The 57,671-nt window shown below is 37.3% G+C and carries 57 protein-coding genes (1 of these 57 running past the window's edge); 44 read left to right on the top strand and 13 right to left on the bottom strand.

What is annotated here, in order from left to right:
- Nucleotides 1–183 precede the first annotated feature (183 nt).
- The 10 genes from LCY76_RS22750 (at nt 184) to LCY76_RS22800 (ending at nt 15,861) form a co-directional block, all read left to right on the top strand.
- A complete protein-coding gene (locus tag LCY76_RS22750) occupies nt 184–354 on the top strand; it encodes a hypothetical protein (RefSeq protein WP_248254779.1) in 171 nt (56 codons plus the stop codon).
- A gap of 77 nt (nt 355–431) precedes the next feature.
- Nucleotides 432–812 carry a hypothetical protein gene (locus LCY76_RS22755; RefSeq protein ID WP_248254780.1) on the top strand — a complete coding sequence of 127 codons (381 nt, stop codon included), beginning with the start codon at nt 432–434 and terminating at the stop codon, nt 810–812.
- A gap of 116 nt (nt 813–928) precedes the next feature.
- Nucleotides 929–1,327, top strand: coding sequence for a hypothetical protein (locus tag LCY76_RS22760; protein WP_248254781.1), 399 nt, complete (start codon nt 929–931; stop codon nt 1,325–1,327).
- Between the two features lie 213 nt (nt 1,328–1,540).
- Nucleotides 1,541–2,218 carry a hypothetical protein gene (locus LCY76_RS22765; RefSeq protein ID WP_248254782.1) on the top strand — a complete coding sequence of 226 codons (678 nt, stop codon included), beginning with the start codon at nt 1,541–1,543 and terminating at the stop codon, nt 2,216–2,218.
- A gap of 164 nt (nt 2,219–2,382) precedes the next feature.
- Nucleotides 2,383–8,481 (top strand): PKD domain-containing protein, encoded by a 6,099-nt coding sequence (locus LCY76_RS22770; protein ID WP_248254783.1) that lies wholly within the window; start codon nt 2,383–2,385, stop codon nt 8,479–8,481.
- A gap of 39 nt (nt 8,482–8,520) precedes the next feature.
- The gene (locus LCY76_RS22775) at nt 8,521–9,756 is read left to right on the top strand and encodes a hypothetical protein (RefSeq protein ID WP_248254784.1); all 1,236 of its coding nucleotides are present in this window, start codon (nt 8,521–8,523) and stop codon (nt 9,754–9,756) included.
- A 129-nt stretch (nt 9,757–9,885) separates the two neighbouring features.
- Nucleotides 9,886–10,812, top strand: a complete 927-nt coding sequence (locus tag LCY76_RS22780; protein WP_248254785.1) for a hypothetical protein — start codon at nt 9,886–9,888, stop codon at nt 10,810–10,812.
- 3 nt (nt 10,813–10,815) lie between these two features.
- Nucleotides 10,816–12,342, top strand: a complete 1,527-nt coding sequence (locus LCY76_RS22785; RefSeq protein WP_248254786.1) for an AAA family ATPase — start codon at nt 10,816–10,818, stop codon at nt 12,340–12,342.
- Nucleotides 12,343–12,508: 166 nt separating this feature from the next.
- Entirely contained in the window at nt 12,509–14,050 is a 1,542-nt protein-coding gene (locus tag LCY76_RS23970) for a peptidoglycan DD-metalloendopeptidase family protein (protein ID WP_272885792.1), read from the top strand.
- A gap of 89 nt (nt 14,051–14,139) precedes the next feature.
- Nucleotides 14,140–15,861, top strand: coding sequence for a hypothetical protein (locus LCY76_RS22800; RefSeq protein WP_248254787.1), 1,722 nt, complete (start codon nt 14,140–14,142; stop codon nt 15,859–15,861).
- Between the two features lie 74 nt (nt 15,862–15,935).
- Here LCY76_RS22800 and LCY76_RS22805 read toward each other — a convergent pair whose 3' ends face one another.
- The 9 genes from LCY76_RS22805 to LCY76_RS22845 form a co-directional block, all read right to left on the bottom strand.
- Nucleotides 15,936–17,195, bottom strand: coding sequence for a Y-family DNA polymerase (locus LCY76_RS22805; protein ID WP_248254960.1), 1,260 nt, complete (start codon nt 17,193–17,195; stop codon nt 15,936–15,938).
- A gap of 185 nt (nt 17,196–17,380) precedes the next feature.
- Nucleotides 17,381–18,487 (bottom strand): aminoacyl--tRNA ligase-related protein, encoded by a 1,107-nt coding sequence (locus LCY76_RS22810; protein ID WP_248254788.1) that lies wholly within the window; start codon nt 18,485–18,487, stop codon nt 17,381–17,383.
- Nucleotides 18,488–18,609: 122 nt separating this feature from the next.
- Nucleotides 18,610–19,344 carry a glycosyltransferase family 2 protein gene (locus tag LCY76_RS22815; protein WP_248254789.1) on the bottom strand — a complete coding sequence of 245 codons (735 nt, stop codon included), beginning with the start codon at nt 19,342–19,344 and terminating at the stop codon, nt 18,610–18,612.
- Nucleotides 19,341–19,694 carry a 5' nucleotidase, NT5C type gene (locus LCY76_RS22820; RefSeq protein WP_248254790.1) on the bottom strand — a complete coding sequence of 118 codons (354 nt, stop codon included), beginning with the start codon at nt 19,692–19,694 and terminating at the stop codon, nt 19,341–19,343. The genes LCY76_RS22815 and LCY76_RS22820 overlap by 4 nt, the downstream gene beginning before the upstream one ends.
- A 9-nt stretch (nt 19,695–19,703) precedes the next feature.
- Complete coding sequence (locus LCY76_RS22825) at nt 19,704–20,648, bottom strand: aminoglycoside phosphotransferase family protein (RefSeq protein WP_248254791.1); 945 nt, start codon at nt 20,646–20,648, stop codon at nt 19,704–19,706.
- Between the two features lie 2 nt (nt 20,649–20,650).
- Nucleotides 20,651–22,189, bottom strand: a complete 1,539-nt coding sequence (locus LCY76_RS22830) for a M3 family metallopeptidase (RefSeq protein WP_248254792.1) — start codon at nt 22,187–22,189, stop codon at nt 20,651–20,653.
- A 3-nt stretch (nt 22,190–22,192) separates the two neighbouring features.
- Complete coding sequence (locus LCY76_RS22835; RefSeq protein ID WP_272885794.1) at nt 22,193–22,909, bottom strand: sugar phosphate isomerase/epimerase family protein; 717 nt, start codon at nt 22,907–22,909, stop codon at nt 22,193–22,195.
- Nucleotides 22,906–23,736, bottom strand: a complete 831-nt coding sequence (locus LCY76_RS22840; protein WP_248254794.1) for a phytanoyl-CoA dioxygenase family protein — start codon at nt 23,734–23,736, stop codon at nt 22,906–22,908. The genes LCY76_RS22835 and LCY76_RS22840 overlap by 4 nt, the downstream gene beginning before the upstream one ends.
- Before the next feature lie 68 nt (nt 23,737–23,804).
- Complete coding sequence (locus LCY76_RS22845) at nt 23,805–24,515, bottom strand: phytanoyl-CoA dioxygenase family protein (RefSeq protein WP_248254795.1); 711 nt, start codon at nt 24,513–24,515, stop codon at nt 23,805–23,807.
- Nucleotides 24,516–24,716: 201 nt separating this feature from the next.
- Between LCY76_RS22845 and LCY76_RS22850 the strand changes: the two genes are divergently transcribed.
- The gene (locus tag LCY76_RS22850; RefSeq protein ID WP_248254796.1) at nt 24,717–24,890 is read left to right on the top strand and encodes a hypothetical protein; all 174 of its coding nucleotides are present in this window, start codon (nt 24,717–24,719) and stop codon (nt 24,888–24,890) included.
- Between the two features lie 65 nt (nt 24,891–24,955).
- Here LCY76_RS22850 and LCY76_RS22855 read toward each other — a convergent pair whose 3' ends face one another.
- The gene (locus tag LCY76_RS22855; RefSeq protein WP_248254797.1) at nt 24,956–26,266 is read right to left on the bottom strand and encodes a replication initiation protein; all 1,311 of its coding nucleotides are present in this window, start codon (nt 26,264–26,266) and stop codon (nt 24,956–24,958) included.
- Nucleotides 26,267–27,107: 841 nt separating this feature from the next.
- Here LCY76_RS22855 and LCY76_RS22860 point away from each other — a divergent pair.
- Nucleotides 27,108–27,473 (top strand): VOC family protein, encoded by a 366-nt coding sequence (locus LCY76_RS22860; RefSeq protein ID WP_248254798.1) that lies wholly within the window; start codon nt 27,108–27,110, stop codon nt 27,471–27,473.
- Nucleotides 27,474–27,520: 47 nt separating this feature from the next.
- Here LCY76_RS22860 and LCY76_RS22865 read toward each other — a convergent pair whose 3' ends face one another.
- Nucleotides 27,521–28,387: a PDZ domain-containing protein gene (locus LCY76_RS22865; RefSeq protein ID WP_248254799.1), complete on the bottom strand. Its 867-nt coding sequence runs from the start codon at nt 28,385–28,387 to the stop codon at nt 27,521–27,523.
- Nucleotides 28,388–28,525: 138 nt separating this feature from the next.
- On the opposite strand from LCY76_RS22865, the gene LCY76_RS22870 reads away from it, so the two are divergent.
- The 3 genes from LCY76_RS22870 to LCY76_RS22880 are packed head-to-tail and all read left to right on the top strand — an operon-like array spanning nt 28,526 to nt 31,113.
- The gene (locus LCY76_RS22870; protein ID WP_248254800.1) at nt 28,526–29,416 is read left to right on the top strand and encodes a glycosyltransferase family 2 protein; all 891 of its coding nucleotides are present in this window, start codon (nt 28,526–28,528) and stop codon (nt 29,414–29,416) included.
- Nucleotides 29,417–29,426: 10 nt separating this feature from the next.
- Entirely contained in the window at nt 29,427–30,767 is a 1,341-nt protein-coding gene (locus LCY76_RS22875; RefSeq protein ID WP_248254801.1) for an aminotransferase family protein, read from the top strand.
- Nucleotides 30,754–31,113, top strand: a complete 360-nt coding sequence (locus tag LCY76_RS22880) for a cupin domain-containing protein (RefSeq protein ID WP_248254802.1) — start codon at nt 30,754–30,756, stop codon at nt 31,111–31,113. Before LCY76_RS22875 ends, LCY76_RS22880 begins: the two co-directional genes overlap by 14 nt.
- Nucleotides 31,114–31,212: 99 nt before the next feature.
- Here the strand turns inward: LCY76_RS22880 and LCY76_RS22885 are convergent, their stop codons facing one another.
- On the bottom strand, nt 31,213–31,779 hold the full coding sequence (locus LCY76_RS22885; RefSeq protein WP_248254803.1) for a YqaJ viral recombinase family nuclease: 567 nt from the start codon (nt 31,777–31,779) through the stop codon (nt 31,213–31,215).
- Nucleotides 31,780–32,042: 263 nt separating this feature from the next.
- Between LCY76_RS22885 and LCY76_RS22890 the strand changes: the two genes are divergently transcribed.
- Genes LCY76_RS22890 through LCY76_RS22945 form a run of 12 tightly spaced genes read left to right on the top strand, consistent with a single transcriptional unit; the run spans nt 32,043 to nt 42,653 of the window.
- Nucleotides 32,043–32,699: a helix-turn-helix domain-containing protein gene (locus tag LCY76_RS22890; protein WP_248254804.1), complete on the top strand. Its 657-nt coding sequence runs from the start codon at nt 32,043–32,045 to the stop codon at nt 32,697–32,699.
- Nucleotides 32,696–33,622: a hypothetical protein gene (locus LCY76_RS22895; protein ID WP_248254805.1), complete on the top strand. Its 927-nt coding sequence runs from the start codon at nt 32,696–32,698 to the stop codon at nt 33,620–33,622. Before LCY76_RS22890 ends, LCY76_RS22895 begins: the two co-directional genes overlap by 4 nt.
- 16 nt (nt 33,623–33,638) lie before the next feature.
- Nucleotides 33,639–34,787, top strand: a complete 1,149-nt coding sequence (locus LCY76_RS22900) for a beta-ketoacyl-[acyl-carrier-protein] synthase family protein (RefSeq protein ID WP_248254806.1) — start codon at nt 33,639–33,641, stop codon at nt 34,785–34,787.
- A 16-nt stretch (nt 34,788–34,803) separates the two neighbouring features.
- On the top strand, nt 34,804–35,643 hold the full coding sequence (locus LCY76_RS22905; RefSeq protein ID WP_248254807.1) for an RnfABCDGE type electron transport complex subunit D: 840 nt from the start codon (nt 34,804–34,806) through the stop codon (nt 35,641–35,643).
- An 11-nt stretch (nt 35,644–35,654) separates the two neighbouring features.
- Nucleotides 35,655–36,467: a beta-ketoacyl synthase N-terminal-like domain-containing protein gene (locus LCY76_RS22910; RefSeq protein ID WP_248254808.1), complete on the top strand. Its 813-nt coding sequence runs from the start codon at nt 35,655–35,657 to the stop codon at nt 36,465–36,467.
- A complete protein-coding gene (locus LCY76_RS22915; RefSeq protein ID WP_248254809.1) occupies nt 36,464–37,723 on the top strand; it encodes a beta-ketoacyl synthase N-terminal-like domain-containing protein in 1,260 nt (419 codons plus the stop codon). The genes LCY76_RS22910 and LCY76_RS22915 overlap by 4 nt, the downstream gene beginning before the upstream one ends.
- On the top strand, nt 37,695–38,483 hold the full coding sequence (fabG, locus tag LCY76_RS22920) for a 3-oxoacyl-ACP reductase FabG (protein ID WP_248254810.1): 789 nt from the start codon (nt 37,695–37,697) through the stop codon (nt 38,481–38,483). The genes LCY76_RS22915 and fabG overlap by 29 nt, the downstream gene beginning before the upstream one ends.
- Nucleotides 38,484–38,496: 13 nt before the next feature.
- Nucleotides 38,497–38,730 carry an acyl carrier protein gene (locus tag LCY76_RS22925; RefSeq protein WP_248254811.1) on the top strand — a complete coding sequence of 78 codons (234 nt, stop codon included), beginning with the start codon at nt 38,497–38,499 and terminating at the stop codon, nt 38,728–38,730.
- Nucleotides 38,731–38,751: 21 nt separating this feature from the next.
- Nucleotides 38,752–39,681, top strand: coding sequence for a DUF1702 family protein (locus LCY76_RS22930; protein WP_248254812.1), 930 nt, complete (start codon nt 38,752–38,754; stop codon nt 39,679–39,681).
- Nucleotides 39,681–41,441: a CRTAC1 family protein gene (locus LCY76_RS22935; RefSeq protein ID WP_248254961.1), complete on the top strand. Its 1,761-nt coding sequence runs from the start codon at nt 39,681–39,683 to the stop codon at nt 41,439–41,441. The genes LCY76_RS22930 and LCY76_RS22935 overlap by 1 nt, the downstream gene beginning before the upstream one ends.
- Nucleotides 41,442–41,471: 30 nt before the next feature.
- A complete protein-coding gene (locus LCY76_RS22940; RefSeq protein WP_248254813.1) occupies nt 41,472–42,434 on the top strand; it encodes a Gfo/Idh/MocA family protein in 963 nt (320 codons plus the stop codon).
- Nucleotides 42,435–42,449: 15 nt separating this feature from the next.
- A complete protein-coding gene (locus LCY76_RS22945) occupies nt 42,450–42,653 on the top strand; it encodes a hypothetical protein (RefSeq protein ID WP_248254814.1) in 204 nt (67 codons plus the stop codon).
- A gap of 134 nt (nt 42,654–42,787) precedes the next feature.
- Here LCY76_RS22945 and LCY76_RS22950 read toward each other — a convergent pair whose 3' ends face one another.
- Complete coding sequence (locus LCY76_RS22950; protein ID WP_248254962.1) at nt 42,788–43,714, bottom strand: RNA polymerase sigma factor; 927 nt, start codon at nt 43,712–43,714, stop codon at nt 42,788–42,790.
- A 302-nt stretch (nt 43,715–44,016) separates the two neighbouring features.
- On the opposite strand from LCY76_RS22950, the gene LCY76_RS22955 reads away from it, so the two are divergent.
- The 17 genes from LCY76_RS22955 to LCY76_RS23035 all read left to right on the top strand — a co-directional run.
- A complete protein-coding gene (locus LCY76_RS22955; protein ID WP_248254815.1) occupies nt 44,017–45,591 on the top strand; it encodes a M2 family metallopeptidase in 1,575 nt (524 codons plus the stop codon).
- 147 nt (nt 45,592–45,738) lie between these two features.
- Entirely contained in the window at nt 45,739–46,095 is a 357-nt protein-coding gene (locus tag LCY76_RS22960; RefSeq protein WP_248254816.1) for an HAD hydrolase family protein, read from the top strand.
- The gene (locus LCY76_RS22965) at nt 46,092–46,811 is read left to right on the top strand and encodes a sugar phosphate nucleotidyltransferase (protein WP_248254817.1); all 720 of its coding nucleotides are present in this window, start codon (nt 46,092–46,094) and stop codon (nt 46,809–46,811) included. The genes LCY76_RS22960 and LCY76_RS22965 overlap by 4 nt, the downstream gene beginning before the upstream one ends.
- The gene (locus LCY76_RS24080; protein ID WP_248254818.1) at nt 46,804–48,009 is read left to right on the top strand and encodes a glycosyltransferase; all 1,206 of its coding nucleotides are present in this window, start codon (nt 46,804–46,806) and stop codon (nt 48,007–48,009) included. Before LCY76_RS22965 ends, LCY76_RS24080 begins: the two co-directional genes overlap by 8 nt.
- Nucleotides 48,006–48,404 carry a holo-ACP synthase gene (gene acpS / locus LCY76_RS22975; RefSeq protein ID WP_248254819.1) on the top strand — a complete coding sequence of 133 codons (399 nt, stop codon included), beginning with the start codon at nt 48,006–48,008 and terminating at the stop codon, nt 48,402–48,404. Before LCY76_RS24080 ends, acpS begins: the two co-directional genes overlap by 4 nt.
- A gap of 74 nt (nt 48,405–48,478) precedes the next feature.
- Nucleotides 48,479–49,126, top strand: coding sequence for a helix-turn-helix domain-containing protein (locus LCY76_RS24085; protein WP_248254820.1), 648 nt, complete (start codon nt 48,479–48,481; stop codon nt 49,124–49,126).
- Nucleotides 49,127–49,513: 387 nt separating this feature from the next.
- On the top strand, nt 49,514–50,038 hold the full coding sequence (locus LCY76_RS22985; protein WP_248254821.1) for a hypothetical protein: 525 nt from the start codon (nt 49,514–49,516) through the stop codon (nt 50,036–50,038).
- A gap of 59 nt (nt 50,039–50,097) precedes the next feature.
- Nucleotides 50,098–51,267 (top strand): NAD(P)/FAD-dependent oxidoreductase, encoded by a 1,170-nt coding sequence (locus LCY76_RS22990; RefSeq protein ID WP_248254822.1) that lies wholly within the window; start codon nt 50,098–50,100, stop codon nt 51,265–51,267.
- Nucleotides 51,260–52,162: a PDZ domain-containing protein gene (locus tag LCY76_RS22995; protein ID WP_248254823.1), complete on the top strand. Its 903-nt coding sequence runs from the start codon at nt 51,260–51,262 to the stop codon at nt 52,160–52,162. The genes LCY76_RS22990 and LCY76_RS22995 overlap by 8 nt, the downstream gene beginning before the upstream one ends.
- Nucleotides 52,149–52,388, top strand: a complete 240-nt coding sequence (locus LCY76_RS23000; protein ID WP_248254824.1) for an acyl carrier protein — start codon at nt 52,149–52,151, stop codon at nt 52,386–52,388. The genes LCY76_RS22995 and LCY76_RS23000 overlap by 14 nt, the downstream gene beginning before the upstream one ends.
- Nucleotides 52,389–52,729: 341 nt before the next feature.
- Complete coding sequence (locus LCY76_RS23005) at nt 52,730–53,797, top strand: class I adenylate-forming enzyme family protein (RefSeq protein WP_248254825.1); 1,068 nt, start codon at nt 52,730–52,732, stop codon at nt 53,795–53,797.
- A gap of 35 nt (nt 53,798–53,832) precedes the next feature.
- A complete protein-coding gene (locus tag LCY76_RS23010) occupies nt 53,833–54,576 on the top strand; it encodes a class I SAM-dependent methyltransferase (protein WP_248254826.1) in 744 nt (247 codons plus the stop codon).
- Nucleotides 54,577–54,581: 5 nt separating this feature from the next.
- Nucleotides 54,582–54,980, top strand: a complete 399-nt coding sequence (locus LCY76_RS23015; RefSeq protein WP_248254827.1) for a 3-hydroxyacyl-ACP dehydratase FabZ family protein — start codon at nt 54,582–54,584, stop codon at nt 54,978–54,980.
- 11 nt (nt 54,981–54,991) lie between these two features.
- Nucleotides 54,992–55,387 carry an ApeI family dehydratase gene (locus tag LCY76_RS23020; protein ID WP_248254828.1) on the top strand — a complete coding sequence of 132 codons (396 nt, stop codon included), beginning with the start codon at nt 54,992–54,994 and terminating at the stop codon, nt 55,385–55,387.
- 3 nt (nt 55,388–55,390) lie between these two features.
- A complete protein-coding gene (locus LCY76_RS23025) occupies nt 55,391–56,188 on the top strand; it encodes an alpha/beta hydrolase (RefSeq protein WP_248254829.1) in 798 nt (265 codons plus the stop codon).
- A 14-nt stretch (nt 56,189–56,202) separates the two neighbouring features.
- On the top strand, nt 56,203–57,084 hold the full coding sequence (locus LCY76_RS23030; protein ID WP_248254830.1) for a serine aminopeptidase domain-containing protein: 882 nt from the start codon (nt 56,203–56,205) through the stop codon (nt 57,082–57,084).
- Nucleotides 57,084–57,671, top strand: the 5' portion of a protein-coding gene (locus LCY76_RS23035; protein ID WP_248254831.1) for a hypothetical protein. The gene runs 351 nt beyond the window's last position; 588 of the gene's 939 nt are visible here — the first part of the coding sequence; its start codon is at nt 57,084–57,086; its stop codon lies beyond the right edge, outside the window. Before LCY76_RS23030 ends, LCY76_RS23035 begins: the two co-directional genes overlap by 1 nt.

Below are 57,671 nucleotides of genomic sequence, written 5' to 3' on the forward strand. Positions count from 1 at the left end.
TTGAATAAATCACTTGCTACATTTATGGGACTAGCAGCGACCGCTGTAATCATTTCAACCCTACTTTTCGGTAAATTTTTACCGCTGCTACAAGGGGTTGGAGATGTAATTGGCAATTACGTTTCTAGTTTTCAATAATTAATCAACAATTAAAAAACTAAAAAATGAGGAGTGTTCTTACACATGAACAAATCAATTTCAAACTTTATGGGAATGGCTTTAACTGCAATCGTAATCGCTTTTTGTCTATTCGGAGTAGGATACACCATGGTAAAGAACGAGACTAATGATTACAAAAGTGATGTAGAAGGTGTTACGCATCCAACAGCAACAGCTACTACTTCTAGCAATTAACGAGATACAAATAGGGATCAAGAAAGGAGTTACTTTCTTGATCTCTCACTTTTCATATGATGGAGGTTCGGTAAGTAATGAATACTACGTTAGCTAAATGGATGACAGCCATCATAGCGATCACTATTATAACTACTCCAATTTTAATGTACCTGGAAGCAATGGAAAGGGAGATTGTAGATGTTACCTTAAATGAGGCCACTAAAAAAGCCGCGATTGATGGTTACTTTACAACCGAAACCTTAGATTCCATAACAGATAATTTAGTTAAGCGTCATAAGTGGAGCCCAGATGATATTCAAATGGAAGCTACGACAGTACCGCAGCCGCGAAATGAATACATAGAAATAACACTTTCTGTACCAAGAGGACCACTGTTTTTATTTGAAGGGCTGTTTGATAATGGCCCAAAGAAAATCACTAAAAATGTTCGTGTAATGAGCGAAGCAATCAATTAGAAAGTAGGGTAAGGATCTTGTCTACTTTTTTAAAAATGGTTATGTTATGTGTGTTCTTTATAATAATCATCGCTTTACAAGTCAATTTAGAAGCTACTTCCACAGGGAGCAGGCTATTGAAGAATAATCTGGAGTTTGCTCTTCATGATTCGTCTTTAAATATTGATGTTAACAAGTTCTTAGAAACCGGAAAAGTATATTTTAATAAAACGGCTGCCGCTTCTCAATTTGACAGTAGTCTCAAATATAATTTCAAACTTAAAGACAGCAAAAAACAGGTTGACTATGATCCGCAGCAAGGAAACTTCTTTAAACACCCTATGAAGGTACTAATGATAGATTATGTGGATGATAGCGTGCCATATCCTAGAATTTATACAAACGCTATATATGGCATTAATCAAACCTTGTACGGGCCCAGTGCTTTAGCTCTGATTGAAACGAAGAGCTCCTTACCGTTTATAGGGAAGGAAAGAACGATCAGAAGGTTTGCGGTTTATGAATATAAAAAGTAATTGTAATAGTATATTTTTTATGGTAAAATTTACCTATAAGGATTTAGCTTTTATTTCTGTTTACTCTATTTTTTTAGAGTGGTCTGTCAATAAAGCTAGAGCGGTCTTTTGGACTATGGGTTAAATGACAGGACTGTTATTTAATTTTGTCTAAAGATCGCTTTTTTTATGGCGAAAATAATAATAAGAGGTAATTAAGAGGGGGATGACAAGATGAAAAAGTTATGGAGTAAATCAATTTTGTGTTCATTAGCTTTTGCGATTGGAATTAGCGGGTTTGCAGGAGTTGCGAATGCAGAAAGTAATTACAAAGAAGTAGTAAAAGGAAAATATTACTTTGATACATATTTTAAAAAGAAATATTCTTATAAACTTGGAACAAAAATCAATGCAAATATTAATAAACAAGTGATGGATGTTACCAAAACCCTTTTAAAGGATAAAAAAAGATATACAGAAACAAAGCATTTAAAAGCAGACAAATATTTTAAGTCAAGAGTAATTACATCATTCGCCCAATCAGAACCATTTGTTGAATCTGGTGAATTTGCATTTAGATATCGCTTTTACGATCAGAAGTATTATACGAGCAAAGTACATACGGTTTTGGAGATCAATACACTTTGGATGAATGATGTTAGCGAGATTAAAAAAGACTATGCAGAAACTATTTATAAGTCAGCATTGCAAAATAGTTTAGAAGCTGCATATGGCAAGACAAATGGTAATGCAATAAATAAATATGTTTTTGATATTTATCTTAAGAAAAAACAAAAGAAAATAACTAGCAAGTCAAAGGGAAGTAAAACGTTCAAGAACTTAAAAGTTAATTATTATATTGAAGATGATCATGTAAACTATGCATTTTTTTACTTAAAGGGTAATAAGTAACCAAGGGATATCCCTTTGGTTTTTCTGTATATTTATGGTATATTCGAAGGAGTAAATTTAATAATAAACAAAGGGACGCCCCTTAAATTCTTTTCTAAGCTGCGCATTTTTCAGCTAAAGAGGAGAATTTAAGGGGCTTTTTTATTTGGAAAGAGGTGTTTGAGTTGTGGAATAGTAATTTTTCTTTGAAAATCATTAAAGTACTTCTTGCGGTATTAATTTTTGGTTCATCTTTCTATGGAACTGCCGCATTTGCTGCGAATTATCCAGCCACAGAAAAAGAGTTTTTCGAGTACCTAGCCAATATTGGAAGAAAGAGATTTTCTGAAAATGGAGAGGAAGCGAATTTTTCAACTTTTAAAACATATGACGTAATAGTATATGGTTCTCCCAGAGATGTATCAGGAAATGAATCAGCTTCAGGAGGCTACTGTGGCCACGAACGTGAATACCGATATTTAGGATTTAATACTGGTGGAAACAAAGTTACTAACCAATGTTTTAGGAATGATGCTACAGGATCGGAAACACCGGAACAATGGGATTATCAAGTAGTAGATTCGAATACCAGTTCTTGGGACAACATGAGTACTTCATTAGAACAACATATACTAAATTCAAAAGTGGAAGGACATAATGCCAAGAATCTTACAGTAAACGGAATGGGCGGGAAAAGATATGCAAAAATAACCGCTCGACCAACTTGGAGATCTTCTGGAACTGTTTATACAGAACATAAAGGAGAGGTTTCTATTTGGTATGCGACCTTTAAAATCCCTCCAATGATTGGAGATACATTAATTGATACAAAAATTGCTTCTGATAAAACTACATATTACATTGACGAATACTCAAACTCAACGGAAGCAGATATTACTGTAACCTCTCAAGCAAAGTTAAAGGGATATGCTAGGGAGAGTGACATCTCAAAATTAACTGTCTCCTACGGTGATGATACACGAACAGACCGTAAAGACGATTTAGTAACTTTGAATAAAACAATTAAGTTTGATAGAAGTAAATATCCAGGAAATAAGAGTTCAGATAAGGTTTATGATATTACTTTAAAAGGGAGCGGGACAGTCCGTTCTGTATTCAACGATTATGACGAGGATGAAGCTGAGAAGGACATACGGCTTGTTGTTAAGCCTTATGTGGGTGATCCATATGTCAAAGCAAGTGCGGAAGCTACCCCAAAATCACAAGCAATTAAAGGGGACGAAGCTACTATTAAAGTCTCTGTAACAGGAGAAATGAAGAATGTTAAAGATGGATCAAATATTGACTATTGGGCTTTTGAGGTTAAGAAAAAAGGAGATAAAACCGCTCAAATTAAGAAGGTCGATAAAAGTACAAGAATCCAAGATTCACCGGACTTTACCTTCACGGTTCCGGCTTCTAAGGTCATATCCTCTACTTTCAAGCAGGAATTTGAAGCTGTTGCCAAAGCCAAATTAAAATCCGGAAGTACCAAAGAAGACGAGAATACTACTTATGCTAATGTAACTCCTCCTGATACTATAGGAATGAATTTAACCGGTAGTGCAGCCACAAGTCCTGCTTCCCAAAAGCTAGTTGGGACAAGCGCAGCTGTAAATGTGACAGTAAAAGGTTCAGTTGATAAAAGTTTTAGCACATCGTTGATCGACCATTGGGAGTTTGAAGCTAAAAAGAAACAAGAGCCTCTATACACTAAAAAGATAGTACAGTCGTCTAAAGTCAGTGATCAAGCAACAATACCATTTAGTATACCTGCTGCTTCAGTTACGACAGATGAGTTTTTACAGGATTTTGATGCGAAAATAACAGTTGTTCTAACAACTGGTAAGCGTACTACGGTAGAGGCTGCAACAAAAGCAAACATTTACAAAGAGGTTGCTCCTCCTACTACTCCGGAAGAGCCGCCAGGCGGGGGAGAACCAACAGAACCACCGCCACCTCCAAATCAGCCGCCAGTTGCTAATGTATTTGTTGGCAGTGAGTATTACTGGGTAGAGACCGTAACAGCTGGTGACAGTTCTTATGATCCTGATGGAACTATTGTTGATAAACAGTTCTATTTTGATGATGAGCCTTCTGGAACAACTTTTAAATCTGCTAGAGTAGAATCGCCAGAATCCCATAATGTCCGTGTGAAAGTTACGGATGATGATGGAGATACAGCTGAGGACCAAGAAGTTTTTAGGATCCTACCGACAACACCGGTCGCTGACTTTACAATTGAAGGAACAAAGAAAGAAAATCGGAAAATGATCTTAAGAGGGGAAGCCTCTGAAGGGGTAACACCTTCAGCAAGAGTGGCGCCTTTAGATTATACAAAATCTGTTTGGAAAATCACTCCCGTAACGCTGGGAATTGATCAAAGTGATATTCTCATTCGCCAAGCGTCTAATAAAAAGGCCCTTGAATTTCTGGTTAGAAAAGCAGGGGACTATCAAGCTACGTTAACCATAACAAATGTTTATGGAGAAATATCAAAGCCGGTTACCAAAAAGTTCACTATAGTTGAAGACCAGGTGCCCGAAGCTAAGTTCACTGTAAACGCTAAAAAAGTAGTCAGAGATAAAACGACAAAGGAAGCGACTATTCATCTTGAAGATTTAAGTGAATCAAAAGATAATGACCCAATTTCAAAGCGTACTTTCTATGTGGAGTATGACAGTAATAATGACGGAGTTATTGGAACGCCACAAGATTCACCGCGGCAAGCAATTTACTCTGGACCAAACAAATCCTTTGATTATAAGACCGATAAAGTCGGGAATTATCGGTTCAGTGTAGATGTTAAAGAGAGTTTTGGGCAACCGACATTAGAAGAGTTTATCCAGGAGCAGCACTATAAACGAGACAGCTCAGATGTTTTACACCCCAGAGGAACCATTAGCTACTATCAACAGGATGAAAATTTCAATTTACCTTCTTCCGATAAAATGGTTGAAGTGACAAACGTTGCTCCCTTGGTAGACTTCTCAGCCATCCGAAAAAACAAGGTGGATATTGTCCTTAACTTCGGTGGTCTGGATACAGCCACACAGCAGCATTTAACAGGAAAAGCTTACAACGATGGGGAGTATGACCATTACTATTACACTATTGATCAAACGTATAAAAATCGAATGACTGCAGCGGCATCCAATTTAGAAACCAACCTTTTACAAAAAGGAATCGACGCAAAGGTAACCATTGATAATAGCTACTACCATACGTATGATTCGGACGGAACAGGAATCCGGCATATTCCTCAATGGGGATTGACATACTGGCAAACTTACGAATATCAAACGGTAACGACTTCGGACTCCCATTATTCGCCGCCGGCTGAATGGGCAATCACTGGAATTACGAGTGAAGCTACCAAAACAGTTTCTCAGAGTTTTTCAAGTACTTGTACTGATACGTTTACTTGGGATGGGAAACATTGGGACGATCCTAGTGGGTGGTCTCATAGTTTTCCAAGTACCATTTCCTATAATTCAGGCGGTTACTCAGGGGTATTAAATCGACCACCCACACCGTGGCCGGAATGTCCCGCTTCCCCGCCTTCGTATGATGGGAAAAATGTGGGGGACACAGCAACAGGAAGTGCAATGAATACACTCGTCTATACAGGAACCGTTAAGAAGACCATTTCAGGTTATATCTCTCCTGAAGGCGATTCAACGGTTTATACGTATCAGCTGAAGAAAACCATCCAAAATCAAAGATGGGAAATTCAATATTATTATGATCAAGGGATTTCTTCAACAGAGCAGGTAAACACAACCGACTTTACTAGTGCTTATTCAAACCAATCGTTTAGAACAGGTGCTCAGGCCTATTATATAAAAATGGATAAAAATCCTTGGGACTGGATGGGTAACTCTTCAAAACTCAATTCAATGGTTAATAAGTCTAAAGCAAATTCAATCTTCTTTTGGAATATGGCAACTACCTCAAATAAAAACAATGTAGAGCGTTTAATTGGGTCCGGATCGCAAAAAGGACAATTTACAACGTATGATGCCATCTATCTAACCAAAAATATGAAAGATATTGAAGATTACTTTTTGAATCAGTTTATGATTAAGCAGAATTCAACCAATTTAACCGTCGTTTTGGGAGATCAGGTAGACTTCCAGGTGTTTTATGAAGACGCTGAAAATGACCCGGAATTAAAGAGGGAATATCTGTTCAAACATGATCCAACCACAATAAATGGAAGAGAAATTGATAATCAACCGGATGGACCAATTCCTGAGAATAATAAATGGATGAGTCAGCCGATTAATTTCTCAAGAGTAGGGACCTACCTTGCAAAAATCCATTCTTTAGATAATCCGATTTTCTGGGATGACGATAGATTCTTTAACTATCGTAAGTGGTCCGATGAAGAAGTACAGAAGGAAGTAATCATTAACGTACACAGGCGTCCAATAGCCGATTTTAGTTTTAAAATTGATATTGCAGACAATTACCGGCTAGACTTGGATCCGTCGTTATCTTACGACCCTGACCATGAAAAAAATATGAAAGACAAAGGGATAGTTAATTATACATGGGTTTCATACACGGTAGATGGAACGAAGTATGATGGATCGCCACCGGCTCACTTACAACCTAACAAAGTTTATGATGCGACTTTACAGGTGGAAGATATTGACGGCGCATATGGAACGGTAACTAAACGAATAAGTACAGAAAATGTAAATATCAAACCAGTTGCAAAATTCAATGTACAATCGTTGGTATCCCGCAGCCAGAAGCTTGAGTTTACGGATCTATCTTATGATCCAAACGGTGACCCGCTTACCAATTATCAGTTCACAATACGTAAACAAGCGGATAATACCCTTTTGAAGACTCTTAATGATTGGCCAACATCATTTAAAGATATGAATTTACCGGCCGGAGATTATGTCATTGGTTTAACGGTTTGGGATATACCTAAATTCCCGCCAGCCTTACAATCAGATCTTTATGAGCGGCAAATTAAGATTGTAAATGATAATCAGCCTCCTGTTTCAATTTTCTCTTTAAATCCTAATCCAGTTGAAATAGGACAACCACTTACTTATAAAGACAGCAGCTATGATCCTGATAATCATAATCCGTTAAAGTACTCCTGGAAGATCGAGAAAGTTGATGCCGATGGTTCTGTAATACAAACGTGGGAAACAGGAGCCCCGCCTAAAGACTTTAGAGACTTTGGGGGAGTTGGTAAGTACAAAGTATATCAAACTGTGTGGGATAGCCCTCCAGCACCTTTGACACCGTTATCAGATACATTCATGGTAACGTTAGATGTTATCGAAGGGCCAAAACATCCTTATGCGGAGTTTACTTGGCATCCGGAAGATATCATTACAGAGGGAGACACTATTTATCTCGATCCTCTTGCTTCTTATGATTTAGATGGAGATGTAGTGGGATATGATTGGAAGATTAAAGACCCATCTGGAGCGGTTACGACTTCAACTGAAATGTTCCCGAACATCACTAATTCGAAAAAGGGAACTTATCAAGTTGAGTTAAATGTTATTGATGATGACGGACTGAAATCAATGGTTCCAGCCAAGCATGATATTGAAGTTCTTCCTATGCAGGCTAACATTCCACCTGTAGCGAACTTTGACTGGCTGCCTTTCACACCATTCTTAGGAACTACGGTAGCATTTAACCCGGACGCATCTTTTGATCCAGATGGAAAAATTGTCTCGTATTCCTGGAAGTTTAAAAGCAAAAGTGGAACAACAACCACGAGTACCGATCACTATCCTTCCTTTACGGCAGCAAGCGATTATTATGATGTAGATTTAACAATTAAGGATGATCGAGGCGGGACGGGAACTCTTTCTCAACGGGTGAATGTCCAAATTGCTTCCTTACAGGCACTAGTCACGCATACACCAACTTGGAAAGATACTTGGGTTAAGAATGAATACGATCCAGATATCAATATCTTTAGAGCGGGTGAGCATTTTGTTATTGAGTTAACTTCTACTCCAGCAAATAAAGTTGAAGGAAGCGTTGATTTTGGTGGGAAAATTGGCAAGGTAGACATTCCATCCAGTGCTTTCACTCTTGTTAGCTCAAAACCATTTGAAATGAAATGGTGTGCTGAATTGTATAGAGATGACTTTAAATTTATTCCCGATGGAGAGTACATGTTTAATTTCAAATCATATCATCCAGTTGCCAATCCATACGTGGAAGCTACGGATAACTACATTGTAAAAATTCAAGGTAATATATTTGAAGAATTAGGATATCACAGAAGTTACTAAAAAATGGCCTATTTAGGGGGCTTTAAAAGGGGTTTGAATATGAATAAAAAAGGACTTACGGTTTCCTTACTTGTGGGATCCTTACTTTTATCCGGCTGTGGGAAAGCAGAGGAAGTAAAGAAGGTCAAAGCGGCACCAGCCATTGTAAATAATTTAAAGCACTTAAAACATGAAAATCCTCTTGGAGGAAATAGTTTTGACCCTGAGAGATTAATGTATGCTTCCGCGGACGAAATGAGTTTTGAAGAAGTTCCCTATGATAACGGCGTTGACAATGATGAGGCCTTTTATGCCATAAAAGATCCGGAGTTTATCGATCTAGATGTGTTTGAGGATAATGGGGAAACTCAATCGTATTGGATGCAGAGTAAGGGGTATGAATTTACCAAAAGGGAAAATGGTGATGATAAAAGTGGGAATGATAAGACCATATTCTCGATATATCGCTCTACAATAGAGGACGATAAGTGGAGTAATACGGACCAGTTAGCCTTTGAGTTTAGTGTGAACAATATCGGAAAAGTAAAAGATGGAGAATATGTTCCGGCTGCGGAAGAAAAAATCTTAGACAATGCGAGCAAACCAGTCTTTAATGATATTCCAAAAGGTTATCATTTTACTGGTGTTGATCTTATCAATAATTCACTGTATTTCTCCTTTGTCAAAAACAACAAAGAGACGGATGAGGAACAAAACTTATTGGTAAAACGAGTTTTGCTCGAGAAGGAACAGAATAAAATAGATACCATTTATGATGGTGTATACGGAGAAACCAGCTTTTTGAATACAGCTGCCGGCCCGCGGATGTATGTATACATAGGGAGGATCTATTACATCTGCAAAGAGATTGGACAAGCTCCTTTCAAGTACACCGATACTACTAATCTATTGGAGAATGAGGGTTATCTATCATTCATGGATGATAGCTTCCTGTACGTATATAGTGATGGTTTAAAGAAAGTAAACTTGGTAACAGGCGATCCGCTCTTTACAAAAAACGGCGATGATCGGGTTGCTGAAGGTACTCAGGTGGTTGATGTGGATAAAGACCACATTTATATCATTGATCAAGAGAAAAACCAATTTCTTGTCTATGATAAAAATTTGAAGAAACTATCAACTTCACCAGACTTTAAATGGGAAGATGAAGGCTTTAATGAATATGAGTTTTACGCTACTAAAGACAGGATTCATGTATGGCAGCAAGTGGAATATCAACGTAAAGAAGCAATTGAAAAAATACAAATAACTAAACTAGAAAATAAAATAAAATAATTCATAAAAAAATCCCATCTGCATTATCTCTATCTATTTTTACTTAAAAAAATTTTACTAACGTACAATTTTTATTTTCATGTATATTAAAAGTAATAATTGAAATATATACCAGTTGGAGGTTAAATAATGTCATCTAGACCCAAGAAAATTGATGTGTTTAATATTTATTATATAAATTTTTCAAAAGTTTATGAAATATCAATGATGATTAATAATGTTATCGTATCAACTATTCAAAGAGAAAAAAATTCTTCCCACGAAACAATTGATGCTTTTTCATCAAACGCATCAATATCAACTGCATTAGATACTTTAACAAAAATTAAAGGGGTTTTTGGTACACAATTTACAGAAAAACAAACAAACTCCTCTAAATTAGTAGAGTCTCTTGATGTTAAGACAACTAAATCGATTTTATTAAAACATATAGATAATCGAAGCAAGTCAATCGATCACTTCACAGATTGTGAAGAAGGAGATCTCATAAAAATTGATAATGTGCAATTAAAAATACTAAACGAAGAAAATTTAAGAGAATTTAAACTTTTTAGGAGCGATGCCTTAAAAGGGTTCCAGGTAGATGGTGTAGATGTTAACAATTTGGTAACCTCGATGTTAAAAGATTATTCCTACTTATTATATGGGAAAGTGCCTAGTTCTTCTGTGCCGATGGTAATTAAAATACCAATGGAATTAGAAAACGAATTTGAAAGCAAATATAATATTGATGATCTTACAATAGGAAAAGTCTCAATTATAGGAGTTTATAAAGGATTTGTTAGAGAAGATCATATTAATATAAATACCTTTAACTATTTATATGATATTGGGTTAGAACAACAATCTAATGAAGAAGAAGAGAAAGTAATTTCAAGTTCATATTCAAATATAACTAGTCAGCCTTTTCCAAAGAGTTCGGATAAACCATTTGCTTTTATAGATGTTATTGCAATTGTGCAAAATATTAATTTCAGTGAAGATCAAGAAGAACAACCAATCCATATATCTTGGTATAAAAAGGTTTTATATATATTTAAAAAGAAGAGGAAATGATGAATGAGTAGATATACTTTATACACTTATAAAAATCGAGATGAATTTGAAACTTATTACAAAGAAATGGAGGAAAAAGGATACATTATTTCTCCTTTTATTTTTCAAAATACAAAAGATTTACTTGAAGAAGATACAGAAAATATTATAGATATTTCAAGTCTAGTCCAATATTTATTAGTAAATCCAGCTGATGTAGTACCTGCTATCAATAACATATTACCTGCTGATGAAGAAACACGATTTATTATAATAGAGTCTTTGTCAGATAAAGGATTAGAAATTTTTCGTAATCATTTTGAGGATAAGGCACCCTTATATCCAGAAAAAAACAATGAATTCATTCAAGAAGTAGCGGAAAATTTCAATCCTTTTGATAGATTTTATATATACTCTTATAAAAATGATGATGAACTAAAAAGTATAATTGAATATTTGAATGATAAGAAAATATCTCTTGTTAGTTTTAGCCAAATTGATGAGCATTTCACTACTCATTTTGCTTCGAAAGAAAAAGATATCTTTGTTGACATTACTTCTCTTATTTCAGCAATAAAAAATAATTCTAACTTAATTTATTACGCTGAAAAACTAATAATTGAAAACCCTCGATTTAAAATCATCGTACAAATCAATAAAGTTGAAAAAGCATTGGAGCATTTTAGATTAATTTTAAAAGGAGTCAAACCTATTAACGAAATATTACCAGTAGTAGTTACGGAGATTGAGGATGAAATTTCAGTAAATAATGTTGTGAAAATTACTGACTTATCAACCCAAGGAGTTAATGAATTAATTAAAGAGGTATCTTCTAAATTATTTGGGCATAAAAAATTCAAAGATCAATTGCCAAGTGCCTTTAATAATTTTATACTCTTGAATAGAATCAAGGAGAAGAAAGTGTTTTCTATTTTTCTTTTAGGTCCCACAGGATTAGGAAAAACAGAATTTGCCACTTTACTTAAAAATCAATTAAACCCCCATACTTCCATGGTAAAGATAAACTTTGGAAACTATAGTAGTCAAGATGCATTAAATAGTCTTATTGGAAGTCCGAGAGGCTATATCGGTTCTGAAGATGGAGAGCTAGGTAATAAATTGGCCAAGAGCAAAGTTGGTATCATTCTGTGTGATGAATTTGAAAAAGCAAATTCTCAGATATTTAATTTTTTTCTGGAATTACTAGAAGACGGACTATTCACTGATTCGTTATCAAGAGAACATAATATCGATGGTTATATCATTGTATTTACATCAAATTTGGATGAATCTAATTTTTATAAAGTAATTCCTACAGAACTAAGTTCACGTTTTGATTTAGTATGTGAGTTTAGTTTGTTGACAGAGGTTGAAAAGAGAAACTTTGTTAGCTATTATGTGGATAGCTTTTTAGAAAAGATTAAAAAGGAAAATACATTGGATAGGCAATTTACAACTCAAGAAATTCAAGAGTTTAAAAATATAAATGTTAATTCCATAGAAAATATTCGTGATATTAGAAGGCTAGTGATTAAAAAAATATTGAAGTAGGACGACACCTCATTAAAGAAGTTATGGAAGCCTTTATTTGTAAGCTTGTCTCTACTTACAATTAATGCTACATTTATAGCAGTTTAATAATATTAAAGGGACGCCCCTCTATGTGAATCCATGTGGTTCATACATAGGGGGCTTTTTGTCTTTTAGGAGGTGAAATATGAAAGCAAAAGTAAGGACAGCTAAAAGGATAATTGTAGCGGGCTTATTAAGTAGCTCTGTTTTCTTTGCTGCCGATAACACGGTATCAGCTGAAGTGGGAAGCGATTATTTTAAACATCGAAATCAGGAATTAAAACATCTGGCTAAGGATGAAAAGCAATTAAAGGCTGTTGATAAGGCTGTCATAAAAGCGAAACAAAAGATTAGACGCATGGATCTTCAAGTAACGAAAGTAAGTGCAAAAATCGTTAACTTAGAGAGAAAACAAAAAGCTCAAAAACAAACCATCAGTCATCTTAAAGAGCAATACTCAAATTTAGATAATGCGATTGCTGCTAAACAGCAAGAAATTAAGGAAAAGGTTGTTTCTTATTATGAGAATGGCGAACAAATGCAATATTTAAAGGTCCTGGCGGGCACTGCAAGCATTAAGGATTTCATTTCACGTGTCATTTTAATAAACGTTATGAACGAGTCTGATCGTGACATTCTTAAGGGCTATTTCAAAGGGAAAGAAGACAATCAATCTAATCAAAAGAAGCTTGCTGCTGAGATTAAGGAGCTTGAAAAACAAAAAACTGAATTGAAGGTGCTCAAAAAGGATCTAGAAAAGAGCAGGGCCGAGAAAAAAGCTTATATGGCAGTCCTTAAAAACATCCAAAAGAATCTGCAGGTTTATGTACTGGATTCTAAGGAAGAACTAAATCTTCTTTCAGCACAAGAACAACAGGCAGCACATGAAGCAGAACAAGAACAGCTAAGCTTGGAGGGCAAAATTCCTCTTATGCCAGTTGGTGAATGGCAGACATTCCTTGCTACCTATTATGATTCCAATTTTCAATCCACCGGAAAGAATCCAAGTGATAAAGGCTATGGGATTACAAAATCAGGAGCCCCAGTCCAGGCGGGTGTAACAATCGCTGTAGATCCCGCTGTTATTCCTCTTGGTACTTGGGTGGAGATTAAGTATCCGGATGGGAAAATGGAGCAGAGACAAGCCCAAGATATCGGTGGAATGATTAATGGCCACCACATTGACGTTTATGTTCCCAATGCTGATGGTTATGGGAAACATGATGTGCAGCTAAGATTAATGACCTATAAAGAAACAGTGAAATCAGGGGAAGAAAAAGGACTATTCATACGGCCGGCTACAGGAAGTATTACATCCGAGCATGGGGAGCACAGAAGCTATGAGACCCATGTAGGAATTGATATCGGTAAGAATGGCCGTACTGAAGATGTGCCGATTCATGCTGCGGCATCTGGTACCGTTATACGATCATATTTATCCAGCTCATACGGAAACGTGGTATTTATTCGTCACAAGGTAAATGGACAGGTTTTCACTTCAGTTTCCGCTCATATGGAAACACGGTTTGTTAAAGAGGGAGATGTAGTCCAACAAGGCCAGAAAATAGGCCTAATGGGCAACACCGGTTATTCATTTGGACCTCATTTGCATTTTGAGTTACATAAGGGTGACTGGACCCCAGATAAGAAGAATGCTGTGGATCCGCTAAAATACTTACCACGGTAATTTTGGAATCCTTGAAAGGGGTGATTACTCAAAAGTAAACATTTATTCTTTAATTTCAACAAAACACATAATGGGGAGGAAAGATCAGTTTGAAAAAATCTACAAAGAAGATTGCAATCGCAACACTTGCTTCAGTAATTACCCTGTCACCAATTGTTGGACAAGGCCAGCAGGTCTTCGCTGCTTCATCAACTAGTTCTACATCAGCAGAAAAAAAAGCAGAAACAACAGTTAAATCATTTGAAACTAGTACAAGTAAATTAAATACGAATATTACCAGTGCTTCAAAAACTCTGGCAAGTTTGGATTCCAAGTTGGTAAGCAGTGCGAAATCCTATTATTCAAAAGCCTATAAAGAGGTAAATGCTCTCAAATCAAGTTCAAGTAAAACAAAATTGTTGGACCGTGTTAAAGAAGGAAAATCAACTATTGATTATTCAGATAAGTACACCGCAGCAAAGGCAGCTGGTGCGAGAATAACAACTGCCAAGACCACGTTTACAAAGAATTTCAGTTCCACAAATATTGATGATCAAGTGGACAAGTTGCAGAAGGCTATAGATAAGGAATTGCCGTTGTTTACTCCATTAGCATCAGCTCTTAAGGAGTCCTTTAAAAAGGCATATTATGACCCTGCATATGCTTATGTTACAAAATATAAAAATGAAGTTAAAGGTACAGATGGTGTAGAAGCATTAGAAATTAATGCTGGAAAAGTAAATTCCAATGTAACAACTGCCGCAAAGACATTGGCTTCTATAGATACCAAATTAGTTAGTACCACTAAAACAGCTTATGATAAATCCTTAAAATCCGTAAATGCTCTGCCAACTAACTCAATTAAAACGAATCTATTAGGAAGATTGGCAAAGGTAAAAGCCATTCTAGATTATGCAGGAAAGTATCAGGCAGCTAAGAGTGCAGCATCTAGAATGAGTGCTGCTAAATCAGAGTTCACAGACGCTTTTGATCCAGACGATTTATCATCACAAGTTGAAAATTTAACCATACTGCAAAAGGCCATTGATAAGGATTTACCTTATTTTACGGCAATAGGAACGGTAGGGGCTCAGTTCAAAGTTAAATACTATGATCCTGCCAAGGCGTATATCACTAAATACGAAAAAGAAGTACAAGTTTCTGTCCTAATTGATAAATTTGAGGAAGACATGAATGATGATGTTTCTTATAGTGATTTACGTACTCAATACAGTAATATCAAAACAGCTCTTGATAAATTACCAAAAAGCAGTATGAAAAATGCTCTTGTTGAACGGTTAAAAGAAATTATAGGCGTTCTTGAACCTGCTGAACCTCAATCTGGTTATGACTCTCCAGATACTGGGCTGGAAATCGCCCTTAACAGCATAAAAATTGAAGGTGCAGCCGGGGCTAAAACTTATACCGTTAAATACAGAGAGGATAACTACAATTATGATGATTTAAATGCTGGTCAGTTTAAAGTTTATTATAAAGATGGTACCTCTGTTGTTTTAGATGGAGATGCTACAGTTCTAGCGGGTGACACAAGGCAAGCTAGTGTAGTATTCTCAGACAATAATGGGTCTGAAGCCTATCTTATTGAATATGGCATTGGTTTAACCGATAATACACCTATTGCACTTGGAACCGTATTTTGGAAGGTCCAGCCAGTTGAAGACCCGGATGAAGAATATAATGATGATGACGGATCTTACGACGATGGAACAGAAGATGACGGCACCACTGATGATGGCACCGGCGATGGAGATACAGGTGGCGATAATGGCGGTGATGCAGATCCATTTGATCCTGGGAACTTTGGTGAATAACGGGAATGCACTTTCGTTTTTAGGGAGTTCTTATCGGCCTCAATAAAGAAGAGCTTGGCGTTTTGCCAAGCTCTTTATCCTTTATGTCCACCGATTAATTTACTTCTGTGAATAGCTGTCCCTGCTTGGGTAAAAGAAACCCCTCTTAATAAAGAAGCAGAACCATGTTTCCTTCTGATTTCATCCATCGTATAACCAAGCCGGGATCGTTTAGGATTATCCAAGTCAAACAATGATAGCTGTATTTCGGAATCATCTACAATATTCAAAAGTCTGACATCAATACTTCTGACTACATCACCATTATAAAACTTCTCAAACAATTCAAGACAGACCTTATAAACATCCATCGTAATGTTTGTAGGTTGATCGATTGTTTTTGATCGATTGAATCCGCCGCCGAATGAATCTTTGGAGTATCCGATACCTAAATTTATTGTTCGCCCCGCTTTACGAGCAGACCGTGTTCGCCTGGCTATTTCTTCGCAAATTTCTAAGATTACATGTTTTACTTCTTCTTTATCTGAGTAGTCCCTTAATAAAATTTGGCTTTTTCCGAAACTGATTTGACCCATCATAATAGGAGCACCTAGATCGCTATGATCAATACCGTGCGCGTGGTAGTAAAGCTGGTTTCCCATAATTCCAAAATTCTTCTCTAATAGTTCTAAGGGGTAGTGGGCTAAGTCACCGACTTTAACAATTCCCATTCTGTTTAATGTGTTTTGTGTTTTTTTACCGATACCCCACATTTCAGAGAGCGGGGTAACCGGCCATAATTTCTGAGGCACTGATTCATATGTCCACTCCGCGATTCCTTCTGTTGTTTTTTTAGCCTCAAGATCCAAACATAGTTTGCTGAGCAACATATTCTCACCAATTCCAATCGCAACTGTGAGCCCTAACTCTTCAAATATTTCCGTTTTTATCCTTCGTGCGATCGACCATTTGTCTCCAAAAATGCGCTCAACCGGATTTACCCGTATGAACGCTTCATCTATGGAATAAATGTGTAAGTCTTCTCTAGATGCAAAACGATGAAGAATTTTAGTTACTGCCATAGACATATCAAGATAGTACTTCATTTCTGCATTAACAATGTGAATTTCTTTATGTTGTGGAATCTCAAACAAGCGACTTCCTGTTTTGATGCGATATTTTTGTTTCATAAGGGGAGTAGCTGCTAATACGACACTTCCTTGACGATCGGTAGCTCCAACAACAGCTAAATAGGTGGTTAAAGGATCTAAGCCTCTTTTTATACATGAACATGAAGCATAAAAGCTCTTTAAGTCAATGCATAAGATGCTCTCTCTTTTTTTATAATCCATAATAAACACTCTCCAGAACGTATGTTTTATTTATTATATGCGAATATACGTTCTTATACGCTGGAAAATATAACTGTATTGGAATTATTTAGTAAAAGAAGGTATTTAATAATTAAATGAAGGGTGTACTAATTGATAAATTCTAAGAATAAGAGGATGCGCAGATGGTGCTTGAAATTTAAACTAGTTTATACAATAAGATTACGTATCAGGGACGGCCACCCTTTTTTGTCAGAGCCATAATGATACAGAAAAGCTTGTACCCAACGGTCAAGCCCAAAGGCCACACAGCCAGAAAAAAGGGAAGGAGATTCTTTGTTTAATTGGAATGCATCGCAGAGCATTGTACCACAATGGTTACCGGATGCAATGGATACATGAATGTCCTCATTTGGAGAAAAAATGATTTCATATTTCGTATTGTCTGCAATTTGATAAAACTTTTTATCTTGATTCTCATGTAAAAAAAAGGGATCGTTCGAGGTGGTGAGATATCCTCGAAGACCCAAATCCTCAAAAAGATCCCAAACATCACTCAGTAACTGCATCCGAACGTTTTTCACGTCTTTGTCAGAGCCAACAAAAACAATTTCTCTCATTGTGAATTCCTGCAATCTCGTAGGAGACAATCGGTGAGGATGTTCATGTCGATAACATCTTCCTTTGGCAGAATATAACTGTAAGAGCTCTGGATTCGACTGAGAGGCCAACTCCTCATAAACATGGTAACAGATACAGGGTTGTAAGAAGTGGTCGGTAGTTTTAAAGAGATGATTCGTGTCTTGATGACTCTGAGATAATTTTCGATACTGTGTAAGGATATCAAACTCATGAGGAATTTCACTTAAGCGATACAAACGTTGGGGGAAACATTTAGCATATCCACTTACATGCATACTTTTGTTGGAGAGAAACGAGGGATAGTGTTTAAAAACCACGTGATGTTTTTTGGCAATCTGACATATTAACCGGTCGAAGGCTTCCTCTAGAAATGAACTGTCGCCTGTCAATATGGCACCAGTGGAAGAATGAACAAATGAACTATGGTAGGAGGGAATATGCATTGTATTGTCCTCCAACACTTTTTGCTTAAGGGTTGGGTTGGTGGATGGCTGGGTAAAATATCTTTTGATCTGTTTTTTCACTTCTCGATGATTTAAAGTATCCACAATTAACATCTGATCGTTGACTTCGATGTGAAGGATACTTTCAGAGAGGTAGTAGAGATTTTCCAGATCACCGAGAACACGTTCCCGGTTTGTATTTAGTTTTTTTAAAGGAATATAAAGTAACATATTAATCCACCTACCTTAAATAATTGGAATCATGTTGATTAAATTTACAGGTACTCTTAAGTAGCACAACATGAGTAATAGTAATTTTTGTGTGGACCCTGAATTCTTATATGATGGGTTATTTAGATCCTGTCACATGCTTTAAAATGTTTCCGGAATCGTTCAATTTCATCAGTAGTTCCCAGGGGAAAACATGTTTTTACAATTTCCATTTTTATTGTGTTTCCTTGCTTAATGAGTTCGTTGTATAACGGTCCAACATAATATTCTCCAGCTGCCCTCCATTTGCTGTCAATGGCCTTTTCCGCTAGCTGAACAAACGAGGCACCTGTTTTAAAGAAATACAGGCCGGTTGATGCATAAGGAGACATTGGCGTCTTTTCCAGTACTTCGTCAACCGTACCATCTAAGTTTGCTTTAATATAACTTAAATTCGGTTCTGTGGATTCGAAGCTCCAAACTACACCGTCTGCACAATTTTGATGAGGTGACCATGAATGGTAACCGATATCAATATAGGTATCACAATTAAAGATAAGTAAAGGTTGTTGATTATTGATGTACTGTTTGGCCTTTAATACTGTTTCTGCTTGTCCTCTGGTCCAAGATTCAATGGTAAAGACCGTGCAAGGATACGGGCAATACTGTTTGATTTTCTTTAGAAGTGAGGTGTGTTGTAGATCCCGTTTTAAACAGATGAATATCAATTTATAGGGCTTCTGAAAAAAAGGTTTTAATCCTTGTAACGCCCAGGAAAATAAAGGTTCTCCCTCGCATTCTACTAACATTTTAGGAAGAGAATAGCCTGCTTTCTTTAACCGTTCTCCTTTACCAGCCATAGGGATGATGATATTCATACTTGGATTTCCTTAATCCATGTTAGTGCATCCGGCCAATTTTTAAATGAAAGGGCTAGATCATCGATGTATACTTCCCCATAGGGTTTTCCGAATACGACTTCATCGTAAGGGATCTCATAACGATCGAGCCAATCTAACGTTTGTTTCCCTACATTCGCAATAACCTTTCCCACATTTCCATGCTGTGTTTTCATATTTCTAGCCGTGTGTATGATAATTTCATGACCTTGATTCTTTAATTGTTTTACGCCCTCTATTGCTCCAGGTAGTGGTTCTAATTCCGAGTAGGTCATGTGTGATTGACGTAGTTCACACAACGTGCCGTCAAGATCTATCACAATTCTCATATTGTCCTCCTATTGTCCATCTTGTAGAAGTTGATACAAAAGTTCGGTTCCCAACCCGTACATGACCCACTGCCGTTGAGGAAAGTCTTGATGAAGTGGAATCATGGAAAGAAAAAGAAGTGCTTCAATGAGGCGAACTTTTTTATCATTTAATTGAAGAATATCGGCCAATACATCGTGAATACCTACTTGTTTTTCAGTGGTGTGAAGTTGGTATTCAATGCAAGTAGAAGTGGTCTGCACATCGAAACGATTGTGAATAAGCAAGTCATAACCTGATAAACTATGCCTTAGTTTTGCAAGATCATAACGTGGATCCCCATATGGCGTAAGCTTCCCGAAGGAGCCTCTCGGATCAATCACCTTGATACGTCGAGTTTGATCATCATAAAAGATGTTGGAAAAACAAAGATCCCCATGGATAATAGCTCCACTGTTTGTATTCAGGAGATCCAAAAGATAGTTTTGATTCTCCATTAATAAAAGCAGCGGGTTAGGGTACGATTTTCCGTTAATTTTTAACGCTTTTTTAACATGGCTTCCCCTATGAACCAACAGATTTTTTTGTAGATACTCAGTTAACCGGTTTATGGTTTTGTCCCAATACATGGAGTGAATTTGCTCTTTATCTAAGGGCATTTGATATTGCTGGAAATCAGATAACATGGCTTGTACGGCCTCTCCAACATGATCCCAATTGACATTATCTTTTTTCAAATAAAGTTGGGATAGAGTAGGGGAAGAAATACGTTCCAATTCCACATACATGTTATTGGAACCTAAAGAGTACCCATGTACACGAGGCATATAGATATGAAGGGAAGAGGGTAATTGAATGTACCATAAAATTTCACTTTGAAGAATGTCCGTCTTATGACTGGTTTTCTTTACGGTCAGACCATTATTTGTGAGTTGTAAGGAATTGAAGAAGCGTGAATTATAACTTTCATTCATGTTTAATCACTCTTTGTTTTAAAATAAGCTTTTATTTCATCTTTTAAATACTGAGAGGTTATGGGAAGGAAAAAATCAGCGTTAGACGCATCTTTCCATCTAAGAGAAGCACCTGGATAAAACAAGTGTTCTTTTAGATCCTGTATAGCATCTGGGGAAAAGGGTTCCTTAAAAGATGATTTCAAATAAATAAATAGAGTAGAGGCAATTAATTCACCAAATAAGTAGTTATGGTAGTAAACAGGTAAGCTGGAGAGGTGTGATTTACTTGCCCAATATGGAAAGTCCCAGTCCTCAGGTGGGTTCACCTTTTGAATGTCTTTTACCAATGTCCACCATAACTCGTTTAGGTTTTGTTCGGGATTTTCGTATAACTGCATTTCAAACAACGTTAAGGTCATGGTCCAATACAGCCGGACCAACAAGTTTTGATAGTATGTTTCTTTAGCTAAAACCTCCGAAGCGTCTTTGGAAGGGAAATGGATAGAATATAGAGGGATTTTCTCGAACAACAAGGCGATCGCTTCACTGATAAAGATTTGCGAAGGCTGTTTAAGTAAAAAGGGAAGAGAGGGGTTCATGGACATTTCATAAGCACCATGACCGAGTTCATGGAGCAGTGTCTGAATAGATTGAAAGGTGGGATTTTGATTCACTGAAATTCGAATGTCTCCCTGTCGGTCCACATGAAAACAAAAGCCAGTGGGGCTTTTTTCTTGATCATTGGTGAAATTCCCATTTTGGATTAGTGGTGCGATGTCGAGGTTGATTTTTTCAAAAAAATCCTTGATGTCTAGCATATCAATTGAACAGTTTATATGATTATTTTTATAGTACTGAAAAAAAGGATGCTGATAATGCCAAGGCTGAATTTCTTGAGATGAGATATTAAACTTTTCCATGATTTCTTCATCAATCATTTGTTTAAGGTATTCATATATAGGATCTAGAGAGGATTTGATATGATAAATGGTTTCTTTTACATCCTTTACATTTAAATCCTGTGTGGACAATTTAAGTTCATAAAAGTTTGAATATCCCTTTTCTCGTGCAACTTGATTTCTCTTCTTAACTAAAGTGAGTAACTGATCCTCAATTTCTTGGCCACTCTTCATATAAGCTTCCCAATACTTTTTACGTTCATTGGGATCAGGTTGGTTTTCCAGTTCCCCAAGGAGTTCGCTTTCTGTAAAGGTTTGTCCATCAATGGTAGGACGGAATGTAGCGAAATGGAAGTTAAGCCCACTCCACAACTCATTCATTTGTTCTCGTAAGGTCAAATCATAACTAAACTCTAATGTTTCATTCCGAAGCATATTGATTTGCATATGTTCAAGCGAGGTGTTATTTGATCGCTCCTTTGTCTTTGATTTGATCAGTTGCTGTACCTCTTGGGATAATAATAGGGTTTGATAAGCCTTTTCAGTTTGATCGGCTGCTTCAATCAAATCTGGATTTCCAGTTACAAGTAAATGCCATAAAGAATCCATCATTCTCTCATATTTTTGCTTCATTTCCATATTGAGCCGCTGTAATTCCATAAATTAAGCCTCAAATCCTATGAATTTTTTTACTTCTTTAATATTGAAGTCGATGGTAGTAAGGGAGGCTTTTATCTTTTCGCTTTCTTCAATAATGATCCAGGAATCCTTTTGAAGAATATCAATTAAGAAAGAAAAAAGGATACTCGATAGCTCTCGTACATGGACTCCCTTAACAAACCTTGAGAATCTTTGAAAAAAAGAAGCGGTATCAATATTAGCTAAGTTTAAATGACAGGTGTCAGGTAAAAGAAAAAGGGGTTGATTGACATTTTCTAAAAGTGACGTTATGTCCTTTTCAAAAAAAATACATTGTTTAAAATGAGGATGAATCGTAGTCGTTATATTATAAGATGAGTAAATTTTTGTGATTTCGTCAATAAACATGTACATCTGGGAGAGGGACGTATCTTTATAACGTAACCCAGGAGCCAGTATGACCATCGGAACTCCTAGACGTGACATTTTATGAGCTAATAAACTATGATGCATCAAGATTTCTCGTTTTCGACGAAAATTTTGAAAATGACCAAATTCAAATACGGATGAAAGGGTAAGGCCATATGCGTCCAGATGAGATTTAATGAGGGAAATATCCTGGAGAAAGGCACTTCCCATTTCTACCGATGTCATCCCGTGATCGGAAATTCGTTTAAAGGCCGCAAGGTAATCATGTTTCCATTGACTAACATGATACGATATATACGGATTAAACCTCATCTCCAATCCTCAAAGTAGTGAGCCTGCTTTATTGAAAACACGGTTCCATACTTCTCGGTTATTTTTGTGTTTTTATTCAATCGTCTTCTTACTTTTTCTCCGTACCGATTGTATAACCAATTAAAGTTTAAGGCTAATCGTTCCACGCTTGCTCCCGTAAAATGACCAATTAGTGACCTTCGAAAACGATAACTGGATTCGTTTTTCGTAGATCCATGGATGATTCTTCCGTTAAAAATAACAATATCACCGGGCTTAGTTTGTACGTTGATTATTTGATCTGGATCGTCAATTTCAACTTTTTGTCCTGCATCCGAAAAATACTCTCTAACACTATTTGTTTTTGTCTTAGGTTGAATCAACTTCATTTTTTGTGAACCTTTAATAAAAGTTAAACCGCCGTTTTCATGATCTGAACCATCCAAGCTAATCCAAGCTGCGTACGTTGTGCCCGGTGTAACGCCGAAGGCATAATTGTCTTGGTGCATCGGCAATCCAGGTGTATCGGGAGACTTAAAATAATAACTAGTAGAGATCAGAAGGGGTTCCTCACCAATGATTTCAGCCATTAAGTCAAACAGATGTGTTTTAAAAATGGCATCGGCAACAATCGAATTCTTTTTGTGATAATCGCGTAAGCGAGGATACAAGCTGAATAAGGGTTTATCACGGTTTTGAAGGATGGATTTATTTTGAAGAAGATGAACCCTTATGCGTTCGTATTCCTCCATTACTAACGTGATGTATTGTTGCGGATAAACATCTGAAAGAACCAAATAGCCTTCCTTATCAAAAAATTCCTTTTGCTCATCTTGAATATGGATCATAAGGACGCCTCCCTATTTTTTTATTCCATGAAAATTGGGCCGTTTCCGGATACGTATTCCTTTTTTGTTTACAAGGTAATTGTAATTAAGTGTAACTTTTTAGCACTCACAGGTGCAAAATGCGAGATAATGGATTGCCTGAATTCTTCTTTTGTGTTGTTTGGAGGCGAATCATGAAGTACAGCGCCGTTGTAAATGACAATATCTCCAGGGGAAGTGTTCAGATGTACGATTTCATGCCCTTCAGGAACTTTTAAAGTCTGTACATACCCACCGAAGGTATCAGCCTTTTCATCGATTGTTTTTTCAGGTTCCAATATATCAAAATCAGCGGTGCCTTGTACGAACCGCATGCTTCCATTTTCAGTTTTTGCTTCACTTAAACTCACCCAAACTGCAATACATTTTCCGGGAGTTACACCAATCCCATAATTGTCTTGATGCATGGGCATACCCTGAGCTCCTGGGGGCTTGAAATAAAAATTAGTGGAGATTAGATCGACTTCTTCCTCCAACAAATGTTCCACTAAGGAGATGACCTCAGGTTTCATGACAAAGTGAAACACGTTCTCCTCTTTTTGATGATAATCTTTGATTCTGGGATAAAGGGATTCTAGGGGTTTCTCAGGGTCTTGTTGGATAATTCCCTCCCTAACTTGATCCATCCATAAATGTTGATACTGTTCTTTTAATTTTTCCACTTCTTCAGATGTATAGGCATTTGGAATCACAACAAAGCCTTGCTGTTTAAACTCGTCCAGTATGCTGGTCATGGTCATCAATAGACCCCCTCAGTTAATTAGTAGTAGGTCAAGCATATTAAAATAAAGGACAGATTCCTCGGCTTTATTTGTATATTTGGCCAAGTAGCTACCATCTATAAGGTTGTAGGCAATAATAGCCGAGTGTTCCTCCTTCATATCGCCTATTCTAGGGTTAATCAAGTGTAAAAGCGATGACTACCTAGTAAGGAGGCATTTATGGATCCAAAAAAAACAGACCCTAAGAAAAACGAAAATCATAAGGATCATGATATGAAATCTAAAGCTTTAAGAGAATATTACTTACTAGAAGACTCACTGCAATATGATAAACCCCATTGGGAGCATCTTTATTTCTCGAGATTTCAACGTATGTTTTGGGGGAAATTTTAACAGAGATTTCTTCTTGATAAACGTAGAAAACCGCCTCCCGAGTGGGGGCGGTTTTCTGTGTGGTCTTAGGAGGTAACCGGAAAAAGAGAAGAATAATAGGTTCTAATTTCCTGGTCTTTAAATTCGGAGGAGTCGAGGAGGGGGAGGTTTTGCTGCTTTCTCTTATCCATCATAGCGCTTAAATACTGAAGGACTTCGTTTTTGTAGCGCTGGAGGACAACTTCTTCATCTTGGTGTGAAAACTCCATGATGTTATAAAGAAGTTGTTTGATTTGGAGAAGATGCTCTTCAATAATGGAGGCGTTATACTCAGGTTCCCGAGGCAAGGTGTCACCTGAAACGTTCAAATCTTCGGTAGTCCTTAGATATTCAGGAAGTTTACTTTCTGAATGCCTGGTAACAGAATGAGCATAATCCTCTCTAATTGATTGAATCAGATAACCTACTGGATTGTCCGTTTTTTTCTTAGTAAAGACCGACTGGCTATATCGAATATTTCGCTCGATTTGTTCTAATGGAAAATCGTTTATTAAACTTTTTGCTACTGAGGTTTTGATCCCTGTATTTTCTAAAATTACTTTTAGTTGCACTTTTGGATCCGGGTCTTTTGAAACAGATAGTGCCCTTTGCTTGTTGGTATTTTTAAAAATTAAAAATTTGATTTCGGTTACTTTTTTTCCGGTCTTTGTTTCTGCAAACTCAAAACACAGATCGGTTTTTTCCTCAAGTTCCTTTTTGCTGACGTTCAATATCTTATCCTTAAAATGACCGAATAACTTGTACTTAGTCGGTGAAATACCAATCACTTCACGGAGTTCATCCAGTAAAAAGGTTCGTTGGCCAATGTGCTCATATTGTTTCAATAACTCATAAATACGAATAGAGTACGCAGAGCGCAATTGTATAATATTTTTTAACTGATATGTAGTAAATTTTTCTTTTAACTGCAATAAGTATGGTTTTAGCTTGGGACTGAATTCCAGTTCTACATAACCCTTCCCATGAAAATATTCAGCACTGGAAAGCCAAGTGATATCCAGAATTGACTGATCCGTATAAAGAGGTAGGGTTTTTAGTTGAAGGGCTTTGACGATTTTGCGAATTTCTGTATATTTACCTGTCGATTTCAAGCCCAAGAGTTGGACGAAATCGGAAACTTTGATTCGATAAGGTCGAAAAGCTTCATCAGAAGGTTGAACCAGACTAGAAAGGCATAATATTAGCTTTTGCTCTAAGACAGAAAGTTGATATTTCTTTTCAATTAGTGCGTTGGACTTAGTCACCCAATGATAAGCATTCAAATGATCCGTTTCTTGTACTTTGTAAAACGATAAATGATCACCTCGAGGAGGATCTAGTTCTTTTATGTGAATCATGCTAACCTCCTATCTTTCTCTTATTACACAATGAATTATGAGATTTCTAACGGAGAGAAATAACTTTTAAAAGTTAAAGATAAAACGCTAACCCTTTTTTAGAGGAAAAAGGTTATCCATCAAAAAGTTTCGTTAGGTTAACTATGAGGGATACCAGAAATGAAGACTCGGCTTTTTGTGTGTTCTCCATTTTTTTGTATAAGAAAAGGATTCATCTACTGTAATTTATATAAACAAGACTGTTGTTTCTGCTTATTTATATCACTTTTGATTAGATATAGTCTTTTGTTTTTGGAAAGCTTTTTTAGCAAGAAATTCTTTTTTTGAAAAATTATAAGAACATATGTTCTATTTTAATACATAAAAAGACAGAATACAACAATTTTTAGGAAATAGATTACAGGATACATTAAACAACTTTACCTGAATGAGGTTGTATCCAAAATTAGAGTGCCGCTTTATTTGAAAAAAGTTTTCATGTAAAGGAAAAAAAAATTAAAAACATTGTAAGAATTTCCACCTTTTCTACGTTACATATTATGAAGGGCTTGATAAAGGAGCATCCTTCTACGGGTTAGTACTTTTTACTCGCGTTAAAGTCTCCCTTAAACCTTTGAAAAGGAGTGTGGGAAAACATCAATTGGATCAGAAAAGCAACGGAGTGGTTTGAAACTCTTTTTGCAAGACACCTTGTGGATGCTGAGCTACAAGACCCTAAGTGTGTAGTGGATATGTGTGATGATAAAAACTTTAGGGTATGTATTGTGCATCCTCCAATGAACCAGCATTTCTTTCTTACGTTGAACTATCCCCATAACCAATGAAGGAGCGTGTTTTAAAAATGGCAGTTATTAATCGATTAGGAAGTGTTTTTATTCATGTAAGTGATTTGAAAAAATCAACGGAATGGTATGCTAAGATTTTAGAAAAGCCGCAGCCGGAGGAGGAACCTCAAGGCCCTGTACATTGGTTTGAAATGGGGGAAGGACGAGGCGTTCTTCTTGACGATAATCGAAACAATGCGGATCATGTTCGCCCCTCGTTTATGTTGAATACGGAAGATGTTGATCGAGCTTACAAATTAGTGAAAGAAAATGGAGGTGAAATCATTCGGGAGATTGAAAGAGATGACATGGTTTCCTTCTTTAATTTCAAGGATCCAGATGGAAACATGGTTATGGTTTGTCAGGAACACTTTAATCAGTAATATAGTTATAAATGAAGAGTGCCGAAACAATGAAGTGTATCGGCACTCTACTTTTTATGTTTTTCCTTGATGATGCTTTTTTCCTTTCGGTGGAGCGCAACATCCGAAAGTGGTGTTTCTTCTGGGTTGATCATACCTGTATATTGGTCGTCATAGGTTAATCGAATCTCTTGTTTATTTAGTTGTTTATTCCTCCAATAGACAACTTCTATTAGATTTTCCTTATTAAAATAATGGGATAAAGTACGAACAAATTGGTAATAAGAGGTCACGGGTTTATTGTTGATGTGGGTAATAATATCCCCCTCACGGATGCCTGCATAGAACGCAGGGCTATTTGGGTACACCTTCATCATGAAATTACCCTCATGACTAGAACCCGCTTGAAGCAGTTGCTCAGATGTGGCCGTGTAATTAATGACTCCGATCCTTGGATAATTAAAAATATCATTTCGTAAATCCAACCCAAATTCTACAATGCTTTTTATATTATATAGTGTTTGCCTCCAGCCCATTTCTCCACATTCTCTAATCCACTGCATCATTTCGTCATCATCATATCCGTCCACCTTTACCGTAATCTTTATAAGGTTTTCTGATATTTCTTCTAACGAAAAAGCAGTATATAGCTCGTATTCTCGATAGGAGCCATCGGGTAGTAACGCTTTGTATTTGTCCCAAAAAACAATATGATTTGGCGCTTCCTTGAGTATACATATGGATTTGTTTGATAACTCACCAATTATAAAATCAACTTCATCACCAATTTCAATGCTCTTTTCTTTTCCCTCAACTAGGGCAACATCCGTTAAAAAACGATTCCACCCGTCCGTGGTCGAAAAAAAGGACCAAAGTTCCTCTTTTGTACTTGTAATGTAGCACGAATTCAGTGTGAAAAATTTAGACTTATCCATGATTCGCCTCCTTCCTACATCTATCTTATTGGACGAGGATGATATTTTACTCGGCGTTTTTAAAGAAAATAGGCAATAAAAAACGAGCGCGGCATCGAGAGGCGTTTTTATAATGAAGTACAAAAACAGGTGAAAAAAATGCGAACAATCGGTGTGGTTATTCCAGTTTTCAATCAAGCGATTCCCCTTTTATGTACTTTACATGGTTTCCATAAACAATCTGTGAATACATTTAAAATCTCTATTGTTGATGATGGTTCTGAAGAGGACATAAAAAGCATTGTCAATTTGTTTGAAGATGTATTGGATATCACATACACAAGGATTAACAAAAGCGGGAGAGCCATCGCACGAAATGTCGGGGTTGAAGCGCTTCAAAATCCATCCACTCTCATCTTTTGTGATGCTGATCGAATTCCCGCTAGAGATTTTATTCTTGAACATGCCAATGCCCATAATATGAAACAACATGCATTGGTAGTAGGGGATATCAAGGAAATGTATGTCCCAAATCTTTGGAATAACCTTCCTACGGTCTTTCATAATTATTTATCCACTCAGCGTTTGAGAAGGCCTCAATATCCTCGTATTATCTATACGTTATTTGATGAGGAAGGGGAATCAATATCCAACATTCCTTGGTTGGCAACGTTTAGCGGTAACTTTTCGATTGGATATGACCTTTTTAAAAAGGTAGGGGGATTTGATCCCGATTTTCGGTATTGGGGTTTTGAACACTTTGAGTTCGGATACCGTGCCTATCGCCAATCTGTTAAATTCTTATACAACAGGAAAGCGGTCAACATTCATATTGCCCATAGCAGACAAAACAATTATCAAAACCATCTTAAGAAAAGCCATGACATATTCAAAAAGAAACATCTATCCCCAGAAGTCGAGTTGCTTTTGGATTTTATGTTAGGTGACGTCAGTTTATTGGATCTCCACAATGTTAGTATTCCATTGCATGATAACGTCAATAAATTCAAAAATGTACCGGAGCTGTTTGTGAAGATAACAAACTTTTAGGAGTGTGTGTATGAACAAGTATAACGTCCTTCATCCATTCAGTTTTATGCCTAATTTACAGGATAAGACGGAAGAGGATATTAAAGAGATCTACACTTTTTTAGAAAGTGGAAAAGGTTGTTGGGTTAAAGATGATAAAGGAAATGAGTATTTTTATGCCACAACAGCTGTTCCAACCGTTGGGTTAGGTAATAAAAGGGTAGTGGACGCGATCAATAAGCAAATGGAGCGTTTAAGTTTCGCTTCCACTTGTGGTCAAACCCATCCTTATGTACAAAAGCTTGCTGAGAAGTTAGTGAGTGTAGCGGGAGAGCAATTTTCCCTATGCTTTTATACAACTGATGGCAGTGGAGCAATCGAAACGGCCATGAAGCTCGCTAGGCAACATTTCATGCAAAAAGGGTTACAGGGGAAATCCAAGTTTATTAGTTTTGACGGAAACTATCATGGAACCACGTTTGCTTCAGGTTCTGTAACAAAAATGGGGATTCAAGAAACCTTTGGAGAGGGGATAAAAGGTTGTTATACTGCACCCTTCCCGAATATGTTAAGACCCCCTGTTGAGGGTACAGAAGAAGAGATAACGGATTATTGCCTACAGCGATTAAAACATTTAATTGCTGAAATCTCCCCCGATGAAGTCGCTGCCATCATCTTTGAACCCATCCAAGGTGTCAATGGAATCATTCCAATGTCCAAGCGTTTCCTGCAGCAAGTTGCCTCTTTAGCAAAAGAAAATAATATCCTATTGATCGCTGATGAGGTAACTACTGGGTTAGGACGAACAGGGTATTGGACATCCAGTGAATATTATGGGATCAAACCGGATTTGTTGACGATTTCCAAAGGATTGACCGGAGGCTACTTTCCGATGGGAGCTACACTCATCTCTTCAGAAATAGAGTCATCCTTACTGGAGGAAGGTGGTATATTTCTTCACGGTTCAACACAATGTGGCCACCCTGTGGGATGTGTAGCTGCTCTAGAGTTAATTTCTATTATTGAAGAAGAGAACCTACTTGAGAATGCAAAAGAAATGGGAGAATACATTCTTTCAACTTTCAAGAACCAGTTGAAAGACTGTAAGCATATCGGGGAAGTACGAGGAGAAGGATTGATGATCTCCATTGAGTTTGTATCTGATCGTCTGTCCAATGAATCTATCGACTTTTCATTGGGGGAACGTTTTTCTCAAGAACTAAGAAGGCAAGGGGTGCTGGGTAACTATTTTAATGGAATTTTATTGTTGTACCCTCCACTAAACGTATCAAAAAGTGAAGCAACCTTTCTTTCCGATAAGGTTTTGCAAGCAATCAACCAAATTTTTGGAGGAATGAATGAAAATGAGTGAAGACAAACACAAAATTGTTCGTAAAGAGGATATGGTCTGGGAACATGGAATGTATGATCAAACTGAAATGGCTTATTTATGGGAAGACGAAGAGACAGGTAGGGTAGCGTTTCTCGTAAAATTAGAACCAGGAGCTCGAATTCCATTTCATGATCACCCAAGAAGAGAAGTTGCGTTTCTTGTAGAAGGGGAAGTTTGGTTGAATGATGACTTGATGAAAAAAGGCGACTTCTTAACGGCAATTGATCAAGAAGCCCATGACGTCTATACAGAAAAAGGATGTACCTTCTTTATTTATATTGATTACAATATCGAAAAACATCGATTTGAAAAAATTGAAAAGTAGTAAGTAGTTTTAAAAAAAAGCAAAAAAGAGCTTGAACATGAAATCAAGCTCTTTTTTACTTTCCACAATAAACAAGGAATCCCGGACCTTAGGGCGTATTTATCTCAAAACTTCGTTATACCAAAACTCTTTCTCAGTGTTAATGATTTTGGTAATTAAATTTTCATCACGATCAATGTAATAATAATGTAAATGGATGCCTCCTACCAACATAGCAACCCACCATCCCTTGGCGTTTGTTACTGCCATATAATGTTGGCATTGAAGATAAATGGATGACCTTTCATTCCTTTGTAGTGTAAAATCTTTATTAGAAGTAGCTTTGCACAACAAACCTTCCTTTTTGCCAGCGATCATTCGATCCACATTGGCAATCATAAATGGATGTTTAACATTTTGTAAGATCGCATTTTTTCTAAGAAGTTTTATTCCAGTCTTTTTAAATTCCTCAGCAATAAAATCCTTTACCCTCATGCGAAACTTCATTTTTTCATGTATAACCAGCTGTGTGTGACCCGTCTTTTCCTCAATTAATCTTCGCCTACTTTTACTTGGATTCACCCCAAACAGCGTACTAACATCCGTACCACCAATCCCTTTTGATCTCCATTTTGCCACTTCCGAATCATCCAAATTATTCTTCCATATCAATATTCTGTAATCCAAACCAATTCCTCCTTTCAAACTTCCTCCATAATAGGAAAAGTTTTAAAAAAATTCTCGGTCTTTATTCGGAAGATATCGGCTTTTTAATCAGTGAAATTAGGTGGATTTACTAGGAAATTAGCACTAATTATATCTAATTTTAGGCTTTTTTGTAAATTTTACACGAATCTACCGCAATGGATTATGAACTTTCAGAAAACTTTATTGTTAATATGTGCTTAGCGAGTAAAAAGTAAACAATTGACATCCTAGGGGGATTTTATGTGAAACCAGTAATCTTGTATTACCCAACATTGCAAAAAGATCTTAATTGTTATGAATGGTTCGGGAACTTGTCCAATAAAGTCAAGTTAATTAAAGTTACTAGTTTTCAAGATGTTAAGTCCGTAATGAAATTAGGAGATTACACAGTCTACATTATTTTGACAAATAGTCATTCATTTCCCACCACTTGGCAGTTCACTCAATTACAAGCGGATACTACGTTAATGATATTAGCCGGTTTCAATAAGATGAACATGATATTACTCAACTCGTTTCTTGAGTCGTTAGATACTTATGTTGAACCTAGTCCTGACAATTCCTCCTTTTATCGATCTCTCGATTATTTAGATGATAATCTTTGTGATAACGAATTGTCTCTGGAAAAAGTGGCCTCTCACGCATTCGTAAGTAAGTGTCATTATTCTAGAATTTTTCAACAATATGTCGGAAAGGGATTTAAAGAGTACGTCATTAATAAACGAATTCAAAAAGCTAAACTGCTACTGAAAAAAGGCGAAACCGTAACTGATGTTTGCTTTTCCATCGGCTACAACGACCTTACCCACTTTGGACGAATGTTCAAAAAGATTGTTGGAATCAACCCTTCTCAATACAGAAACCAATATAGTGCATGTCAGGAGGCAAAAACATCTTGAAGAAAATTCTTATCATTTTATCTGTTATAGGAGTAGTTGGGTTTACTATAACAGCCTTTCGAACCTACAACTTTTACAAAGCCTATGAAATTCCACCTTTAAAAGGGGATGTGACCATCAGGGATTTAAACATTGATTTTAAAGACGAAATAAAAGTCGCAACCAGTGATACAGCAAAGAAAAAAGAACTCACTGTCAAGGATATAAATAAGGATAATGTAGAGGATGCCTACCCCTATACTAAGAAATTAATAGAGGAAGGAAAGTACAACCAAGCCACACAATTACTTAAAAAAATAATAAAGATAAAGCCAGATCAATGGGTGTATATCAATGAACTCCGAATTCTCGCTCTAAAGGAAAACAAGACTGACAACTTCCTCAAAACGATGGAAGTCATACCTCAGACGTATGAAGTTAGAATGAACGAAGCGCTAGCTTATGTAGACTATTTACAAACGCCTGGGATGGGGACAGCAAACCTCGGCCAAAAATCAGCACAATCCATAGAATTATTAAATGGAATAATTAAAGAAAATGAACATGATTTGTTAGCCCACTATGCCAGGGGACTTAACAACCTTTATTGGCCTTTGGGTTTGAAAAGAACCAATAAAGCCATTCAAGATTTGACGTATTGTGTAGCAGCTGAAAAAGAGTTCGGAGGAGACAAATTTCCATTTTGGGCTTTATTTTATGTTGCATTGGGTGATGCCCTAGTGAAAGATGGACAACGAAACGAAGGACAAGCTGTTTGGAAAGAGGGATATAAGAAATACCCTCAATCCTTAGAACTGAAAAAACGCCAAGGATTAGATGAAAAAAAAGCTTTTCAATTAGTTAAAGAAGAGAGAGGAATTGATGGCTTTCAAAGACCTGATAAGTCCATCTCTGATCTCAGTATTATTTGGTCAAATCGTTAAAAAAGGGGATAGGTGAATGCGACCCATCGCTGTTTCTGGGATATCTGTAATTTCTTCATTGGGCTCAAATATCGAGCAAACGTGGTCAAATATGTTAAATAAACAAAGTGGTGTAAGCAAAGTGACTTTGTTTTCTGTAGAAGATCAAAACAACCGTAACGCATGTGAGGTAAAGGATCTCAAATCCATTTGTATACCAGAGGTTTATGAAAAGGGCAGAGCGACTAGCCTACTCATTACAGCGATAGACGATGCATTATTTGATGCAGGGCTGGATGAGGACTTCCTACAATCCCCTCGATGTGGTCTAAGTGTGGGGACTACGATGGGAGAGTTGAGCGGACTGGGTCAAGAAGGTGCCCGTATGAAATATGGCCCCCATCTCCTTGCAAAGAATGTTCGGGACCATTATGGATTAGAGGGACCTTCGTGGACGCTCACCAATGCTTGTGCGGCTGGGAATTTTTCCATAGCAAAGGCTATGGATGAAATTCAATCCGGTAGAGCAGACGTGATGATTGCTGCCGGTGTAGACGCATTATCTTGGGTTGCTTTTACTGGTTTTAGTAGTTTACGGGCGATGTCCCCGGATTATTGTAGTCCATTCGATAAGGATCGAAAGGGGCTAATTCTAGGTGAAGGGGCAGCTGTTTTAATTTTAGAGAGCATGGAGCATCTCCAAAAAAGGAACAGAACCTCAAAAGCTGTCCTTAAAGGCTATGGAATCAATTGTGACGCTCACCACATTACACAACCTGATCCAGAGGCAGAAGGAGCAATCACCGCAATGCAAGAAGCCCTTCACCACGCTCACTTGTCACCGGAAGATATTCATTATGTCAGCTCTCATGGTACGGGAACGAGAGCCAACGATTCCATGGAAAGTAAAGCCCTTTTAAAATGTTTTGGAAGTCGTATTAAAACGAGTTCAGTGAAAGGAAATATCGGGCATACCTTGGGTGCAGCTAGTGTCATTGAAGCCGCTTTGAGTGTGAAAATTATAAATGAAAAAATCATTCCACCAACGGCAAACTTGCATCAAGTGGATCCCGATGTGGAGATACAAGTTATCAAAGATCAACCCGCTAATTTTGACGGTGAAAATATCATTTCCAACGCCTATGCCTTTGGGGGGATTAATTCGTCCATTATTATTGGGAAATAATTGATATGGAGGATTTATGATCAATTTAAAAAAACAACCGCTTAAGGTAATTACTTCATGGAAGGATTATAAGATTGACCCCAGACATTTTGTGCTGCTCTTTCTTTTTTCGTTTACCTTTTCCGGAATGGTCTATCTAGGTTTTTTTCAATCATGGAAATCCATTGTAACCGCAGTTATCGTCTCTGTTAGCACTGAAATCGTGTTAACAAAGCTTGTCTATAAAGTATGGCGGTTTCCACTCAGTGCGGTCATAACCGGGATGGGGGTTGGATTGTTAATCAGTTCACCTTATCCCTGGATCTATGCATTGACAAGCTTTCTTTCCATTACTATTAAAATGTTTGTACGGTTTAAAAAAGGACATATTTTCAATCCTAATAATATAGCGGTGGTTTTGGTATTGTTCACTTTAAATCAATATGCCGTGAGTACACCAAAGCAATGGACCAATGGTTTTCAGATCATGATTGTTATTCTGTTGCTCGGTATTTTTGCAACCTACATGGCGAATCGACTCGATGTAGTCCTTTCGTTTCTAGGAAGTTTTACATTCTTCGGGTTACTTCGTCACTTTTGGCTTGGAGCTCCCATGTATGCTGCACTGGGTCCGCTCATGGGAGCGTCTCTCCAATTGTTTGCCTTCTTTATGATCACGGACCCCAAGTCAACTCCAAGTACAAGGCGAGAACGAATCATATTTGCTTTTCTAGTGGGCGCCTTAGATGCAGTCTTCCGTATTTATCGCATACCGAACCCCCAGTTTTATGCTCTTTCCCTCATTAGCTTGTTAACCATTATCCCATTTAGAATATGGGTTTCAAAACGAATTAATAAAACTGAAATTGGAATTTAGGTGAATAAATTATGGTATATATCAGTGGATTTTCTTCTATATCTCCATTTGGAATTGGGATTGAGAAATTGATTGGTAGAATGCAAAAAGATTCGACTGCTTCAAGTAAAAACAGACTTCCAAACCAACTTGTATACTCTCATATAAAAGGATTGAACCGACTTCCCAAAGTAAGCAGGTACGGGTGTATCGCTGTTTCAGAGGCCCTTCGGTTTGCAGGCTATAAATGGTCATCGGAAAAAGATAGCCGAGTCGGAGTCGTCGTTTCTAATAATTATGGAAGTTTAGAAGCCATTCAAGACATGTTTGAAGAGTGTGATAAGTATGGTCCCACAAAAGTGAATCCATCTATTTTTCCTGGGACTGTACTAAATGTAGTTGGGGGCCATATTTCCATTGTGTTTAAGTTTAATGGACCCAACATTACGCTATCCGAAGGAATTGATTCTGGATTTAAGAGTCTGTTGTATGCCTATGACCTCATTCAACAGGGGAAAGCAGAAAACGTTCTTGTTTGTGATCTTAATATTTTTCCCCCTCCCAAATATAAGTCAGAGGTTGAGGATTTTCTCCCAGACTTTGAGTGCGTAGGGGCACTTCTGCTCGAAAAAACACCGAAAAATAAAAAGCATTCCCTACATTTATCAATTAATCCCGCAAATAAAGAAGGTGGTCCTTTGGAAATGTCCAGGAATGTCATAAGAGAGATGATTATAAAAAGTTTTACGCTCTTAAAAGACGATCGAAATAGTAACGACACAATATACACACATGCAATAGGTCATGGAGAATATTGTATCAATATCAGTAGGGTCTCGGAATGATGAAAGACATTTATTTATCAGGTACAGGGCTAATCACCTCTCTTGGACAAGACAACCTTGCCTGGAAAAACTTGTTTAAAGATGAACACAAGCCGGACAATAGATCGTATCTTCTAAATAATAATATCGAATTGGAATATCCCGTATTTTCAATAAAAGAAGAAGAGCTAACGTACCATAAAGAAAAATGGTTTAAGGAGTTTGGTATCCAAGAACATCATATAGAAAAGTTCTTGCTGGAGGATAAAGATTTTCTTTTGTTACTGCTAGTCTCACTTATAGGTCTACGTAATGCCAATATTACCAGCAGCGATAAGACAGTTGGTTTGGTTATTGCACATGAAAACTTAGGTGTTAACCATTTAATTAATGGATTGATACAAAAACCCAATTTATTAGATCCATCAAGTCCGCTTGATTCTTTTCAACAATATAAAAATGATTTCTTCCGGCTACAGAACTTTAATTTCCTTTATCATCTTGCGAAGATATTAAAAATAAATGGGCCAACCTATACCATCAATAACGCTTGTGCCTCTGGCCTATATGCTCTTGAATTAGGGAGCAACCTAATTAAAACCGATCAGGCAGATATTGTGCTTGTTGTTTCGAGTGATTACGCGCATGTGACGGAATACCTGTGGTTAAACGAAAAGGGATTTAATGCTACGAATGATATCATTGCTCCTTTCGATCAACATGCCACAGGGTCAGTCCTCGGTGATGGCGCCGGTGCCATCATTTTAGAATCGGAAGACAGTTTGTTACAAAGGAACCATTCCCCCTTAGGACGTTATATAACCACGGCTTTTCAGCAAGACCATTGGCGAATTAGCTTGCCAGATGTCACTGCGAAATCGTATTCAAAAGCGATTAAAAATGCCTTATCTCGATACGGGAACAATGTCGATTTAATCATCCCGCATGGGACGGGAATTCCTATGTGGGATAAGTATGAAGCGAGAGAAATTACCTCTTCTTTTAAAGATTTAAATTTACAGATCCCAGATCTTGCTGCATTTAAAGGATTTACTGGCCACACCTTAGGGGCGAACAGTTTAATAGAGTTGATCCTCGGAATGTTTAGTTTGATCGAAGATGTCATCCCACCGCTTTTCCCTCAGAATTTCCACCCACATCAAGACATTTTACTTCCTTTCACAAAAAAGAAAACCACCAAAAAAATGAATAGTGTATTAAAAACCGTAGCGGCATATGGTGGATTTAATGCTGCAACCATTATTGAAAAAATTTGAGGGGGAACATATGTTATATCTTACGGATCTTGTAAATAAAACGGCGTTGGTAACGGGTGGTTCAAGAGGGATTGGTAGAGAAATTGTCACCCAGTTAGTCAAGAATAAAATCAATGTAATCTTCACCTACAATAATGGGGTTGATCAGGCAGAGGCTCTTGTAGATGAGCTAAAAAATGAAGGTGTAGTCCTTAGAGCCATTCGGTGCAATTTAGAAGAGAAAAGCGATTTGGACCATCTAATTGACTTCCTTTCTGAACTTCCCATGAAGCTTGACTTCCTTATCAATAATGCCGGATTTACAATGGATCAGCCCTTTTTAAAAATGAAGGATGAAGAATGGGAGAAGGTGTTGCAAGTAAATTTAACGGCTGCTTCATACTTGACTCGCAGGCTGCTTAGAACATTGTTAGTGCAAAAGGGTGCCATTGTGAACATCACTTCCATATCTGGATTAATTGGTACGAAAGGACAAGTAAACTATTCGGCTTCAAAAGCTGGAATGATTGGACTGACAAAGTCCCTTTCCAGGGAAATAGGCCGATTAGGTGTAAGGGTGAATTGTGTCGCTCCGGGATATATCAAAACCGATATGTTAAACGGAATCCCAAAAGACAAATGGGACAAAATACAAAAAGAAATTCCATTGAATCGAATTGGAGAATCTGAAGATGTAGCTCATATGGTTTTGTATCTACTGTCTTCATACTCTTCTTATATAACTGGCCAAGTTATAACTATCGATGGTGGACTAATTTAGAAGGGGTGGTTAGATGTCATACGAAATGAAAAAACATAGAATTTTAGAGTTAATTGCAGAAATGGTAGAAGTTGATGTATCAGAAGTTAAAGAGGATAGTAGTTTTGCAGATTTAGGAATTGATTCTTTAATGGCCCTTGAGCTAGCGGTCTATCTTGAACGTGATTACAACATTTTCATTCAGGAACAGGAACTCATGAGTCTTCGAAAGGTAGAAGACCTCTTGCGCTTTTTAAACACAAATTAATGGATAAAGGATGAACCCATTATGATTAAGTTCCTTAAGCACTACTTTCATGGAGATTATCCTTTTTTTAAAAAGCGATTCCTGTGCATCCTGTTTCATTTCTTCTCAGGAGCTCTCCTTGCCTTTTTGATTCCTTCCGTTAAATTCCTCCGATTCCTCATCGAACACATCTCTCCCTCTTTTTACCGAGGCTTCACCGATGAAGGTGCCGGGATCGGATTTGGAATGAGAGCTCATTTTTTTAAAAAAAGAGGGACCTCCTTTGAAACCAGCATTACATCTCTGACTTCCAGATCGATTTACCAATACTACGTTGGTCTTGGATGGTGGCTTCATTACCGCTATCGCTATAACGTCAGAAAGTACGACGAGTGGATCAGTCAACTCCATTTCAAATATGCACTGATTCTTTTTGATGGAGTGGGTTTTAAGGTCGGTTTATTTACGTTTTATCATAACAAAAACAGCCTTGCGGTATTAGAACACTTTACCGTGCCTCAGCAAAGAGTATGTTATCAGGGCTTTGGGCGCAGCCTCTGGTTTCAAAGCAATTTTAATTGGCAAATGGCTCAAACTGAACTCGATCGATTAGGGAAAGATCATCCGTTCCGAAACGATATTTTAAGCGGCCTCGGTCTTGCTGTTTCTTACAGTAAATTTGATGACTTATCACTAGGGAGTACTATACTTTCCACCCTTTCTTCTGAAGACAAGAGCAGCTTTGCCCAAGGGCTCGCATTTGGCCTAGAAGCACGAAAGAAACAAAACCCAGAACTATGGGAGAACACAATAGGGACTTTGCCAATTGGCCTCAAAGATCAGGTGAACGGTTTAATTCAAATTGTCCATCAAGTAGAAGAAGAACTGGATTTGTATTGCACCGACCGTAACTACTATTTGTTATGGATTGACAAAATCAGAAACACTTTAGAAGGAGATAATAGAATTTGATGATAAAACTATTTGCAAAAAAGGTAGCTTTGTTAGTACTTGTGGGCTTAGTCGTCTTACTGTCTGCATGTCAACAAGATTCGGACGTTGACTATGGTTTTAAGTTCAAGGATATTACTCAATCCACCAATATAAATTTTACGCATCAAAAACCACAATTTGACAAGAAAGTGAGTAATGTTATGCCGTGGCTCGCATCGACTGGAGCTGGTGTGTTTTTAAACGACTACAACAACGACGGGAAAATCGATGTGTATTTGATTAATTCCAAAAAAGAATCAAGTAATAAGTTGTATAAAAATAAGGGGAACAATACGTTTGAGGATGTGACCGATCAGGCAGGGATTGGTGACGTTAATAAAGAGGGGATATCCGAGACAGCCCTTTGGTTTGATTACGATAATGACGGATTCCAAGATCTCTTTGTTGGGGCTTGGGGGAAAAGCCAACTTTTTAAAAATAATGGGGATGGTACTTTCAAAAATGTAACAGAATCCTCGGGGGTCAAAGCAAAAGGATATGCATCGAAAGCTATCGCCATTGATTACAATCGAGATGGGAATTTGGATTTGTATATAGGCAATTACTTTAGGAAAGATGTTAACTTGTGGAATTTGAAAAGCACAAAAATTTTTCATGATGATTTTGAAAAAGCAAGAAATGGAGGGGTGAATTACTTCTTCAAAAATAATGGTGACGGTACGTTTACTGAAATCGGAAAAAAACTCAATCTGGATGATTCCGGATGGACTCTGGCCACTGGAATGGCGGATATTAATAACGATGGTTTTCCTGATATTTATAATGCTAACGATTTTGGAGCAGATTCACTGCTGATTAACAAAGCTGGAAAACGTTTTGAAAACGTCACTCAGCACCGGGGAATTGGTGAGGACACTTATAAAAGTATGAATGTTGATTTTGCGGATGTCTTCCATGATGGGAACTTAGCGAACTATGTGTCGAATATTAGTAAACAAAAGTACTTGTTGGAAGGAAACCAACTCTGGCATATGAACTCCAAAGGGAAGTACATTGATCGAGCAAAAGAACTAGATATATTTCAGTCAGGATGGTCTTGGGGCGCAAGATTCTTTGATGTGAACAACTCAGGAAATATGAGTCTGGTTGTGACCAACGGATTTATCACCGGAAAATCAAAAGAAACCTATTGGTTTGACATGGGGACACTCGCCACAACTCCTGGAAAAATCGTTGAAGATGCCAAGAACTGGCCAGCGATAGGTGACAAAGATATGTCTGGTCATGAACAGAAATCTCTGTTTCTCAATCAAGGAGGTGACACCTTTCCTGATGTCGCTAAAGAGGTGGGGATAACCTTTAAATATGATGGCCGAGGTGTGGCAGTAGGAGATTTTGATAACAACGGAACCCTGGATTTATTTTTTGCGAACCAAGGAGCGAAACCAAAAGTCTATTCGAATATCCAAAAGAAACCAACAAATTGGATTAAAATTGACCTTAAAGGAACCGCTCCGAGTAATAGAGAGGCTATAGGTGCCAGGCTAACTTTCAACAATAATGGCGTTAAAACGGTGGTTGAAAAAGACGGAGGAAACAGTTTCGGGTCCCAAAGCGACCCGCGCATCCATATTGGTTTAGGAAAGAGTGAGACTCTTGATCAATTAGATATTAGATGGCCAAGTGGTAAAAAAGAAGTCTTTAAAAATATTAAATCCAATCAGATTTTATCCATTGTCGAAGGGAAAGGCTCATATAAGGTCATTTCTAAGAAGTAGGGTTAATCAAGAAGAAAGAAGGGGGAGGAAATGATTAATAAGCTGCGTGTTGGAATCATCGGATGTGGAAAAATAACTCAAGTTCGTCATCTCCCAGAATACTTAGAGAGGGAAGAGGTGGAAGTCGTTGGTCTGTGTGATGAGAACCTAGAAAGAGCATCGGCCTTGGCTTCAACCTACAATATTCCTTTTGTTACCAATCAGGCTGATGACATCATTTATCATCCTGACATACAAGCCGTTTCGGTTTGCACCCCGAATAAATTTCATGCAGAACAAAGTATTAAAGCTTTGAAGCAAAACAAACATGTATTGGTGGAAAAACCAGTGGCTACGTCTATCCAAGAATTAAATGAAATGTACGGTGCTGCGCTAGAGAATGATAAATTGTTAATAGTAGGACATAATCAACGATTTGATCCCGTACATTTAAAGGCGAAGAAGATGATCACAGAAGGTTCCATCGGTAATATTTTGCAGTTCACCTCTAATTACCAGCATCCAGGGCCAAAATATTGGAGTTTGGATGGAGATCACAGTTGGTTCTTTAATCAACAATTATCTTCATTTGGTGTAGTAGGAGATTTGGGAATTCATAAGGTAGACTTAATGCAATGGATTCTTGAAGATGTCTTTTCAGAATGGAAGGTGTTTAAAAATGCCGTGTTAGATGATCGGGCTGTTATTTCTTTAAAGACACAAAGCGGGGTGGTGGGTTCCATCAATGTCAGTTGGAACAATCCCCTTCAAGATCATCGGACGGTCATTTATGGTGATAAAGGAATTATGACTTTTGGAGAGGAATTTCATATACTCAAAGTTGAAAAGTTTGACGGAGAAATCATTGAGGTAAAAATAGAGCCGATCCTACGCCGGGATGGAAAACCTTCTTCTTGCGTCATCGATCACTTTTTGGATTGTATTTTATATGGTATTTCACAAGTCGTTAATCCTCGCCATGTTATTAATTCACTTGAAATTATTACAAGCTGATTAAGGAGACTAAAAGTGAAGTTACAATTACCATATGATGAACACATAAAGCTTATCAAAACTGTGCAATCTCATATGAAAGAGGCTTACTGCATTGATATTGGATTGATTGCAACACAAGAACTCATTAACTTAATCTATTCCAATATTGAGCATGCCATCATCAAGCCCTTACGAAAGTCAGATCAAATCTTACATGAGATTAAGAAACTACTATAACTAAAAGCTGCCCCCAAACCTATAATACAGTTGGAGGCAGCTTTTTTCCTATATTGTATCTATTAATATTATATATGTAACCATCTTACAGAGAGAGCTTAATGTTCGATTAAAGTGTCGGCTCGTTCTCTTTTTCAACGCCAGTCAACCGGAGGCTTATCCAATTGCAACGGGATTTTTAGTTCTTTTGCCGCTTCACTCATTAACTCTTTACAGAAGAAATAACTCTTATGGAACACGATTTTATCTTCAGAAACTTCTTGGTAGTTAATATCATGAAGCTCGTACGTATCGTCTTTTTTAGCTAACACGATATTTACTTCTTTTCCCCATAACATTACCCTCTTCCCTAAATGCCCAGGAAGACCAAACTTTAGGGAACCGTTACGAACCTCGTGTTTCGAAAATTCTATGAATCCAGGTGTTACATCAAACTCCACTGTTTCTGTCATCAAATTGAGAAGTCCTTCAACATCAGAGTTGTTGAAATATACGAGGTACTTATCGAGTATCGATTCCGAAGATGACATTGACTCTCTTATTCTTACTTCTTTTTTAACGGGGGTTTTTAATTTCTTTCGTGATCTATGTAATGAGGTATAAATGGCGCTTTCAGACATATTTGTCATACTTGCTACCTCTGTGCCAGTAAATGAAAAGACATCAATCAGTAAGAAAATCGTTGCTTGTTTCGGTGTAAGGTTTAATAACAAAGATTCAAGTGCTTCTCGGATTTCGTATTCAGATAACCTACTCTCATCATAAATTTCGTCATCTGTGGTGATATATTCAACTTCTTTTTTCTGTTTTCTTAAGTGGTCGATCCAATTGTTGGTAGCTATCCGAAAAAGATAGGCTTTAGGATCCATGGCATTCCATATTTGTGTCAAAGAAGTAAAGGCTTTCAATAAGGTCTCTTGAAAGAGGTCTTCTCCTTCCCATGGAGATCCGGTAAGATATTTACAATACCTCCATAAATCGATTTTATACGGTTGAATGGTCGAATCAAATTCCGTATGTATTTTTCGTGTTTGAACGATGATGTCATCGATCGTATTCATCCCCACTTTTAAATCCTCCTTTTTTCTTTCATGAACTTAGTATAAAAGAATCTATTTTACAATTAAAGTAATTCTGAAAAATTAGGATAATACAACCAGAGACGCTAATAAAGTCCCTTTTAGTTAACCTTTATTACTGGAATCAAATTCACATAATCAAGAGACAATCTCTTTGAAGGGGATCGCCTTTACAAAATACGATCGTGTGGATTCAATCGATCTTTATTTTTACACAAATAAAGCAGAGAAATTTTCACTAAAAGTTTCTTATACTGAACAAAAGATTGATTGGAGACATTGGTATGTATCCTAATATAAGTTCCAAGCTTTTATTACTAACTGAAGCTTTACATACCCAATATAAACAATATATGTACGCTCTTTGGATGACATTAACAACAAATGATGATAGTTGGAAAAATAAACTACAAGAAGAAGGACTGAGATACAATCAATTATTACTAAGTGACTCTGTCGTCTCTCTTACTCAAAGTCCAGGAACTTCTGATATGAATTACTCAACCCTCCGCCAAATCTCAGCATTTAAGAATGAGGGATTGGAGGTGTCTTGTGATACTTCCTATCAAGGAGGGTATATGGAGCTATGGAATAAGGTAACCTCTAAAATATTTACATATAAGACCTTTTTTAAAGGGAGAGCGATTGATGAAAATGAAGTATTAACCCACTTACAAACAAGTACCAATAGTAAAGATCGTGAACAACTTTGGATGGGAAAAATGAAGCTTGGTGATGTGATTGAGGGAGACTTGTTAGAGCTCGTCTCCATGAGAAACAAAATAGCTCAAGAGAAGGGGTTTTCTCATTTTTATGAATTAAAGCTTAAAAGTCAAGAACTTGAGCTGGATGATCTCACGAACGTTATTCACAAACTGAGAGAGCATTTAGATGAAGATTTTACTTTAATAAAAAGCCAAATCGATAACGAGTTAAAAGATAAATTTAATCTCCAAAATGATCCTATGCCTTGGCATTACAACCATCCTTTTTTTCAGGAAACTCATGTGAATTTTATGAGTGACAAAAGCCTAACCAAAGCTAAGGTGATAAAAGCTCTGCAGGGTTGGTTTTCTGACAAAGGGCTAGACATACAGGGCATAGTTAACCGCAGTAAAATTTCAAACCATCCCCATAACAGTACAGCAAATTATTGTCTCAATATAGATCGGGAAGAGGATATACGCATTTCAAGCTGCTTTCAACAAAATCAGAAGTCTGTTGCTCTTTTGTTGCATGAATTAGGTCATGCATTGTATGAGTTCAATATATCACCTGATGTCCCCTTTATTTTAAGGAAAACCTCCCAACCCTTTATAAATGAGGCTGTCGCTCTTTATTTTGAGAGGTTAGCCTATAAAAAAAGCTGGTTCACCACCACCATTGGTCAAACTACGTCACTTATTCCTTTTATTCAATCAAAACAGTATTTTATCAATACTTTATTAAAACTATATGAAGCCATTTCAGTTACCACCTTCGAATATGAATTATACGCAAACCCTTCTCAAAATCTGAATAAGCTTTGGTGGGATATTGTTGAAGATACGCAGCGGCTGAAACGACCTGATAATTGGGATCATGCCTACTGGGCAAACAAAACTCAGTTAACGACGTTGCCGGTTCATTCTTCTCATTCTCTTTTTGGAGAAGTTCTTTCATCACAGTTTCATGTTTTGTTACATCGGACGTTTGGTGATTCTACAAATGATGAAAGTTTACGGTATTTAAAAGAAAACATCTTTTCTAAAGGTAATTCTGTGTATTGGAAAAGGTTATTATTTGATGCATTTAAAAGTGATATCATGCCTGAATACTTGATTCATGAAATCCAAAATAACATTAGGGATGAATTGTAACATGCATTCAATCTATGTATCTTACATGGTTGCATTTTATACATTTGTTTAATGCATTAGTACCTATCAATAATTTCTATTTTAAAAAGGATTCAATTACTTTTGTTGTTACTCATACGTAACGGCATTGAGGGGGATATGAAATTAATGAGAATAGTGGTCGATTTAGACGGTACCATTTGCGAATTGAAAAAAACAGGTGAAACATATCAAGACGTTAAGCCAAAAGAAAATGCAATCGAAACACTCCATGCGTTAAAGGATTTAGGGCATGAAATTGTGATATATACTGCTCGAAGGATGAGAACTCATTCCGGAAATGTTGGTAAGGTGACCGCTGATATCGGTGATCTAACCATTGAATGGCTTAAGAACTACAATGTTCCTTACGATGAATTAGTATTTGGGAAACCCTATGGCCACGTTTATATAGATGACCTTGCTCATAGATTTACAAATTGGGAAGATATCCAATATCAGATTCATAAAGGAGTTTATTCATGAACATTGTGATTCCGTTAGCTGGAAACGGAGAACGTTTTAAAAAAGAAGGCTATACCACTCCTAAAATTCTGGTAGACGTCATGGGATTCCCAATGTTTTATTGGGCTCTTCGAAGTATTAAACCTCTCCTCAAGAAATCTTCTCCCATTTTTGTGTGTCTCCGAGAACATTTGAAAACAACCGATTTAAAAAGGAAAATTTATGAATACTGTCCGAATGCCACAATTATTGAGTGCAATACTCCTACTAACGGACAAGCAGAGTCCGTCTTACAAGCACAACTTTTTCTAGATGAGAATAAACCCTTATTGATATTTAATGGGGATACCTTTCAAATGGCGCCTAATTTAGAAAAAAGCATAATGGATGCAGATGAGAAAGGGGTGGTTTTTACCTTTAAATCAGAAAACACCGCTTATAGCTATGTTGAAATGGATCAAGACCTTATAGTAAAAAGGATCAAAGAAAAAGCTGTAATTTCCACTAATGCTTCTACTGGACTTTATTATTTCACACAGACCAAAAGGTTCATTGATTACACCATTCAACGATTAGAACAAAGGGAAACAAATAACGAGATCTATATTTCACATGTAATTCAGGATCTGATTTCTAATGGTGATGTCTTTCTTGGATCAGAGGTCGAAACTTGTTTTCCTTTAGGGACACCTACTGAGTTAAAGAACTTTTTAGATGAGGGGGTTTATAGTGTTTAACTACAAAGTTTTTATTGGATTAAGTGGAGGTTTAGGTCCAGTTACTCGAACATTCCCCATTGCTGAGGAATTTAAGAATGCCGGAGCAGAAGTCTGTTTTAGTGTCTATGATGATAACGCTAGGAAGCATTTGAAGAAATCAGGGTATCGAGTTTTTGCCGATGACGACCAAACCCTACCCGATTCACGGCTTACTATTGAACCTGGTCCTGTTTTTTATAACTTGGATCATTATTTTGCTCAAATGGGCTTTTTGGATCCAAATTACACGAAAAAATGGATTATGAATCGTATAAAGATTATACAAACCTATAGGCCCCATCTAATCGTCACCGATTTAAGCCCGCATACTATGATTGCTGCAAAGTACTTAAAGATCCCTGTGTTATCCCTTGTACAGAGTTGCTTACATCCTGATGGATTACCATTTCAAGGGGAGGTGCCACGAAATCTTCCTAAAGTGACGCCTGTTTTTAATCAAATATTAGATCAATTAGGACTTGATCCCATAAATCGTATGGAGGATTTATGTGTTGGGGACAAAACCATTGTACCCAGCTTTCCAGAAATCGATCCGATCGACAATCCAACTGTCGAATATGTAGGGCCTATTGACTCGAACTTTTTACAGTATAAATCCAACCATAGCTTTAAGGACAACTATATCCTCGTTTATCCTGGACGCCTTAGAGATTCGGCTGGTGATACGGGCATAAAAATTGTTGAAAAGGTCATCAATGCCAGTCGACAATTACCAGATCAAGAATTTATCCTCGCTACAAACGAATCATTAACAGCCCTTTCCTCAGAAATACATGAAAATGTTAAGGTGGTTCCTAGTTTCACCACTCACATGCTGCAAAATGCTTCATTGTTCATCCATCATGGAGGCCATGGAAGTTGTCTTTCCTCCATTAAATATAGAGTTCCTTCTCTCATCCTTCCGACCCATAGTGAACGTTATTTTAATGCCAAAAGAATAAGCCAACTAGGTGTAGGCGACTATTTGTTGCCCGATATGGTGACAGACGATCATTTTATTAAGATGCTTAAGTATATGATCGGTGATCCATCTTATTCTGCTAATTTACGAGATTACAATATCGAGATAGCAAGTAGAAAATATAAAGGTGAACGACGTGCTTTTGATATAGCAAACTCCATACTTAAAAGAAAACAAAAGAGGGAATCTAAGTGATATTTGGTGTAGGGATTGATTTACAAGAACTAAAACAGTTTCAAAAAGTGGTCGATAGAAGAGAGGAGGCTTTTTTAGAGAAAGTATTTACAGAGCGGGAATTGAAATACTCTAGGCAGAAGAATTTTATTCAATCTTTGGCAGGGCGTTGGGCTGTAAAAGAGGCTTTTTTAAAAGCCATGGGAACAGGAATTCAAAACGTGAGATCTCTTAAAGAAATTGAAATTATAAATCTTCACAATGGTAAGCCATATATAAACTTAACTGGGGAACTTAAATCGAAATGTAACCTACTGAATATAAAAGTTGATGCTAGTATTTCCCATTCAAAGGATTATGCAACGGGTATGGTTGTGTTAAGCGTAGACAAAAGTTCCCCCTGTTATAAATCTTAATCAAAACGTTGACTCCATAGGCTTTTATGCTGATTAATTTATAGTAAGGTGTGACCAAACTGAAGATACTTATCGTGTTAGATGCTAGTATTACTCCATTAGATCTTCAAAGGGAAAGTGAAGTCTTAGAAATCAACCAAGTCAAGACTGCAGAACAATTTGATGAATTAGTACAAAAAGTTAAAAAAAATACATTCTATAGCATGGTGGTTTTTCTCTCAGCAAACCAATCCTTACCCGTAGAATGGATGTTGAATCAATTTACTGAAACTCCTTATGTCGTTTTTATCGGAATAAAAGGAAATAAATTACTTCCCATCTATAACTATTTGGAAACCGTGGGATTAATGTCGACTGTGAAATCTTCCAATCAAAAATACGACAGTCTTCTTCCGTCGATCATTAATTATCTACATGAAAATATTGAAAACAGCTCTTTTAACTTATTAACTGTTTCAGAGAAATTTAACATAAGTTCATCCTATCTCTCAAAAATATTTAAAAAGTACTATGGAATTGGTATTAAGCAATACTTGATTAAGCAACGAATTAACAAGGCTAAATTAATGCTGCAAAATGGCTTTTCCGTAACCTATACATGCAAGAAGGTAGGTTATGGCGACTTAACGCATTTCTCTAAAACCTTCAAAAAAATGGAGGGAATAAGTCCCTTGAATTATAAGAAACGAGTCTATGTAGATAGGAAAGATTCTAAGAGATAATATAATGCATCAAAATTTAAGGAAAGCTGGACCTTCATTATATTGGTTCCGGCTTTTGTTTAAATAAGACGTTCGTGCTCATACATCTTCAAAGCAGTCACCCCTCATAAATCCTCCGTTTATAAAACATCTCCCTATGATAGGTTATAAAACGTACAGCAAGCGATTTTCTCTTTCTTCTTTAAAAAACATCCTTAGCTCCCATTCGAAAACTTACTATTTTCCTAAAACATTCATAAGTGCCCTACAACCCATTTTAAGCAGTTTTTTGAGGTGAAGTGAACATAAAAAAACTAAACTCAGCCCTTTTAAAACAGAGCGTCCACTCTCCTCTTTATGACATGATAGAAGTGTTCCGGGACACCACTAACTAAGGAGGGTTTTAAATTGAAAAATTTACAAAAGGTTTTAAAGAAGAAGTTATCACTTGAAACATCTACAAGCCGCACCATTTTAGAATTGGTAGATGGGCGTCGTGAAGAATTGGTTTTTAATCAAGTCCGTCCAACAGAATTTACAGTTAGTGATTCCAATTTCAATCTTAAGTCAGGTGTAAACGTTGAAATTGAAATTGAGAATGTTGATTTGGTAGCTGCTTCAAAAACACTTTGGCCTAATGCAGAAATTCGAGTGCGTGGAGGTCTTAACGGTCAAGGAGCACCAATCAAAGCACATGCAACCATCCCAGCTAACAAAGTAATTGTTGATGGGGTAGATGCAGAATCGTTCCTATACTGGGTCATTGAAACACCAGAGGGGAATTTCCATAACAAACAACCTATCCACATGAAAGGCCATATCACTGGTCTTCCTCCAAAAGATGCAACATTCAATTCTCAAGACGTTGTTCCAATCTTTGATGCTAACGATCAGCAAGTGGGTACACTTTACAGCTGCTTGCAATCTAACTAAAGAAATAAAAGGATAAAGGGTCATATTATGGCCCTTTATTTTTCAAAAGGAGTTTACTAATGTATGACCTCATAATTGTTGGAGCAAGGTGTTCAGGAGCTTCTTTAGCAATCTTTCTTGGACGACTAGGGTATAACATACTCTTAGTGGACCGGGCAACACATGTAGGACCGACGCTATCCACACATATAATCGGTGAGGTTGATGTTTATCAACATTTGCGAATAGAAAAGAGGATGAACAGCAGTGGGGCTCCCTTTCTCACGAGGTTCCGTGTAAATGTAGACAGCCATTTATTTGAATCAGATCTTATTGTTACGGAAAGGGCAATGAGCGTGAGGCGAGAATTGCTCGATTCCTATTTGATGGAAGAGGTAAAAAAACTTCCAAACATTAAGGTTGAGTTAGCCATCAACATCAAGGATGTAATAAAAAGCAATGAGAAAATCACTGGTGTTATTGGAATTGATGAAAATGGAAACGAAAAAAGATATCAAGGGAAAGTGGTCGTTGGTGCCGATGGACGTAACTCTACAATTGCCTCTCTCACAAATGCACGAATAGAACAACAAAGCTCCATTGATGAATTAGCGGTTTTATATGGGTATTTTTCAGGCATACAGCCTCTCCCGGTAGGGACGATAGAATGGTATTGGACGAAAGACTCGATCGCCATTTGTAATCCAATAGATGGAGGAAAGCATTGCATTGCCTTTATGTTTCATCCTTCAAACTTTAAATCATGGTGTAATGTAGATGAATTTAGTTGTAAGATATCCAAGCTAAATATGTTATCGCCCCGTATTACCAACCTATCCCTGGAGGGGAATTTGAAGGGAATAAAACGTATCAATAGTTATGTCAAAAATACACATGGTGAAGGATGGGTTCTGGTAGGAGATGCAAGTGCAAATATCCATCCAATCAGTGGTGTAGGTATAGATAATGCAATATGCACCTCAGAAGTTTTGGCGATTCAGCTCGATAAATACCTTCGCAACCAAGAAAGCTGGACCGATGTTATGACTGAATATAAGAAGTACAGAGATGAACGGATTTATCCTCAGTTTTACGCCTCTCAAAAGACACAAGCTCTCCATAAAACAGCTATTACAGAATCACAAAATAGCGCTACAAGTATGCTTTGCACTTTTCCGAGCCTGGCCAAAAATTTAACCATCAGGTCTGAAGCTATTCTTCAAATTTTACAGGAGGATGAACATGAATAAACAATCCTATTTTCAAATCGAGACATATCTGGAGGCACCGATTGAGCAAGTATGGTGGTCTGTGTCTACCCCTGAAGGGATGAATACTTTTCTTACTTATAAATCTGAATCCTCAGGAGATGCCTCTTCTCCAAAGGTTGGGGATCGATTTTTTTTGAATTACGGAGACATTGAAAATGAACAGATCGTTTTAGAATATGTAGAGAATCAAGCCTTTAAAGTGTTTGATTCGTATAAATCGATTTCTCCAGATGGGTCAGTTCAAGAATTTAAAGTCGTTACCAGGACCACTCTTGAACAACTTGATGAAACGTTTGTGAAACTAACGCTATCTGTAAACGGATTTAGCATAGATACCTTCGGTCAATGGTTTAAAGAATGTATGAAATTCGGATGGCAACGTTCCATGATGAGCTTGAAATCTGTCCTTGAATTAGGTATGGATTTAAGAACACCTCTGTTCAGCTATCCACGCTTGGGAATTCTTAATTGTACGATCAATGAAGAACAAAGAGTTTCCACAGGCTGCCAAGCAGAAGGAAATTATCTCCTTGAAGTATTCCCCAATAGTCCTGCTTCCCAAGCTGGCCTGAAAAATGGTGACGTTCTCTTATCCATCGGGGATAAAGAAACCAGGAATTATGAAGAATTTGTAAAAACCATTTCTTCCTATGGAGATAAGTTAGACAATGTGCCTATCAAATATTTCAGAGAGGGACAAGTACGTACTGCCGTAGTTAACTTTTCATTAGAAGAGATGTTTACAGGACTCGTTAATACAGAGAACGAGACGTTCAGTGATATTAAAGAGAAAAGGGAGATGTTAGCGAAACAACGGTCATCCTCTGATTCTTTATGGACAGGTAAAGGAGGGACTCATCATGAACATCACTAATGAATTATTTGAATTGATGAGTCAGCGTCATTGTGGTGTTCTTCCTCTGGAGGACATACATGAAAATTTGACGATGTTTGAGGCTGGTTTTGATTCCTTAAGATTCATGGAGCTTGTTGTCCTGATCGAAGAGCATTTCTCCATCGAGTTCCCGGATGATCTGTTAGATATAACCAGTACCACTACCATTGGGGATATCGCTTTAAGGATCAACCAACAGGTGTAACTATGAAAGCCATTGATCGGATTCTAAATAGGCATAATCTTGAAAAGATGTGTGTACAACTTGAAGATGGACAGTCTGTTACGTATCAACAAATCAAGGAGATTACCAAATCAAATCGATCAATATTAAAGATAATCAAACGAAAAAACAATGGACAACCGGCTATAGTAGTTGATATTTCAATAGGGTGGAAACTCATCCCGGTTTTTTTGGCGTGTTTTCTAGAGAAAATTACGGTGGTTCCGGTGGATACGTTGCGTAGTCCCAATTTGTCTCGATATATTCAACAACAATTTTCGGGTATTCATCTAGGGCCGGAAGATTTTAACAAGGAAGGGCATTTGAAGAATGTTCAAAGACTCCATAGGCTGACCCATTATAAAGAACTTAAAAATGTAGCCTTTGTCCTTTACACTTCTGGAACAACTCACAATCCAAAAGGAGTAATGTTGACCTACGAAAACATTTTGAGCAATGCTGAGCAGATCAAAGACCGGTTGGACTTAAAAGAATCGGATTGCCTTTTAGTTACAAGACCTTTATCCTATGCTTCTTCCATCACTGGAGAGATTTTTTCTGGTTTGCTTGGAGGGTGCACCTTATTATTCAAAGATTCCTCTGCTTCGCCTCTACGTATTATCAAACTCGTAAAACAACATACCGTATCGATCCTCTTTCTGACCCCTTCCCTTACCTTAAAACTCCTTGAACTGCGTTCACTTCTTCATTTGACGGAATTAAAAGCAATCGTTTTAAGCGGAGAAATTCTCTATGAGGGCCAGTTTCATAAAATCAGAGCAGGACTTCCAAAAACGGTTTCCATCTATAATGCCTATGGACTAACAGAGGCTTCTCCACGTGTAGCTATTCATAAGATTCATACAGAACCATTCGTTGAAGGCTGTGTGGGTATACCCCTTAATGGAATCAAAATCAAAATTCTCGATGAACAGGGCAGAAAGCTTCCTGAACAGTCGAAAGGATTTCTGCACATCAAAGGCCCTAACATCATGAAGGGGTATGTAAAACAAAAGAAATTAACCGGACAAGTAAAAAAGAATAGATGGCTGAATACGAATGATCTGGCAGAGATACGGAATAACCAGCTTATTATCTATGGGAGATCGGATAATACCATTATCCGAAACGGTGTTAATATTCAACTGGAAGAAATTGAGTCACTACTCAATGTAAGTCCTTTCGTCAATGAATCGATGGTCATAAAGCGAGAATCCAAGGATAAGCAGGTAACCCTTGAGGCATGGATTGTACCAAGTTCTGCTTACCAAGTTTCTTTGTTACGAAAAGAGATTCATAGTTGGGATCAAAAGTTATGGCCGGATGAAATTGTATTAAAACAAAAAATGCCGAAAACTGAGACGGGTAAGCTGAGAAGAACAGTGATTTAATTGACAAAATATAAAAAAAGGAAACAGGTGAGTAAATGGAAAAATGGAAGTCGTTTTTTTCGTCAGACTATTTGACGTTTTCGGAAGAAATTCTGACATCGGAGCGCACAGATTACGAAATTGGATTCATTGTAAGGCAATTAAACCTTAAACCGGGAGCCAGAATCCTTGATTTAGGATGCGGTCAAGGTCGGATTTCTATCCCTCTTGCTCAAAAAGGATTTTCGATTACTGGGTTAGACGGTGCTAAAGATCTCTTGGAGGAAGCAAAACGAAGAGCAAAAGAGCATAACGTAGACATTGAATTTATTCATCGTGATATGCGCGAAATGGATTTTACTGAGGAATTTGATGCTGTAATCAATTTCGGAACAGCCTTTGGATACATCGAGTCACAAAAAGATGATCAATTGATCTTGAAAAAAATTCATCAAGCCCTTAAACCTGACGGACTATTTATTCAGGACCTTGAAAACAGGGAAGCTAAAGTTAAAAATTTATCTAAGCAAACTTGGTACCGCATGAATAATAAGCTGGTGTGGAGTAATCGGAATTTCGATTATGTCTCAGGACGCTGGAATGAAGTAATTAAATGGCATGAAGACGGAGTTGAGAAACAATCTGTATTGAATTTAAGACTTTACACCTCTTCTGAAATCATCCATATGAATGAAAATGCCGGTTTAGCTCTCAAGGATCTATTCGGTTTTTTTGATGGTCAGGCCTACACTCCAGACAGTCCTCGTATGATCTTAAAACTGCAGAAGACCGAAGGATAATCTAGATGGACTATCTTAGATTGCTGCCTCATGAGTATCCGCTGCGTCTAGTTGATAAGGTGGAACTTTATAGGAAAGGGGAGATATTGGTATCGAAATTTGATACCAATCGTCTTAATTGGTTACCGAATCAAACCCCTATTCCCGAATCCATCCTTATGGAAGGAATGGCACAAAGCGCAGTCATATTTACACAATTGGAGACTCGCCCATTACAAAAAGATGAATTTCCTGTATTAGGAGCAATCAATGCGACCATTCTATCTCGGGTCGAACCCGGTCAATTGATAACGTATAAAATTAAACCGCTTAGGCTGTTACAAGATCAAGCGGTTATTGAAGGAAGTATCTTGGTGCATCAACAAACGGTTTTAAGAGGAACCCTAACCGTCGGTATCTCATAGGAGAGTACAAAATGAAATTAGGAGAACATTTTCCAAAGCCTTGGTGTTTGATTGATGAATTTTTTGGAATGAATACCTCGAATCGAATCGAGAGCAGTAAACTCATTAGTAACAGTGACTTTTTTCTTCTTGGTCATTTTAAAAATTATAGTGTCTATCCTGGTATTTTAATGATTGAAGGGATGAAACAGACATTAATACTTGCGGATAGACAACAATTGATTCAACTGAAGAGCTATTCTCTTCGGGATATCCAATCAAGGTTTCTCAAACCCCTGATACCAGGTAGTACCATCCGTTATTCCCTTGTCCGAGAGGAAAGGGATGGGCAGCTTTTTTTTAAAGGGACGGGTGAGGTCGACGGATCAATTGTCGTAAGGGTAAAACTGATTTATCAAAAGGAGTAACATATGGCGAATGAGAGATTCGTAGAACTTGAAAATCAAGGAAAGTTAGCTGGTATTCTACATATACCTGAAGGTCTCCAGTCTGCTTGTCCTTTGGTCATTTATTGTCCAGGGAAGAACGGAGAACGATACGAAGTACATCGTCTGGCCGTGAAGTTTGCGCGCCAGCTCGCAGAACAAGGAATAGCAACCCTTCGTTTTGATTATTACGGCATGGGGCTTAGTGACGGGTTTTATCACGATATGACCACCACAACAAAGGTATCGAATATCGAAATGGCGTATCGGTATGCAAAAACACTTGAGTTTGTGGATCAAAAAAAAGTGGCATACCTTGGTTTTAGCGATGGAGCAAGGATGGCGCTCATGGCTGCCAATCGTACGAACGTCACCAACCTTTTAATTTGGAGCCCGCTCTTTAATGAATATGGTGGGAATTATCCCAATGCTAAAAAGCCGCGATTCATCAGACATAAAACGCAACCAAATAAATTGGTAATGCCGTGGGCTGGTTTATGGAACAGCCTTGATTTTTATAAAGATCTTCAAGGGATGGATATCCTTCATGAATTAAACCAGTATGTAGGAAACTCTTTACTTGTTTTCGGTGGAAACGACCCTTTGGTGGAGGAAGAAAAGGAATATCTTGATACCTCCAACATTCCTTTATATCAAAATGCTGATGTACATCGAACACATACCATTGCTGGTGCGGGTCACTTATTTACTTCAGAGTCATTAGAACATCAGTTAATGGGTGTATCCGGTGCTTGGTTACGAGAACATCTTATGCATCTATAGGGGGATGAAGGAGTTTGTGGAAACAACATACATTTGGTAAAAAGAGTGAGATCTACGGTGTGATTGAGTACGGTAGTAAAGAGTGTGATACATTGACTATTTCTTTTCCGGGGCTTGGTCAAGCTATGAGCGAAAAGAATTATCTATTTTCCAATCTTCGTAAAGTCTTGGGCCAAAGTGGACAAACCTGTGTTCAGTTTGATTATCGAGGGCATGGGGACAGTTTTGGAGAGCTGGGGGATTACTCCCTAAACTCAATGATCGAGGATGGACTAACTGTTATGCAAGATTGTTATAAGCAGTTCCGTCCCAAAACGATTTATCTCATTGGAAATGGAATTGGTTCTTTTGTTGCCAGCAGATTAAGCAAGTTGTGCTGGGAGTATTTTTCAATAAATGCAAAGGTGATTTGCATTTCTCCACCGTTATTTAAGTTTCCGAAAGCCTCAGAGTTATTTTCAAAGGTGTCTTTGGCGGTATTAGAGCAGAATGGAGCTATCGATTCTCAAGTATTGATCCCTGGGTATGATTATTACACACTTAGTGATTTTGACAACGCTCAATATCAGTTTGTCACTTCATTAGGTGGGCACATGCTCTATTTACATGGACAAAAATTATCATATGAACTGATACAGGAACTTAATGAGTTTGATTTGAAGGAGGAGCTACAAACCGTAAAGGATGTAACCATCCTTTTAGGTGAACACGATAACGAGGGGTTGGAGCAAATACACAGCCTCCCGCATGCAAAAGTCGATACATTAGATCATGTGAAATATTTTTATCAACATCCTGCAGCGATGGACCAACTGATTGAAAAGGTTACCAAGCTGGTTAAACAAAAAGCTCCTAGTTTCATTTCAAATCGAGTCATGGATCAGGGTGAAAAGTGATGGGATTAACAGTTAACGAACTTTCAATGTTTGATTTGAATTATCTGGATTGCAGCAAGGTTCAGTATGTTAGTTATTTAAAGCACAAGGGTTTCCATGTCGAGGCTTTATATTATAGCTGTTTAGATACGTCAGATGAAATATATGAACAAATCATTAATCAAAAGAAATCAAGGTGGCACTTTGATGAGTTAGGGTTTCAACAAGAGGATTGGCCATTGATCGGTGTGAAGAAGAGGAACGTCCATGCCGAATCATTAGATCCATTACGATATGGGATCAGTCGTCTCATCGAGAAAGGGGAAGTGGTGTTTTTATCGGTAGAAGTGTTCCACGTTCCCCACCGTCACCGAAGCTACCAGAAAGAAAGATCTCCCCATTCTTTAATGATAAATGGTATGGCACCGGATGGAGATTTTAATATTTTAGATGAAGCGGCTCCTATATTCTCACATTTTAAGTACCCTTGGTCGTTGGTGGATCAATGCTTTAGTGAAGGAACTGGATTTCGTAACATTACATTTTTTGAGGAGATTGAAAAAAGATCGACCAAAGACATTCAAAAAGAAGCCAAACATTTGTTCAAC

It is taken from the genome of Fictibacillus marinisediminis (assembly GCF_023149135.1).
Lineage (GTDB): Bacteria > Bacillota > Bacilli > Bacillales > Fictibacillaceae > Fictibacillus_C > Fictibacillus_C marinisediminis.

What these genes read in the sequence shown, in the direction of transcription:
- LCY76_RS22750 (WP_248254779.1), top strand. Translation starts at nt 184, where the DNA reads ATGAACAAATCAATTTCAAACTTTATGGGAATGGCTTTAACTGCAATC.
- LCY76_RS22755 (WP_248254780.1), top strand. Translation starts at nt 432, where the DNA reads ATGAATACTACGTTAGCTAAATGGATGACAGCCATCATAGCGATCACT.
- LCY76_RS22765 (WP_248254782.1), top strand. Translation starts at nt 1,541, where the DNA reads ATGAAAAAGTTATGGAGTAAATCAATTTTGTGTTCATTAGCTTTTGCG.
- LCY76_RS22775 (WP_248254784.1), top strand. Translation starts at nt 8,521, where the DNA reads ATGAATAAAAAAGGACTTACGGTTTCCTTACTTGTGGGATCCTTACTT.
- LCY76_RS22780 (WP_248254785.1), top strand. Translation starts at nt 9,886, where the DNA reads ATGTCATCTAGACCCAAGAAAATTGATGTGTTTAATATTTATTATATA.
- LCY76_RS22785 (WP_248254786.1), top strand. Translation starts at nt 10,816, where the DNA reads ATGAGTAGATATACTTTATACACTTATAAAAATCGAGATGAATTTGAA.
- LCY76_RS23970 (WP_272885792.1), top strand. Translation starts at nt 12,509, where the DNA reads ATGAAAGCAAAAGTAAGGACAGCTAAAAGGATAATTGTAGCGGGCTTA.
- LCY76_RS22810 (WP_248254788.1), bottom strand. Translation starts at nt 18,487, where the DNA reads ATGTTACTTTATATTCCTTTAAAAAAACTAAATACAAACCGGGAACGT.
- LCY76_RS22815 (WP_248254789.1), bottom strand. Translation starts at nt 19,344, where the DNA reads ATGAATATCATCATCCCTATGGCTGGTAAAGGAGAACGGTTAAAGAAA.
- LCY76_RS22820 (WP_248254790.1), bottom strand. Translation starts at nt 19,694, where the DNA reads ATGAGAATTGTGATAGATCTTGACGGCACGTTGTGTGAACTACGTCAA.
- LCY76_RS22825 (WP_248254791.1), bottom strand. Translation starts at nt 20,648, where the DNA reads ATGAATGAAAGTTATAATTCACGCTTCTTCAATTCCTTACAACTCACA.
- LCY76_RS22830 (WP_248254792.1), bottom strand. Translation starts at nt 22,189, where the DNA reads ATGGAATTACAGCGGCTCAATATGGAAATGAAGCAAAAATATGAGAGA.
- LCY76_RS22835 (WP_272885794.1), bottom strand. Translation starts at nt 22,909, where the DNA reads ATGAGGTTTAATCCGTATATATCGTATCATGTTAGTCAATGGAAACAT.
- LCY76_RS22840 (WP_248254794.1), bottom strand. Translation starts at nt 23,736, where the DNA reads ATGATCCATATTCAAGATGAGCAAAAGGAATTTTTTGATAAGGAAGGC.
- LCY76_RS22845 (WP_248254795.1), bottom strand. Translation starts at nt 24,515, where the DNA reads ATGACCATGACCAGCATACTGGACGAGTTTAAACAGCAAGGCTTTGTT.
- LCY76_RS22850 (WP_248254796.1), top strand. Translation starts at nt 24,717, where the DNA reads ATGGATCCAAAAAAAACAGACCCTAAGAAAAACGAAAATCATAAGGAT.
- LCY76_RS22855 (WP_248254797.1), bottom strand. Translation starts at nt 26,266, where the DNA reads ATGATTCACATAAAAGAACTAGATCCTCCTCGAGGTGATCATTTATCG.
- LCY76_RS22860 (WP_248254798.1), top strand. Translation starts at nt 27,108, where the DNA reads ATGGCAGTTATTAATCGATTAGGAAGTGTTTTTATTCATGTAAGTGAT.
- LCY76_RS22865 (WP_248254799.1), bottom strand. Translation starts at nt 28,387, where the DNA reads ATGGATAAGTCTAAATTTTTCACACTGAATTCGTGCTACATTACAAGT.
- LCY76_RS22870 (WP_248254800.1), top strand. Translation starts at nt 28,526, where the DNA reads ATGCGAACAATCGGTGTGGTTATTCCAGTTTTCAATCAAGCGATTCCC.
- LCY76_RS22875 (WP_248254801.1), top strand. Translation starts at nt 29,427, where the DNA reads ATGAACAAGTATAACGTCCTTCATCCATTCAGTTTTATGCCTAATTTA.
- LCY76_RS22880 (WP_248254802.1), top strand. Translation starts at nt 30,754, where the DNA reads ATGAAAATGAGTGAAGACAAACACAAAATTGTTCGTAAAGAGGATATG.
- LCY76_RS22900 (WP_248254806.1), top strand. Translation starts at nt 33,639, where the DNA reads ATGCGACCCATCGCTGTTTCTGGGATATCTGTAATTTCTTCATTGGGC.
- LCY76_RS22905 (WP_248254807.1), top strand. Translation starts at nt 34,804, where the DNA reads ATGATCAATTTAAAAAAACAACCGCTTAAGGTAATTACTTCATGGAAG.
- LCY76_RS22910 (WP_248254808.1), top strand. Translation starts at nt 35,655, where the DNA reads ATGGTATATATCAGTGGATTTTCTTCTATATCTCCATTTGGAATTGGG.
- LCY76_RS22915 (WP_248254809.1), top strand. Translation starts at nt 36,464, where the DNA reads ATGATGAAAGACATTTATTTATCAGGTACAGGGCTAATCACCTCTCTT.
- fabG (WP_248254810.1), top strand. Translation starts at nt 37,695, where the DNA reads ATGCTGCAACCATTATTGAAAAAATTTGAGGGGGAACATATGTTATAT.
- LCY76_RS22925 (WP_248254811.1), top strand. Translation starts at nt 38,497, where the DNA reads ATGTCATACGAAATGAAAAAACATAGAATTTTAGAGTTAATTGCAGAA.
- LCY76_RS22930 (WP_248254812.1), top strand. Translation starts at nt 38,752, where the DNA reads ATGATTAAGTTCCTTAAGCACTACTTTCATGGAGATTATCCTTTTTTT.
- LCY76_RS22935 (WP_248254961.1), top strand. Translation starts at nt 39,681, where the DNA reads ATGATAAAACTATTTGCAAAAAAGGTAGCTTTGTTAGTACTTGTGGGC.
- LCY76_RS22940 (WP_248254813.1), top strand. Translation starts at nt 41,472, where the DNA reads ATGATTAATAAGCTGCGTGTTGGAATCATCGGATGTGGAAAAATAACT.
- LCY76_RS22950 (WP_248254962.1), bottom strand. Translation starts at nt 43,714, where the DNA reads ATGAATACGATCGATGACATCATCGTTCAAACACGAAAAATACATACG.
- LCY76_RS22955 (WP_248254815.1), top strand. Translation starts at nt 44,017, where the DNA reads ATGTATCCTAATATAAGTTCCAAGCTTTTATTACTAACTGAAGCTTTA.
- LCY76_RS22960 (WP_248254816.1), top strand. Translation starts at nt 45,739, where the DNA reads ATGAGAATAGTGGTCGATTTAGACGGTACCATTTGCGAATTGAAAAAA.
- LCY76_RS22965 (WP_248254817.1), top strand. Translation starts at nt 46,092, where the DNA reads ATGAACATTGTGATTCCGTTAGCTGGAAACGGAGAACGTTTTAAAAAA.
- LCY76_RS22990 (WP_248254822.1), top strand. Translation starts at nt 50,098, where the DNA reads ATGTATGACCTCATAATTGTTGGAGCAAGGTGTTCAGGAGCTTCTTTA.
- LCY76_RS22995 (WP_248254823.1), top strand. Translation starts at nt 51,260, where the DNA reads ATGAATAAACAATCCTATTTTCAAATCGAGACATATCTGGAGGCACCG.
- LCY76_RS23000 (WP_248254824.1), top strand. Translation starts at nt 52,149, where the DNA reads ATGAACATCACTAATGAATTATTTGAATTGATGAGTCAGCGTCATTGT.
- LCY76_RS23010 (WP_248254826.1), top strand. Translation starts at nt 53,833, where the DNA reads ATGGAAAAATGGAAGTCGTTTTTTTCGTCAGACTATTTGACGTTTTCG.
- LCY76_RS23015 (WP_248254827.1), top strand. Translation starts at nt 54,582, where the DNA reads ATGGACTATCTTAGATTGCTGCCTCATGAGTATCCGCTGCGTCTAGTT.
- LCY76_RS23020 (WP_248254828.1), top strand. Translation starts at nt 54,992, where the DNA reads ATGAAATTAGGAGAACATTTTCCAAAGCCTTGGTGTTTGATTGATGAA.
- LCY76_RS23025 (WP_248254829.1), top strand. Translation starts at nt 55,391, where the DNA reads ATGGCGAATGAGAGATTCGTAGAACTTGAAAATCAAGGAAAGTTAGCT.